The sequence below is a fragment of the Methylobacterium sp. P5_C11 genome (assembly GCF_054049775.1).
The window spans coordinates 57,132-113,319 of record NZ_JBFULS010000011.1; the positions used below are offsets into that span (position 1 = coordinate 57,132).

Here is a 56,188-nt window from a genome sequence, read left to right on the forward strand (position 1 = left end):
GTTTCTGAGGGGGTGCTCGATTGCCCCGTCGGGACGGAAGGCTGAGCCTGATAGATCGGACTGGGCCGGCGATGTCGCCCTGAACCGCGAAATGGTCCGCGCATGTTCGCACGCGCTTCGCGCGCCGCGTCAGCCGATTGCGGATCGCGCGTGAAGTGGGTGCAAGGATTGGGCTGTAAGGCGCCGTTCGAGGTCGGGAACGATCGGGCGGGCCGCTCGGCCCTCGCACGCCGGCCCGTCGCGGTGGGTGCCTTTTGTTTGCGAAGGCGTGATTTAGTCGAGCCGTCTTCGGCTGGCTTTATTTCAAAAACAGATCGCCGCTGAAGATGAGGACGGTTCCAAAGGGAGCAAGCGGCTTTGCAGGCTTTCTCAGCGTCCGCTTCGGGGCGAATGCCCTCGTCGGCTAAGCGGCCATCATGGGCGCAAAGCGGAAGGTCCGGTTCTGCGAAGTCCCAACGTCGGTGTCTGGCTAAGCTCGGGCGGCCTGGTCGGCCTTGCCAAACTTTCGCATAGACCGCGGGCGGAGCGCCGCTTAGCTGAGAACAGCGAGAGCCGCGACTAAATCGGCGACCAAATCGTCAGGATGCTCAATCCCGATCGACACTCTGATCGTCGCGTCCGTGATTCCTAGGCGGTCACGCACGGCCTTTGGCACACCCGAATGGGTCGTAGAGGCCGGGTGGCTGGCGAGCGATTCAGTGCCACCTAGGCTCACGGCGAGCTTGAATAATTGAAGAGCGTTGAGGACTTGGAACGCCTCTGCCTCGCCGCCTACGATGTCGAATGAGAATGTCGAGCCTGGCGCCGCGCATTGCTCGGCATAGACGTGCGCCCGCTGCGATCCGGGCTCCAAATGCGCGAGATGGTGAAGGCGCGACACCTTCGGATGCGCAGCCAACATGCGGCCGACGATCTCGCCATTGCGGTTTGCGGCATTCATCCGCAACGTCAAGGTTTCGAGCGAGCGCCCGAGCATCCAGCAGGAATGCGGGTCGAGGCCGGTTCCGATCGCTGAGCGCAGCAGCCGCACCGGCCTGATCCGCGCTGCTGAGCCGAGAGCAGCGCCAGCGATCAGGTCGGAGTGGCCGCCGACGTACTTCGTCAGCGAGTAGACCGAGATGTCGACGCCGTGGCGCAGTGGGTGCTGGAAGAGTGGACCGAGCAGGGTGTTGTCGCAAACCACGACCGGAGCTTCACCGCCCTGCCGCGCGCCGATCTCGTCGGCGACCTCGCGGATCAGGCTGAGATCGACGAGGGTGTTGAGCGGGTTCGAGGGTGTCTCGATCATGACGACGCTGACTCGTCCCGCCTCAATGGCTTGGTTGGCCGCCGCGCGCACGCTCGCCGGATCGACCCCATCGGCGAATCCGAACGGTACGATGCCGAAGCCTGCTAGGGTCTTGGCGATCAACGTTTCAGTGCCGCCATAGAGCGGCTGCGAGTGCAGGATCGTGTCGCCGGGCCGTGCGAAGGCCAGGATCGTGGTCGCGATCGCTGACATGCCGGAGGAGAAGACCAGCGCGGCCTCGGCCCCTTCGAACACGGCTAGCCGATCCTCGACAATCTCGCTGTTTGGATGGTTGAAGCGCGAGTACACGAGCCCCGCCGCCTCGCCGACTGGGGGCTCGCGCCGCCCGGAGACGTAGTCGAAGAAGGCTTTGCCGTGCTCGGCCGAGGTGAAGACGAAGGTGGATGTGAGGAAGACCGGTGGCTTCACCGCGCCCTCGGACAGAGCGGGATCGTAGCCATAGCCGAGCATCAGGGTTTCGGGATGGAGCGAGCGGTTGCCAAGCGCCTTCTTGTGGTAGCGGTCGTTGGACATGCTGCCTCGCTCCGACCCGGCTCCAGCTCGGGGCTGGTTAGCCCGTTCGTGCTTTAAATCCGGTGTTCCGGGCGAGGGAGCGCTCAGTTTAATGTGCAGCCATGTCCGCCGTCAGCATTCCTGAGTGAGCGCCTCCAGGGCCGGTTCCGCCGCCGGAGTGAGGGGTCGCGCCGGGGGCTCACAGGCCGACCGGGAAGGTCTCGGGCACCTCGCCCGCATCCCACTCCGAGGTCCGTTCCAGCGGCGTCACCGCGCGGGTCTCGTCGAAGTGGAGGATCGCGTCGAACTGATCCGAAAGGCGTGCCTGGAAGTAGTGGCACTGCAGCTCCGTGTCGGGTCGGTAGATGACGCCGATCGCCCGCTCGGTGCGGGCCGCCCGGAGCAGCTGCGCCGCCGCGCTGCCGGCCGTGAGGGGCAGCAGGAAGCGGTGCAGGCCGAGGGCGTGGAACAGGGCCTCGTAGCTGCCGTGACGCGCGGGGCGGACACCCTTGCGCTCGGCCGGCTGGTCCCAGTCGGAAGCGGCCGTCACGGTCCCCGCATAGGTGGTGAAGCCGACGCTCACGACGGCGCGGCCGTAGCGCTCCCGCAGCAGCTGTCCGAGGTTCAGTTCGCCGCGCTCGCCCATTGCGGTGGCGCGCGCGTCGCCGAGATGGGAATTGTGCGCCCAGACGGCGATCTTCACGGGGCCAGGCCGGCGTTCCAGATGCGCCACCAGCCGCTCCAGGCTCTCCGCCATGTGGCGGTCCCGCAGGTTCCAGGAGGAGACCTCCGCGAGGAACATCGTGCGGTAGTAGGCCTCGGCGCTCTTGACGACGCGCGCGTTCTGCTCGGCGTTGAAGAGTTCCTCGACGTCGGTGCTGCCGCTCCAGGCCAGGGTATCGGCTGCGCGCCGCTGCAGGGCCAGCAACTGGGCGACGGCCTGCTCCTGGCAGGATCCGATGCCCTCCAATCCGGCCATGAAGCCGTAGACCTGCCCGCTGTCGCCGAACCGGTCGAAGCAGGCGTAACGGGCGCGCGCCGCCTCGGCGGCGTCCGGTTCGAGGGCTTCGAGGCAGCGCAGCACCGCTTTCATCGAGGCGCGCAGGCTGTAGAGATCGATGCCGTAGATGCCGACCCGGGCCTCGGCCGGCAGGCCCTGATTGCGGGTGCGCAGCCACTCGACGAACGCGACCATCTCGGCATTGCGCCACATCCAGGTCGGGAAGCCGCGGAAGCCGGCGAGGGCCTCGACGGCGTCGAGGTCGTCGCTGTCGCCGCGGACGTAGCGGTTCACCCGCCAGGCATCGGGCCAGTCGGCCTCGATGGCCACGGCCCCGAACCCCTTGTCCATGATCAGCCGACGGGTGATCTCAGCCCGTTCCCGGTAGAATTCGTGCGTTCCGTGGGAGGCTTCTCCGAGCAGCGCGAAGCGCGCATCGCCGATCAGCGCCAGCAGGGCATCGTAGTCGCGGGGGCCACCGTCCAGGGGTATCGCCGCCGCACGCAGGCGCCGGAGGGTCGTGGCGTCCGCTTCGGCGGCGGGCAGCGCGGCGGGATCGGCCGTGCCCGAGGCCTGCGCGCGCCCGAGCAGGCGGCGCACCTCGTCGTCGCTCGTCTGCGCGAAATCCCGGTAGGCGGCGCCCACCGCCCAGAACGGTTCGGGCAGATCGGCGCAGATGACCGTATCGGCCTCGTGTTTCAGTCGCTCGACCGTGTCGCGGGAGGCGGTGGGCACGGCCACGACCACCGCCTTCGGCCGGCGCTGCCGGATCGCCCGGATGGCGGCCTGCATCGAGGCGCCGGTGGCCAAGCCGTCGTCGACTAGGATGACGGTGCGCCCGCGAACCTGGGCGGGGGGGCGACCGCCGCGATAGACGCGTTCGCGTCGCAGAAGCTCCTCGCGCTCCTGCGCGGTCACCGTCTCGATCAGGTGCGGGGGAACCTTCAGCGACGCGATGATATCCTGATTGAGCACTCGGACGCCGCCGCTGGCGATCGCCCCCATGGCGAGTTCCTCGTAGCCCGGCACGCCGAGCTTGCGCACCACGAACACGTCGAGCGGCGCGTGCAGCGCATCGGCCACCGCGGCCGCCACGGGAACCCCGCCGCGCGGCAAAGCCAGGATCACGACGTCGGGGCGGCCGGCGAAGTCGGCGAGGTCCTTGGCGAGTTCGCCCCCCGCCTCGGCGCGGTCGCGAAAGATGCGCTCGGCCATCGCCACCCTCCCGCTGCGCGGATCCTGGACAGGGATTGTCGTTCGCCGGGGCGGGCGACCCGGTGCGTCGCGCCCACCCCGGCAGCGCCTTCGGAAGCCGGCTAGGCGGCCTGGACGGCGATCGTCTTCTCGGCCTTCGCCTCGGCGGTCTTCGGCAGCGTCACCGTCAGCACGCCGTTCTTGAGGACCGCTTCGATCTTGCTCGCGTCGACGCCCGGCGGCATGCGGAAGGCCCGCTCGATGGCACCGAACCGACGCTCGGACAGGTAGAGGCCCTCGCCCTTGCGTTCCTGCTCCTGCCGCTTCTCCCCCTTGATCGTCAGCATGCCGTCGGTGACTTTGACCTCGACATGGTTCTCATCGATACCGGGAAGCTCGGCCGTGACTTCATAGCAAGTCGGCTTGTTCTGTATGTCGGCTACGGGAGACAGTTGCCACATGGCGCCACCGCTGGTGAACGGCGTCGTCGCCGCCCCGAGGAAATCGAACGGCACGCGTTTCAGGCTGCGCGCCAGATCATCGATGAGATGATCGATGTCCCGGCGCACGTTCTCGAACGGCCGCCACTCGGCCGGCGTGGACGGGCGCTCGCCCCCCTCAGTGCTGACCGCCACTCTTGTACCGGACTCGGCCATGGTGAATGCCTCCTCTAAAAAAGACGAAGCGTCTCGGTAGGGCGCGCGCCCTGGAAGGACATTGATCCATCTCAAGATCATCGGCGCTGGAATACGGAGCATCCAGTAATATTCGAAACATGTTGCATGGTGCGCGAAGATATAGCCCGCAAAATATCGAAATGATCACAGGATTTTCCGCGCAGGATTTTACCCGCGCGGCCAGTGCGCGGCGGACGGCCGCGTCGTCACGGCGGGACCCCGCCGTCGAGTCCAGGACCGCCTACGCGGCGATCCTGCTTAGTGATGATGCGCGGAGACGGCGCGCAGAACCTCGCCCGAGAGCCCGGCACCGACCTTGTGCGAGATGTCGCCGAGGCTCACCATGCCGACAAGCTCCTGGTCGGCGTCGATGACCGGAAGACGGCGAATCCGCCTGTTCTCCATGATCTTGATCGCCTGAGCGAGATCGTCATCCGGGGCACAGCAGACGACCCGGGTTGTCATCACGTCGTTCGCCGTCATCGTCCGCGGGTTCCCGCCGTCCGCGAGGGCGCGACATGTGATGTCCCGGTCGGTGATGATGCCGACCAAGTGGCCGTCCGACTTGACGGGCAGTGCCCCCACATCGGCATCCCGCATCTGCCGCGCAATTACGTCGACTTTCGTCTCGGCCGAGACGAAAGTCGCACCTCTGTGCATGACGTCACTGACTTTCATAGGCGTGGCCTCGTGCTGATGGTTCCAGATCCGTCCGGAATCGCCTTCGCGCGGAGTTTGTCTGAAACCCTCCTCCGTTTGGCACGACTGGCATTGATGCAAGTCAACGGACGGTTCGATAAGATCAAGTCTTCATCCGAGGCTTCGGCTCGAAGCCAAGGCGTTGCGCAGGACCCGGCGGCCGGTGCGCGAACGCCGCCTCGGCTCAGTGCGCCATCAGGGTCGGCGCCGTCATCGTGCGGAGGAGTTCACGGCTCGCCCCGCCGAGGAAGGCTTCGCGCAGGCGGGAATGGCCGTAGGCCCCCATCACGAGCAGGTCCGCGCCGCCCTGGGCGATCTCGGCCAGCAGGGTCTCGGTGACGGTGGTGTCGCTGAAGATCGCGCGGTAATCGGCCGTGATGCCGTGGCGCCCCAGATGCTTCACCACGCGGGCGCCGCCTTCGCTGACGCCGGCCACCGCGTCCGTCTGCACCGTGAGGACGCGCACGCGCTCGGCGCGGCTCAGAAGCGGCAGAGCGTCGGCCAGCGCCCGTGCGGCCGAGGCGCTGCCATCCCAAGCCACCGTGACGGCGCTGAACCGCGCCGGCCGAGTCCAACGCGCCGGCACCAGGAGGATGGGCCGGCCCGCCCCGAGGAGGAGGTCCGCGATATAGGCATCCGCCGGCTTGTCGCGGCCCGGATCGGCCTGCTCGACCACGATGAGATCGGCGATGCGGGCGCGATCCAGGAGACGGCTTCGGATGTCGCCGGCGCGCCCGCCCAGGGCTTCCATCTCCATCGGCACGTCGGCGGTTCTGGCGGCGTCGGACAGGTCGTCGGCGGCGTCGCGCACCACCGCCAGGGCGGCCTCACGGGCCGAGACGGCGAAACCGTAGGGCAGTTCCGCCAGGAACGCCTCATCACCGCCCTCCGGCTGGAGGCACAGGCATCCGACGGCCGCCCCGACCTCCCGGGCCAGGGACAGCGCGTAAGGCCCGGCGGCCTCTCCGACCGCGTCCGCAACGATGAGCAGATCCTTGATCATGGTGCGCGTCCCGTGAACGTCGACCGGGGGGCGATCCGCGTTCCGGTCCAGGCAGGCAGGGTGCGCCGACGGGCGCGGCGGGCCTTGATTCATCGCAAAGCGGCCGCACGACCGGCCTTTGATGTCCCTCAATGTCGCGCCCCGCCCGGAGGCCGATCCTGGCCGCTCACTCGGGCACGCGGAGGCGGGCGATGCGTGACGTCCTGGTTGTCGTCTATTCGCGCTCGGGCACGGCCGAGGTGGTGGCCCGGGCACTCGCGACCGCCCTCGGCGCCGACCTCGATCGGATCACGCCTGCGGTCTCCTATGCGGGTACGGCCGGATACCTGCGAGGCCTCTGGCAGGCGCTCCGTCGGAGCGGGCCGCCGATCCGAAAGCGCTTCGATCCGGCGCAGTTCAGGACGGTCGTCCTGTGCTCACCCGTATGGGCCGGCCGACTTCCCGGGCCGGTGCGGACCTACCTCCAGGAGGCCGGGGCGCCACCTCATCTGCTCGGCGTCGCCGTGTCGGGCTCGGGCGGCGCGCAGGCCGCCTTCTTCCGGGAGATGGAGCAGATCAGCGGCTGCGCCGGCATTCCCGCCCTCTCGTTGACCCATCGCCAGGTCCTGACCGGGGCGTATCGCGCTTCCCTCATCGCGTTTGCGCAGACGGCGCGTCGCGCCCGGAGCGAAGCCCCGGCCCGGCCCCGCGCGGACGGTCTTCCGGGCGGCGGCCTCATCGCCTGACGGCGTGCACCAGCGGGAGGAACGTGATCGCGATCTCGAGGGCGATCAGCAGGACGACCACGATCTCCAGGCGCAACGAGCGGTTGGTATGGATCAGGTCGGTGAGCACGGTCGCCGTCTCGCCGATCACGGTGAGCTTGCGATGCAGGGTCGCCGTCCGCTCCCGCAACTCGTACTCGTCCTCGAGGCGTGCGTAGAGCCGTTCCAGGCCCGGCCGATCCCACAGCACTTCGGGCTTCTCCTCGACCGCCACGCGCCCGGACACCCTGTGCTGGACGAGCAGCGTGCTGCCGATGAGCTTCAGGACGGCCCGACGACCGCCCGATGCGCGGCCCGTCTCGGCCAGGCGCCGCGCCAGCGGCTCGATCACGTCGAAGACAGCTGCGACCTCGATCTCGTTCTGCGCCAGCGCCGTGCTCTTGGCGAGGATGTCGGCGATGACGATCAGACGTTCGGGCGTCAGCTGGCGCAGGGCGATCCGGCCGCCGGGCACGACCTGATCGTCGTGATCTGGCCCGATCTCGATCGTGGCGGTCTCCTCTTCCGGCCGCGTCACGGGACTGCGGACGCGCGGCCGCAGGCCCGCGGCCATCGCCTCCTCCTCGATCGGAGACAGACCGACGGACACCACGACCCCGTAGCGGAAGACCACCGCGAACCCGCATCCCACCTTGAAGGCCAGCGGATTGATCGCGAGCGTGTCGCTGCGCTCGAGACCCGCCGTGTCGATCCGGTCACCGAGAATGCGGGCGCGGGCGACCAGGCGTTGCGGTTCGACCGGCAGGGCGTCCTGGCTCAGTGGTCCCGCCTCCCGCGTTGATCCGGCGCCCGGCTGCGGGGAGCGACTCGGACCCCGGGCCAATCCCCGTGCGGCGCCCGCTTTGATCCATCGCAAGGTCCCCCGTTACCCCGCGCCATACGGTTCCGGGCGCGGCGGCGACACGCGCGCCGCACCTGTTGAGAGGGCGGACGATGCGCACCATCGACAATCAATCGCAGGACATCTTTCTGAACGGATTGAGTCTTCTGCTGGGCATCGGCCTGATCGCGGCGCCCTGGTATTTCGGCTTCGCGTCCGAGACCGCCGCGGCTTGGAACGCCTGGATCTTCGGCACCACGGCCACGATCCTCGCCGTGCTGGCGCTGATGCAGACCTACGACTGGGAGGTCTACGCCATCGCGGCAGCGGGAACCTGGATCTGCCTGGCCCTTTGGGCGCTCGGCTTCCAGGACGCCACGGTGGCGACCTGGGGACATGTGAGCTTCGGCGTCGCACTGATCATGTCGGCGAGTTCCGAACTCCGACGCCTGCGCGAATCCCCTTCGGCCTACAAGGTCTGAGCAGGCGCCTCGCCCCAGGCCCGCGCGCGTACCGTCACGCGACCTGCCGCGTCCTCCGCCGGGTCGCCGTCCCGGTGCTCGCCGGATCCCGCCCCGGACCTGTGGCGCCCTCGCCGATGAGGTGGAGCATCCATCCGGGATCGGCCGCACGGGAGGGCAGGCCCCCCATCGGTCCATCGAGGGCCGTGAAGCCATCGGGGCCGGGAGCAGACGCAACCGGGATCCGGGCGACGCTGCGGCCATCCCGGCCGGGTCTCTCACCTCCGCGTCGAGCATGCACGGTCTCCTGCGACGCCGCGCAGGTTACGGCGTGCGCGACCCCAGGCCGGTGATCCAGATCAAGGCACGGCAAGCGGCAGGTAGACCATGAGGGAGAGCAGGCCGAGCTGCGGCATCGAGCGCGCGAGGGTGCCCAGGAGCCGGCCGATCGCCGTCGCGATGAACAGGTACGCCGCCGTTCCGAGCCGAAACGGCGGGGTGGAACCGATGATCGGCGCGACCAGACCTTCGCCGGGGCAGTCTCGGAGGGCGTGACCGGCATCACCAGCAGGTTTTCCGCCGTCCCGCGCTCGCGCACCACCCGCGCACCGGCCGGGATGATGGCCAGCATCGTCACGCTGTTGAGGATCCCCATCATGCTCGTGAACCGCGCCGTCTCGGCGTTGGGGTCGATGGCGGCGCGCCCACGGCAGCGGCCTTCGCGTCCTCCGGGGACGGCAGAACCATACCGGTGATCGGCTCGACCCAGGTCAGGTGGTCCCGTATCGCGACAACGCCCGGAATACCTTCGACGGCGGCGCGAACCGCACCCCTCTCGCGCTCGTCGATCAGCCAGCCGTTGAGTTCCACCGTCCCCTGCAGGACGGCAACATCGATCGTGGCTTTCGGGATGCAGACGGCACTGTCGAATGCGGACAGGATGTCCTTGTGGATCTCGGCATCGCTGCGGACTCCGGGGCGGCGGTCCGCCTCCAGGGCGATGCCGAGCGCCCGGACGACGTCGGCGCGGCTCACCATCCCGACGACGGAACTCCCGCGCAGGACCGGCGCCCGCTTGATACGGCCCCGCGTCATGGTCTCGACGATCGCCTGAAGGGGCGTGTCTTCCGTGACGGTGATCACGGTGCCGGACATCACCGTCTCGACCGTCCGCCCGTGCGCGTGGGCATACTCCTCCGCGAGCCTGCCGGGACTGCGGAGATACTGGACCCAGCGCGGCACGCGGCGTTCGGTGCCGAGTTCGACCCGGCGGAGCAGATCGCCCTCCGTCACGATCCCGACAAGCGCGCCCTGCATGTCGATGACCGGCAGGCCGCTGACACCCGCCTCCAGCATGAGATCGATCACGCGGCGGAGGGGCGTATCGGGGCAGACACTGATCACGGGGGCGGACATGATCTGGCCTGCGCAGATCCGTTGCGCCCCAAGCGGCGCGCGATCGCGCGCGGACGGCGTCGCCGCCGGATCCGGTTCACGGGTGAACCCTGGCATTCGCGACCTCCCGGATCAGGATCGGGACAAGGACCGGCCGGACTCCCGCAGGCGCCGCCGATCCCGCATCAGGGTGCGCATCCCGCCCGTTCACCCGCCTTGCGCTGGATCAAGCCGGGTGGACCGGGCGAGCATCCCGCGCTGCCTTCCGTCACGACTGGATGGCCGCACTGAGCTTGTCCGCCTGCGGCCGCAGCACGGGTCCGGCATGGGCCTGACGCTCCATCGCCGACCGTTCGATGTCGCGCGCAGCGTTCGCGTAGATCTCGAACCGTCGCTGAAGAACGGCACTCTTGATGTCATCCTTGCTTTTGACCATGGCGGCCTTGGCCTTGTCGGCCCGCCGCCTCAGCTTCGCGGCCAGTTTGTCGTAGAACCTGTCGATGCGGGCGCCGGCCCTTTTGGCCTCCTCGCTCAGGCTCGTGGGTAGATTGCGCTTCATGGCGTCGCCTCCTGCAATCTCGCCATTCATCCCCGTCCACACGGCCCAAGCCTTGATCCAGCGCAATGCCGCGATGTCGCGACCGACGTTGAGTGGGCCGGGGTCACGGTCGTCGGCCTCTGGTCCCCTCGTCGGGTGTTTCCTCGAGAACCGAGGCCGCGGTGCCGAACTTCCTCGTCGTGAAGCTGCAGCAGTTCACGGCGCTTTCGGAGGCCGACCGAGCGGCTTTGCACGAGGTCATGGCCCGGCGGTCGCAGGTCGGCCCGCGCGAGGACATCGTCCACGAGGGCGAGCCGCACGGACCGATCCGGGTCATCCTCGACGGCTGGGCCTGCCGCTACAGACACCGCGCGGATGGCCGCCGGCAGGTGACCGCCATCCTGCTGCCGGGCGACCTCTGCGACACCCATGTCGCCGTGCTGCGCGCGATGGACCACTCCATCGGCGCCCTCACGCCGGTGACCCTGGCCGAGATCCCCCGCGACCGACTGGACACGCTGGTCGGCTACCATCCCCAGGTCGGTCAGGCGCTCTGGTCTGAGATGCTGGCAGCCGCCGCGATCCAGCGCGAATGGACACTCAGCGTCGCCCGACTGGGGGCGGTGGAGCGACTCGGCCATCTGCTCTGCGAGCTGTTCCATCGGCTGCGGGCCGTCGGGCTCACGCGGAACCACGGCTATGGGTTGATGCTGCGCCGGTCGGATCTGGCCGACACCTTGGGCTTGATGGACCTAGATGTCAGTCGCGGCCTGCGAACGCTGCACATCCAGGCCCTGATCGTGTTGGAGCGGGGCTGGCTGACCATCCTCGACCTTCCCAGGCTGCAGCGCGCCTCGCTCTTCAGCCCCGGCTACCCCCATCTCGGCGATCGGGATTCGTTCCGCACCGCCGACCCGTCCTCGCCGCTGGAGACCGGTCGTCATGAAGCGAGCCACCGCCATCCTGTTGGGTAGTGTTCTGCTCTGCGGCGTCGCCGAGGGCCAGCCATCCCCGTTCGCGCAGCCCCCCGCCGCATCGTCGCCCCATGAAACCCAGTCGAGCCTCGGAAACATCATGCTGATGATCCAGGCGCGGCACGCCAAGATCTGGTACGCGGGGCGCGCGGAGGATTGGGATTTGCTCGACTACGAGTTGAATCACGTCGCGGATGACCTGACCGCCGCGGCGATGCTCTACCGGGAAATCCCCGTCGCGCTCGTGACGGGCGCAGGTCGCGAACTCGCCCGCATGAAGGATGCGGCCAACCGGAAGGATGGGTCGGGGTTCCAGTCCGCCTATTCCGGCCTGACGGCGGCCTGCAACGCCTGCCACACGGCCGGCGGTGTCCCGTTCATCCAAATCCAGACGCCGACCACCCTGCCGTTCGCGAACCAAAGGATTCCGTCCAAGCCTCGATGAGACCGCGGCCCTAGGGCACGATCTCCGGCGGCATCCCGCCCGGGATGCCGAGCGGCTCGTTCGCCGGCGGCACGTCGTCGGGTTCCGAAGCCGGCACGCCCAGGGGCTCCGGCAGCGGATCCTGCCCCGGCTCCGGCGGGTGGGCGGGAGAGGGTGGCGGAAAGCAAGGGTCAGGGACACCTGGGTTGCCTGGATTGGCCATCGCAATGTCCTCCGGTTGGTGGTTCATCAGGCAGCAGACGGACGCGCCTGCCAGAAGGTCGCGCGTGCCCCCACTGAAGAACCGTTGCGGCTCATCAGCCCGACCCTTGCACGCCCGCCGTCGCCTGATCGGCTGATGCGGGACAGACGACGGCCGGGTCATGCGGCCGCCTGCCGTCCGACGGAGTCGGGACCTCCGAGCACCCGCATGGCGTTCAGGATGACGGCGACATCGATGACTTCCTGAAACAGCGCACCCTGCAGGGGCGCGAGGTATCCGAACGCCGCGGCCACCATGCCGGCGAGCGAGAGTCCGAGGCCGGCCAGCACGCTCTGGAGAGCGATGGCGCGGGCACGCCGGGCGATCCCGATGGCCCGCGGCAGCGGCTCGAGGCTGTCGACGAGGAGCACGACGTCGGCGGCCTCGGCCGCGGCCGCCGCCCCGCGGGCGCCGAGCGCCACGCCGAGATCGGCCGCCGCCAGGGCGGGCGCGTCATTGACGCCGTCGCCCACCATCATCACCGGCCCGTTCATCCGCTCCTTCGCCACGATCTGCGTCTTCCCCGACGGGTCCAGGTCGGCCGCCACGGCATCGACCGGCAAGCCGACGACCAGCGCCTCGGCGATCGCGCGCCGGTCCCCCGTCGCGAGCACGATCCGCCCGATGCCGCTGCCCCGCAGATCGTTCAACGTCCGCGCCCCGTCGGTGCGCAGCGGATCCGCGAGGAGCAGGACGGCCGCCGGCTTGCCATCCACGGCGACCAGGACCGTCGCCGTGGTCGCGCCCGCACCCGGAACGGCCTCGGTCTGCGGAAATCGGATGCCGCGCGCCCGCATCAGGCGCGGACCGCCGACCTCGACCTGGCGTCCCTCCACGATGCCCGCGATGCCCTCTCCGGGAACCTCCGTCACGCCCGTGGGCTGCACGAGCGTCGATCCGCGCGCCTGCGCCTCGTCGACCAGGGCTCTGGCCGTCGGATGGCCGGATGCCTGGTCCAGGGAGGCCGCAAGCCTCAGGATGTCGGCCTCCCCGAAGGGCGGCAACACATGGGCCGACCGAAGGCGCGCTCGGCCGTGGGTCAGGGTGCCGGTCTTGTCGACCACGAGGACGCGCACCTTGGCCAACGTTTCCAGGGCGCCGCCGCCCTTGACGATGACGCCGATGCCGGCGGCCCGCGAGAGACCCGAGACCAAGGCGACGGGAACCGCCAGGATCAACGGACAGGGCGTGGCCACGACCAGGACGGCGAGGCCCCTGGCAGGGTCGGCGGCTGCCAGCCATGCGCCGCCGGCGAGCAGAAGCGTGAGCGCGAGGAAGACGAGGCCGTAGCGGTCGGCCATGCGCGCCATCGGCGCCTTCTGCGCGCGCGCCGCCTCGACCAGCCGGACGATGCCGGCATACGTGCTCTCGGCCGCGCAGCGCTCGACGACGAGGGTGAACGGAACCCCGACGTTCAGGGGGCCGCTCATCACGGTCGCGCCCGCCTCGAAGGTCACCGGCATCGCCTCGCCGGTCAGGCTCGCCTGGTCGAGGACCGCGTGACCGGAGGCCACGCGGCCGTCGACCGGAAGAACGTCGCCCACGCGCACGAGGATGCGGTCGCCCGGGACAAGCCGCTCGACCGGGACCTCGTGCACCGCGCCGCCCGCCTCGCGCAGGGCCGTCCGCGGCTGCCGGCCGATCAGCGCGGTCATCGCCCGCCCGGCCCGCCCTGCCGCGTAGGCTTCGAGGGACTGGCCGCCCGCGTACATCAGCGCGATGACGACGCCGGTCAGGGGCTGGGACAGGGCGACGGCGCCCGCCATCGAGAGCACCGCGACCACGTCCAGCCCCACGTCGCCCCGCGCGAGGCTGGTCGCGACCTGGATCAGGAGGACGACGAGGATCGCCAGAGTGGGCAGCGTCCAGGCCCAGGCCGCGAAGCCGGGATGCTCCAGCGCCTGCGCGGCCAGACCCAGGCACAGGCCCGCCAGGGGCAGGATCGCGAGCCACCCCCTGACCAATGTGGGCAGTTCGGCAACGGTCGGCCGTCTGGAAACCGCGGCGTCGAGGGCTTCCGCTTCCGTCGCCATGCCCATAATCGCTCCCGCCCGTCACCGCGTCCGGACGCTCGCACGCTGTCCGGACCTGCGCGTTGTGCTGGATCAAGGCGATCGTTCTGGCGGCGGTCGAGGCCGCGGGACCGTCGACCCGCGCCGCGGGCGTCACACGGATCCGACGTTAGCGGGCGCCTCGATCCGACCCGCCGGCCAGACCGTCGAAGTAATCGAAGAACACCCGGTCCGGATCATACCTGTCGCGCAGGTCGCACAGCCGCTGCCATTTCTCGGGCGTGAACGCCTGGGCGACGATGTCGGGCTGTTCGACCGTGTTCGTTTCGCCGATGTAGTAGCCGATGTTGAACGGCTTCAGGACGGCGATCAACTCGCGGTGCCATGCGGCATTGGCCTCGTCGGTGTGCGGATCCCGCCACATCGTCCAGGGGCCGCCGTAGATCCGGGAGGTGATGGACCGGGCCATGTCTCTCTGCGGACCCGGAACGTTGGGACCGCAGAAGATCGTCAGCAGGAACACCGAGGTCTCCGAAGGCGCCGACCGCCAGAGGGACTGGATGGCCGCCATCACCGCGCCGGGACTGTGATTGGAATAGGTCGCCTCGACCCTGGATCGGACCCCCTCCGGGAACAGGGCTCCGGAGGCATCGAAGAGCTGCTCGAAATCGAGGGGCGTCGGCCCCGAGCGCGACAGCGGCTTGACCGGGGCGTCATCCAGCGGCTGCAGGGCGGTTCGTGCCGCTTCCGGATTCTCCTCGAACGCGGTTGCAGTGACCATGCAGACCCAACCGTTCTGGTCGGCCGCGAGCGCGGGGGGCGCTTTGACGAGGAACTGGCTCAGTTCGACGCTGGGGGCGATGCGCGCTGCCGCCTCGCCGAGCCACGTGCCGACGGCCGGTGCATCCTCGAGACGATAGAAATATTCACTGCCCTGTATCGCTTTGGGCAGCGCATGTAGCTTGAGATAATATTTGGTGACGACGCCGAAGAATCCCGAGCCTGCGCCCCGGGCGGCCCAGAAGAAATCCGCGTTCTCGGTTTCACTCGCCCTGATCAGGGCACCCTCGGCGGTGACCAGTTCGATCGCCTCCAGGCTCTCGGCGCCATATCCCCAGACCGTCGGGTTCCAGGCCATGCCGCCGCCCAGGAAATAGCCGCTTGCCTTGACCTGCGGGCAGTGTCCGGTTGGGAAGGCGAGCCCGTGGGCATTGAGAGCCTTCTGGATCGCGCGATTGCTCACGATGGGTTGGATGACGGCCCGGCGATTTTCCACGTCGATCGAGATGATCTTGTCGAGGCTCGCGAGGTCGATCAGGATGCCGCCGTTACGCAGGGTCGGCTGACACCAGTTGTGGCCGCCGCCACGGACGACCACCTTCAGCCCGTTCGCGCGGGCGAAGGTGATGGCGGCGATGATGTCATCTTCGTCGGCCGCTTTCACGATCAGCTGCGGCGCCCGATCGGGGATCAGCCTGTTCCACAGGTTTCCGTGGAGGGCTTCGGGAAATCCGGCCTCGTCCGAGGCGATCACCGGACCTTTGCAGGCCGTCCTCAGGTTCTCAGCAGTCATGATCCGGCACGTCACATCAGTGGCCCGCCCGGGCGGGATTGCCTGAGCGGGCGTAAAAGAGCGAGCGATTCCCCGGGCCGGTCCTCAATATGGGACGCGGTCCTTCTTCTGGGAATACTTCTTCCACACCTCGACGGCCTCTTCCCGCATGATCTGCTGGGTCGGGATCGAACGCTCGGCGACATCCTTCTTGAGTTCGGCATAGATCATGCTGTCATCGAAGCCGCCATATTCCAGCGCATCCTCGACCTGTGCGGCGTAGTAGACGTTCTTGATGCCGGCCCAGTAGGCGGCCGCCATGCACATCGGGCAGGGCTCGGCGCTCGTATAGAGCGTCGCGTCCCGGAGCTTGAAGCTGCCCTGCGCCTTGCAGGCCTTGCGAATGGCCTCGATCTCCCCGTGCCACGTCGGATCGTTCTCGGCGACGACGCGATTGGCGCCCTCCGCGATGATCTCGCCGTCTTGAACGATCACGCAGCCGAACACGCCGCCGGCACTGTCGACCAGCGAGGTCTTCTCCGACAGCGCGATCGCCCGGGCCATGAATTTTTCGTGTTTGTCAGTCATCGGATCCTCTGGTTCAACGGAAGCGTATGTTTGGACGGGTTATGAGCGGCGGATATCGAGCGAGCTTAGACTTCGCGCATCACGATCAGCGCTCTTGTGTTCCGGCAGGATGGCGTATCTGACGATCGGCGCCGGCCGTCGCGCGCCTCACGCGGAGCGCGCGGGTTCCGAAGGATGCCGGGCCGCCGGCGGCTCGTGCGTCCGATCAGCGAGGTGGTGCGTGCAGAGCGGATCGTCACGCTGTGAAACCTCGCTTTCCCCGACGCGCGTCCGTCTCGGCCAGTAAAGAGCGGCCGTGTCCGGACTACTGATTGAAGAAACATCGCTTTCGATGTCGCGTCAACGTCACCAGGCAATCGGTGGTAATACGATTGTAAATGTTCCTGGACTTAGTAAAGCGGCGCAAAACAGCCGCATAACTTCTTCGGAATGCCGGGTCTTGCAATAGATCCGCCGCCTCTTGAGAGCGGCACGCGCGAACGGTACGTCCGATCGCGGTTGGTCGGAGACGCAGGGACAAGAAATATTTTCTGTGCCGATCGCGTCCTCCGCCGCCGGCGATACTGCTGCGCCGACGGTGCCACGCATGCGCCGCCGCAGGGCGCCGACAATCAGGCCGTGCGTGCATCCGGGCAGGCCTCCCGCTTCGGTGCTAGAGCCGTTACCGAAGGTATTGCAACGGTTTGGACGGACGGCGACCCCGGTCGAGACAGCCGCGCCATGCCTCCTATCCCAACGCGATCGGGAACGGCGCTCTGTGAACGAGGCTCCGGTTTTTGTTGTCGTTCCGTCCCAGGCCGGCGGAGTCCAGACCAGCCGAGGACAGAAAGATCCGGGAGTTCTACCGCCCGATCGCCAACGTTGAATGGGCTGCGCAGGACAAACATGAAAGAACGCGCGTCGAGTGATACGTATTGTAGTTACAATCGAAATATTTCCATTCGGTCGGGGCGTCTTGACTTCGAACGAGCCGGTCGCGTTGATATGGGCCGGTCACATGGCGCCGCCGGTTGAACGGCGGGTGCACGATACAAGATCAATCTTCGGCTGTTGCGCCTGGCGGAATCCGGAGCGGCAGGCCCGTGAAAGTCTGCCTCCGACCCGATACCGGGCTTCCCGAACCGATCGCACGGCTTGCAGAAGGCGGCGTCGGTTCGGGTGCTCAAGCGGGGCGGCGTGACGGCATCGTCCCTGCGCGACGCGGTGCGTGCGGGGGACGACGGCACGGTGCAGGACTTGCGGGCCTCCGTCGCTCCATAAGAAGGCGCGCGCAGTCGGCCGGGCAACGGAAGCGCGTCGGGTCATGAGCGGTGCCACAACGTCCGTCAGCATCGTGACGCAGACGACCATCCGGCCCGAGAGCGCGGATGCCTTCGCCCGATGGCAGACCGACACCGGCACGGTCGTCGCGGCCTTTCCGGGCTTCATCGAGCAGCAGGTGATCCCGCCGCGGCCGCCGCTGCAAGTGGATTGGGTGATCCTCCAGCGGTTCCACAGCCTCGAGCAGGCGAAGGCGTGGCTGGCCTCTCCGGAGCGGCAGGCCCGGATCCAGGGCGCCACCCCGATGCTCGTGGGCCGCGACGACGTCCATATCGTCAAGGACGACGGCGACGCGTCGCGGACGTCGCCGGTCAGCGCGGTGATCAGCACCCGCGTGAAGCCCGGCATGGAGGCGGCCTATCTGAAGTGGGAGCAGAAGATCGCCGCGGCGCAGTCGAAGGCGCCCGGGATGCAGGGCTACCGGTTCGAGCCGGCCGTGCCGGGGGTGCAGGAGGATCACGTCGCGATCCTGCGCTTCGACAGCGAGGCGAATCTGCGGATCTGGATGGACTCGCCGGAGCGGCAGACCCTGGTCGCGGAAGCGGCCCCGTTGACCGCGGAGTTCCACACCCGAACGGTCCAGAGCGGCTTCGAACAATGGTTCCGCAACGTCGCCCCGGCGGGGGAGGGGGCGCCCGCGGCGTGGAAGATGAACATGATCGTGGTGCTGACCCTGTACCCAACCGTGTTCCTGTGGGGCGTCCTGGTCGGCACGCCGATCCTCGCCGGGATCCTGAAGGTGGATTTCCCGGTGGCACTGTTCATCGGCAACGTGTTCAGCGTGCTGCTCACCGCGCAGATGGTGCCCTGGACGGCCAAGCGGCTGGGCTGGTGGCTGACGCCGGATCCGGCGCGCCGGACGCAGGTCAATCTGCAGGGCGCCGCGCTGCTGATCGCCGCCTACGCGATCATGATCCTCGTGTTCTGGAAGCTGCTTTGACCGGCCTCATGCAGGGACCGGCGCGACCTCCCCGGTCCGCACGTCACCGCGTCGTCCGCCCGGCAGGACGCGGAGCTTCGGAATGGGGCGGGACGCTCCTGACGGTGACGCGTCTGCGGCCGCTGATCCTTGCGGGTCTCATGAGCGCGCTGTGCGGGGCGTCCGGGCTGACCGGAGCCGCTCGGGCCGCACCGGCGACGGAGCCGGACACCACCCGGGGCTCCGACACGAGCCGGCCGACGGCGCCGGCGACCTCGGATCGCCGGGAGGCCGAAGTCCCCTTCGCGGCCGCGACGGCGATGGCGGCGCCACCGCCTTCGTCCTTCAGCTTCTCCGACACGGTGGTGAGCTATCGGTTTCAGGGGCCGTCGGCGGAGCCCGGTCTCTTCGTACGGCGTCCCGACGGCACGGCGCAGGGCTCATTCGCGCCGCGCGCGGTGCCCAAGACCGTCGTCAACCTGTTCCACGCCAACGCGTGGGCCTACGGGACCAACCTCATCTCCCTCGATATCCTCAAATCCGGGTCCCAGGATCCGGCGGGCGACAAGCAGCGTCCGTTCAAGGATTACGGCGCCACCGAGGTCTATCTGATCTACCGGGGTGTCTTGAGCTTCAACAAGATCTTCGCAACTGAAACCTTCGCGATCCCCGGCTTCGTCAAGGACGTCGGCCTGTCCTTCGGGGCCGACATCAACACCAAGAACACGTATTTCGATGCCGAGAAGCGGGCCGGCACCTTCGGTCTGAGCTTCGCCTTCGACGTGCCCGCCGGGTTCGTGAACCTGAAGGTCCAAGGCTACAAGGACTTCTCGCGCAATGGTTTCGCGGGAAGCGGGCCGTCCCCCGGGATTCCCGGGAACGGCGCCGTGCCGGGCTTCGACTACGCGCACTTTCGCAGCGTCGAATTCAAAATGACCCCGGAATTCGAGATCACCTACACGATCCCGCTGCCGTTCACGGGGCTGCCGCTCTCCCTCTCCGGCTTCAACACCATCGTGCTGCCCAAGGGCCGTTACGGCACGATCAACCAGAACGACACGCAACTGGAGTTCGTCTCGCAGACGAACCTCGTCCTGGATGTCGGGCAACTGCTTGCCGAAACACCCAACCGGGTCGAGGTATTCGCCGGGTTCCAGTATTGGCGCAACAAGTTCGGCGCCGATCCGCGGCGTACGATCAACACCGAGGAGAAGGCCCTCATCGCCGGCATCGCCTATCACCTGAAATAGGCCCCGCCCTCCCGCGATCGCCTGCGGACGTCACCCGGCGCGCCTCACGCGGCGTAGCGCTCGAGCGCCAGATCGTCGCTCGCGATCTCCGGAGCCCGGCCGGACACGAGGTCGGCGAGCAGGCGGCCCGAGCCGCAGGCCATGGTCCAGCCCAGCGTGCCGTGGCCGGTGTTGGTGAACAGGTTCGCGATCCGCGTCCCGCCGACGATCGGCGTGCCGTCCGGCGTCATCGGCCGCAGGCCGGTCCAGAACGCGGCGCGGTCGAGGTCGCCGCCCGCGGGGAACAGGTCCTGCACCGAGCGCGCGAGGGTCTCGCGGCGCGGCAGGCGCAGGGCGCTGCTGAAGCCGGCGAGTTCGGCCGTGCCGCCGACGCGGATGCGGTCGCCGAGCCGGGTAATCGCGACCTTGTAGGTCTCGTCCATGACCGTCGAGACAGGCGCGGCGGCTGCGTCGGTGACGGGCAGGGTCAGGGAATAGCCCTTCACCGGGTAGACCGGCAGGGCGATCCCGAGGGGGCGCAGCAGGGCGGGCGTGTAGCTGCCCAGCGCCGCCACGTAGGCCTCCGCCCGCAGAAGCTGACCGTCGGCGGTCTCGACCGCCGTCACCCGGTCGCCGTCATGGTGGAGGCGCGCGATCGACGTCCCGTAGCGGAAGCTCACGCCGAGCCCCTCGCAGAGCGTGGCGAGGCGCTGGGTGAACAGGTGCGCGTCGCCGGTCTCGTCGCCCGGCAGCCGCAGGCCGCCGACAAAGACGCCGCTTACGGCGTCGAGCGCCGGCTCGGCGGCGATGCAGCCGGCCGGATCCAGGACCGTGTAGGGCACGCCGTAGGCATCGAGGACGCGGGTGTCGTCGCCGACATGGTCGAGCTGCTTCTGCGTCCGGAAGAGCTGGAGCGTGCCCTTCTCCCGGTGGTCGTAGGCGATGCCCGTCTCGGTGCGCAGATCGCGCAGCACGTCGCGGCTGTATTCGGCGAGGCGGACCATGCGGCCCTTGTTGCGCCGGTAGGCCTCCTCGGTGCAGTTGGCGAGCATCCGCGTGAGCCACCCGTAGAGGCGGGGCTCCAGCCGCGGCCAGAGCACCAGGGGCCGGTGCCGCATCAGCAGCCACTTGAGCGCCTTCACGGGGATGCCGGGGGCCGCCCAGGGCGCCGCGTAGCCCGGAGAGACCTGGCCGGCATTGGCGAAGCTGGTCTCCAGGCCGGCGCCGGGCTGGCGCTCCAGCACCGTGACCTGATGGCCGGCCCGCGCGAGGTAATAGGCCGATGTGACGCCGACGACGCCGCCGCCGAGGATGATGACGTGCATGGCGGACCTCAGGCTCCGAGATAGATGCGGTGGAAGCGGTGGCCGAGGTTGGTCAGGACCTCGTAGCCGATCGTGCCGGCCGCCGCCGCGACGGCGTCGACGTCGCGCTCCGGGCCGATGATGTCGACGAGCGCCCCCGGCCCGAGGGTGCCGGGCGCGACGTCGGTGACGTCGAGGACGAGGCTGTCCATCGAGACCCGCCCGACCACGGGCAGGCGCGTGCCGCCGAACCACGCCGCGCCGCCCGCCGTGCTGCGGAAGAACCCGTCCGCGTAGCCGATCGCGATTGTCGCGAGGCGGCTGTCCCGGCCGACGGTGGCGGCATGCCCGTACCCCACGGGTGTTCCCGCCGGGACGCTGCGCGTCTGCATCACCCGCGCCCGCAGACCGATCACAGGCCGCATCGGATTGGGCGTGCCCGTCTGCGGAGCGATCCCGTAGAGGGCGGCACCGGGGCGCACCAGGTCGAAATGGAACTCCCGTCCGAGGAAGATCCCGGACGAGGCCGCGAGGCTCGCCGGCACGCCCGGCAGGCGCTGCCGGACGGCCTGGAAGGCGGCGCGCTGCGCCGCGTTGACGGGGCTGTCCGGCTCGCCCGCGCAGGCGAGGTGGCTCATCACCAGCCTCAGGTCGAGACCGGCGAAGGTATCCGGCCGGTCGACGAGCGCGCAGGCCTCGTCCGGCGCGAAGCCGAAGCGGGCCATGCCGGTGTCGATCTGGAGGATCGCGGGCAGGCGCCGATCGAGACGCCGCGCCAGCCCCTGCCATCCGTCGCGCTGGGACGCGTCGTTCAGGACGGGAACGAGGTCGTGAGCCGCGCAGGTCGCCTCGCTGCCCGGTGCGGCGCCGTTGAGCACGGCGATCACCGCCCCGGGTCCGAGGATAGACCGGAGGGTCACGCCCTCGCCGACCTGGGCGACGAAGAAGTGCCGGCAGCCGGCGGCGGCCAGGACCGGCGCGACCCGGTCGGCGCCGAGCCCGTAGGCGTCCGCCTTGACGACGGCCGCGCAGGTCGCCGTCCCGGCCCGCGCGGCGAGGCGGCGGTAATTCTCCGCGACGGCCGCGAGATCGATGATGAGGTGTGCGGAGGCCGTCCCGGCCGGGCTCGCATCGGGTCGGAGATCGCGATCGATCATGCTCATGGCGACCCTCGGGACGGCACTCGGATCCAGCGCCAGGAGGCTACACGAAGGATCGTCGAACGAGCGTGCGTGCTGTCGAAGCCGTTTGAGTTTTGAGCTTGGCCGTGCAAATTTCTGCGGCTATTTCGAATGTTCTGCGAGTCGCGCGTGGATGAGATCGACCGCCGCATCGTCCAGGCCCTGCGCGGCGACGGCCGGATCACCAACGCCGACCTCGCCGCCGCGGTGGGCCTGTCCGCCTCGGCCTGCCATCGCCGCGTGCGGCTGCTGGAGGAATCCGGGATCATCCGGGGCTACACCGCGCTGATCGGCGGCGGCGTCGACGGACCGGGCCTCGTGGTCCTCACCCAATTCACCCTGGACCGCCAGACCGAGGATTACCTCAACCGGTTCGAGGCGGCCGTCCGCCGCTGTCCCGAGGTCCAGGATTGCTATCTGATGACCGGGTCGGCCGATTACTTGGTGAAGCTCAAGGTGATCGACGCGGCCGATTACGAGCGGCTGCACAAGGATGTCCTGTCGCGCCTGCCGGGGGTGGCCCGGCTGCAATCGAGCTTCGCCATCCGGACCGTCGTGGCATCGGGCCGGCCGCTCTGATGGCCGGCGCGCACGCGGATGCGAGAGGAGGCCCTGCATGACGTCGACCCACGAACCCGACGCGGGCGCACCGTGCGACCTGCGCCTCAGCGACGCCACGCTCGCCGAGGGCCACCGGACGAGCATCGACATCCGGGACGGCCGCGTGGCTGCCCTGCGGGATCCCGGCGCGCCGCTGCCCCCCGCCGCCCGTACGATCGACCTCGGCGGCGCCCTGGTGCTGCCGGGTCTGTCCGATGGCCACGTCCACCTCGACAAGTGCCAGCTCGGCCTCCCGTGGCGCCCGCACGCGGCGGCAGGGTCGGTCCGCGCGATCATCGCGGACGAGAAGGCGTTCCGCCGGGCCACGCGGATCCCGCTGGCCGAGCAGGGGGCCGAGGCGCTGCTCGAACGCATGCTCCGCGGCGGCACGACGAGCCTGCGCACCCATGTCGACATCGACGACGTCACGCGCCTCGACCATCTCGCCCAGATCCTCGACCTGCGGACGCGCTGGTCCGACCGGCTGCAGATCCAGATCGTCGCCTTCCCGCAGAGCGGGATCCTGGGATGCCCGACCGTCGCGGGCGACCTGGACACGGCCCTGCGGATGGGCGCCGACCTCGTCGGCGGCCTCGATCCCGTCGGCATCGACGGGGACCGCGACGGCCCCCTGGACATCGTCTTCGCCCTGGCCGAGCGCCACGGCCGGGGCATCGACATCCATCTCCACGACGGCGGCGCGGCCGGTCTCGACACGATCGCGGCGATCGCGGCCCGCACGGCGGCGGCCGGGCTCGGCGGGCGGGTCACGATCAGCCACGCCTTCGCGCTGTCGGAGGCCGATGACCGGCAGCTCGGTCGGATCGCGGAGGCCCTGAACCGGGCCCGCGTCGCGATCCTCACAAGCGTGCCGGGCGGGCGGCGCTGCCCGCCGATCCCGCGGCTGCGGGAACTCGGCGTCCCGGTCTGCTTCGGCACCGACAACGTCCGCGATTGCTGGAACCCCGCCACGGTGACCGGCATGATCCACCGCGCCCAGCTCGCCGCCTACCGGTTCGATCTCCGCACCGACGCGGATCTCGCGGCGCTCCTCAAGCCCATCACCACCGTCCCGGCGCGGGTGCTCGGCCTGGGGCCGGGCATGGTGGCGCCGGGCGCCCGGGCCGACCTGATCGCCTTCGACGCCGAGCGCGTGCCGCAGGTGATCGTGGAGCGCCAGGAACCGGTGCTCGTCGTGGCGCGGGGCGCCGTCGCGGTCGATCGGCGCGCCGCGGGTACGGTGCCTCTGCCGTGAACGACCGCGCCCTCCGCTACCTCCTCGCCGTGGTGCGCGCCGGCTCGGTCCGGGCCGCCGCAGAGGTCCTGAACGTCGCCGCCTCGGCGGTGAGCCGGCAGATCATCGAGCTGGAGGCGCAGGTCGGCGAGACCCTGCTCGAGCGCCTGCCCCGGGGCGTGGTCCCCACCGAGGCCGGCCGTCTGGTCGCCGAGCACGCGCAGCGCCAGGCCGACGAGGCGGCGGTGCTGGAGGACCAGCTTAAGCGCCTGCGCGGGGTGCAACGGGGTACGATCAGCCTGCGCTGCGGCGCCGGCTTCCTGATCGACCTCCTCGACAACGCCCTGGCGGGCTTCGCCCAGGAGCATCCGGGCATCGCCTATCAGGTCGAGATCGGCACCACCGACGGGATCCTCGCGGCGATCGCCCGGGGCGAGGCCGATCTCGGCCTCGTCTACAATCCGCCTGCGCATCCGGATGTCCGCGGTGTCGTCTCCGCACGGCAGCCCCTGCTCGCCGTCCTGCCGAAGAGGCACCCCCTGGCCGGCGGGGGGGCGCCTGTGGCCCTGCGCAGCTTCGCCACCGAGCCCGCCGCCCTCCTGCCGCCCGACCACGGCGTGCGCCAGCTGATCGGCCGCGTCGAGGCGGATGGTGGCTTCCGGCTGGTGCCGCGGCTGGAGACCGCTTCCTTCGAGATGCATCGCCGCTTCGTGATGGCGGCCATGGGCGTCGCCTTCCTGCCCCGCTTCGTGGTCGCGGCCGAGCTGCGCGACGGGGTGCTCGACGCAGTGCCACTGCGCGACACCATCCTGTCGGAGGCGAGCGCGCATCTCGTCATCCGTGGCGGACGGCGGCTGCCCGAGGGCGCGGCCCGGCTGCTCGGCTGGCTGGCCGACCACATGGTGGCGTTCCGTCCGCCCCCCGCCTGACGCGAGTGTGCTCAATTTCCGCACGGATCGTGCAGAAATCGATTGTTGTCGCAACGCTCGTTTGCCGGAACTATCGTGCCGCTTCGTGAGGACGGATCGGCATGATCATCACAATGGTAGGCGTGGTCGGGCTCGGCAACATGGGTCTGGGCATGGCCGCGACCCTGGCCCGCAAGGGCTTCACGGTCCTGGGCTACGACCTCGACCCGGTCCGGCGCCCCGCCGCCGAGGCGGCCGGCGTGACCACGCTCGACGTCCTCACCGATGTGCTCCGCCGGGCCGACGCCCTCGTCTTCTCGCTGCCGCTGGCGCGGGACGTGGAGGCGGTGGTCACCGCGGAGGGCGGGCTCCTGTCCCGGACCGACCGGAAGGTGGTCGTCGTCGACACCTCGACCTCGGATCCCGGCACGACGCGGCGCCTCGCCGAGCGGCTCGCCGCCGCGGGGCACGCCCTCCTCGACGCGCCGGTGAGCGGCGGCCCGTCCGGCGCCGCCGAGGGCACCCTGACCATGATGATCGGCGGGGCGGCTGAGGATTACGAACTGGCCCGGCCGGTCCTGGAGGCCATGTCGGCCCGCGCGCCGCATGTCGGGCCGTCGGGCGCCGGCAACATCGTCAAGCTCGTCAACAACCTGCTGGTGGCGGCACATCTCGTCACCACCGGCGAGGCCCTGCGCCTGTCCGAGGCGGCGGGCCTCTCGGCCGAGGAGGCCGTCAAGGTCGTCAACACCGCCACCGGCCGCAGCGCGATCAGCGAGGTCATGGTGCCGCGCTGGGTCCAGTCCGGCACCTTCGACAGCGGCTTCTCGGCCGGCCTGATGCGCAAGGATGTGCGCCTCGCCCTCGAACTCGCCGACGAATGCGGGATCGACCTGCCGCTCTCCGCGGAGGTGAAGCGGATCTGGCAGGCCACGCAGGCCACCATCCCCGACACGGCCGACTTCACCCGCATGGCCGATTACCGCGCTCACAAGGGAGCCCACTGATGTCCGGCACGCCGCACTCGCCCGCCGCCGACCGGGTCGCCGCCCTCCTTTCCGACCTGCTGCCGGGCGGCCGCATCGGGAGCGTCGTGGCCGGCGAGATCCTCGACGGGACCGGCGCCGCCCTCGATCTGGTCAACCCCGCCGATGGCGGCGTGCTCGCGCGCTTCGCCGATGCCGGGCTGTCGGTCGTCGAAGCCGCCATGGCGGCGGCCCGCGACGCCCAGCGCGCGTGGTGGGGCCTGAGTGCCGCCGCCCGCGGCCGCGCGCTCTGGGCCGTGGCCGCCCTGGTCCGGCAACACGCCGGCGCGCTCGCCGAGCTGGAGACCCTCTCGGCCGGCAAGCCGATCCGCGACACGCGCGGCGAGGTCGCCAAGGTCGCCGAGATGTTCGAGTACTATGCCGGCTGGTGCGACAAGCTCCACGGCGACGTCATCCCGGTCCCGACCGCGCACTTGAACTACACCCGACACGAGCCCTTCGGCACCGTGGTGCAGATCACCCCCTGGAACGCACCGATCTTCACGGCGGGCTGGCAGATCGCGCCGGCCATCTGCGCCGGCAACGCCGTGGTGCTGAAGCCCTCCGAACTGACGCCGCTGACCTCGCTGGCGCTGGGCCTGCTCTGCGACCGGGCCGAGGGGATGCCGCGCGGCCTCGTCTCGGTGCTGGCCGGCGCCGGCCCGACCACGGGCGCGGCCGCGGTGGCCCATCCCGACACCCGGCTGGTCGTTTTCGTCGGCTCGGCCGAGGCCGGCGCGCGGATCGCCGCCGCGGCGGCCCGCAACATCGTGCCGAGCGTGCTCGAACTCGGCGGCAAGTCGGCCAACATCGTGTTCGCCGACGCCGATCTCGAACGAGCGCTGCTCGGCGCGCAGGCCGCGATCTTCGGGGGCGCCGGCCAGAGCTGCGTGGCGGGCTCCCGGCTCCTCGTGCACCGCTCGATCCACGCCTCCTTCGTCGAGCGCCTGTCCCACGCGGCGGCCCGCATCCCGGTCGGGGCGCCGACCGATCCGGCGACGCAGATCGGCCCGATCAACAACCGGCGCCAGCGGGACAAGATCGCCGCCATGGTCGAGGCCGCCGCTGGGGCAGGCGCCACCATCGCGACCGGCGGAGCCTGCCCCGCTGACCTGCGCGACACGGGCGGCTTCTATTTCGGCCCGACCATCGTGGACGGCGTCGCGCCGGACGCGGCGATCGCCCGGGAAGAGGTGTTCGGCCCTGTCCTCACGGTCCTGCCGTTCGACGGCGAGGACGAGGCGGTCGCGCTGGCCAACGGCACGCCCTACGGCCTCGCGGGCGCGGTCTGGACCGGCGACGGCGGGCGCGGCCACCGGGTCGCGGCGGCCCTGCGGGCCGGGACCGTCTGGGTCAACGGCTACAAGACCATCAACGTGGCCTCGCCCTTCGGCGGTTTCGGCCGCTCGGGCTTCGGCCGCTCCTCAGGCCGCGAGGCGCTGATGGCCTACACGCAGACCAAGAGCGTCTGGGTCGAGACCGCCGCCGCGCCGGCGGTGACCTTCGGGTACGTGGGCTAGAGCCGTGCCCGACCGCGGAACGACAGACTGACGGGCGAGCGATGCGGGCTCGGACTGCGCGACGGACCCCCTCTCCCGTGCGGGAGAGGGGTGGGGTGAGGGCGGAGAGGCATCAGGATCGGGCACGCTCCCGATGAGCCTCGCTCGGACGCCGCACATCCTCACCCTGTCCCTCTCCCGCACGGGAGAGGGGACCCGCGCCCCATCCGGCCCGGGCACGGTCGACGAATTCGCCGCGACGCCGCCGGGCACGCCCCTCGGCATCGTCCCGCGCACAGACCAACGACGAGACCGGCGATCAAGTCCGGCAGGCGGAGCAACAGTTAGCCCCGAGGGGGCAGGAGGATGACGATGGCGGGCGAACTGTTTGCGACAACCCCGCGGCCGGACGCGCCGCCCGTCTCCGGCGGCGGGAAGCTGACGCTGTTCCTGCTCGCCCTCGTCATCGTCGTCATCGCGGAGGCGATCGGCAACGTCAGCATCCCGGTGGGGGCCGGCAAGATCGTGCTGCTGCCGCTGCTCTGGGCCCTGCTGCTCGGCGGAGCCCTGGGGCTGATGAGCCCGCGTCTCCCGGCCCCCCTGCGGCTGACGGTGGGGCTCCAGAACGCCGCCGGGGCCTATCTCCAGCCGGCGCTGCTGATCTTCATCGCCAAGCTCGGCCTGCTCGTCGGCGGGTCGCTGCCGAAGATCCTGGCCTCGGGCTGGGCCCTGGTCTTCCAGGAATTCGGGCATTTCTTCGGGACGATGGTGTTCGGCCTGCCGGTCGCGCTCCTGCTCGGCATCAAGCGCGAGGCGATCGGCGCGACTTTCTCGGTCGGCCGGGAGCCGAGCCTCGCCATCATCGGCGAGCGCTACGGCATGGATTCGCCGGAAGGGCGCGGCGTGCTGGCCGAGTACCTGACCGGCACGGTCTTCGGCGCGGTGTTCATCGCCCTGCTGGCCGGCCTGATCGCCAGCCTGGGCGTCTTCAACCCGCTGGCCCTGGCGATGGGAGCCGGAGTCGGGTCCGGCAGCATGATGGCGGCCGCCTCGGGGGCGATCGCCGCCCAGCAGACCCCCGAGGTCGCCAAGGACGTCGCCACCTTCGCGGCGGCCAGCAACCTCGTGACCACGACGATCGGCACGTACTTCACCCTGTTCCTGTCGCTGCCCTTCACGATCTGGGCCTACGGCAAGCTGGAGCCGATCCTCGGCCGCAACCGTCCGGACGCCGCCCGTCCGGCGGCGGCCGACCCGCAGGTGGCCGCGCCGACTCATCAGGAGGTGCCGATCGGCTTCGCCGAGACCGTGTTCGCGTGGGTGCTGATCGGCGCCTACGGCCTGATCGGCAACTGGCTGACCTACGGCGTCGTCCCGGACGCGAACGTCGTGGGCGGCATGGCGATCATCATCGGCACCGTGCTGGCCGGCTGGGGCCTCTACCTGCTCCTCGGCCGCCGCCTGCCCGCCGTCCTGTGGGTCTCGATCCTCGGCATGGCCCTGACCTATCCCGGCACGCCCTACGCGGCCGAGATCGCCGCCCTGACCGGCAAGATCAACTTCCTGGCGCTGGCCACGCCGATCCTGACCTTCGCGGGCCTCTCGGTCGCCAAGGACGTGCCCGCCTTCCGGCGCCTCGGCTGGCGGATCGTGGTGGTCTCGTTCATGGCCAATGCCGGGACATTCCTGGGCGCGGCCCTGATCGCGCAGTTCTTCATGCACCCCGCGCTGGGGTGAACCGCTGCGCCGTCCGGCGTAGGGTCGGGCGGGGGATCGAGGCGCTCCGGCGGCCTCTGGCATGAGTGAGAGATCGCATGGGTATCGAGGCGGAGACCGTGGAACGCATGGTCGCTTGGCGGCGCGACCTGCACACCCATCCCGAGCTGGCCTTCCAGGAAGTCCGCACGGCGGAACTCGTCGCCCGGGAACTGGCCGCCTGCGGCCTGTCGGTGAAGACCGGGCTCGGGCGCACCGGCGTGGTCGGGACGCTGAGCCGGGGCGACGGCCCGACCATCGGCCTGCGGGCCGACATGGACGCCCTGCCGATCCAGGAGGCGACGGGCGTTGCCTACGCCTCCCGCACGCCCGGCGTGATGCATGCCTGCGGCCATGACGGCCACGTGGCGATGCTGCTCGGCGCGGCCCGGCATCTCGCCACCCGCACCGACCTGACCGGGACGGTGCATTTCATCTTCCAGCCCGCGGAGGAATGCGAGGGCGGCGGGCGCGCGATGGTCGAGGATGGCCTGTTCCGGCTGTTTCCATGCGACTCCGTCTACGGGCTGCACAATTGGCCGGGCCTGGCCCTCGGCACCTTCGCGACCCGGGTGGGCGCCATCATGGCCTCCCTCGACACGTTCGAGATCGCGGTTACCGGGTTCGGCACCCATGCGGCCATGCCGGAGCGCGGCATCGACACGCTGGTGATTGCCTCCGAGATCGTCCTCGCCCTCCAGACCATCGTCAGCCGCCGCATCGCCCCGACGGAGCCGGCGGTGCTCAGCGTCACGCAGATCCATGGCGGCGACGCCTTCAACGTTATCCCCGACCGTGCGGTGATCCGCGGTACGGTGCGGTGCCTGAACGAGGCCGTGCGCGCGCGCGTCGCGGAATTCATCGAGGCCATCGCCGGCGGGACCGCCGGTACGCACGGCGCCCGCGCGGAGGTGGCGTACCGGTTCGGATACCCGGCCACGGTCAACACCGCCGATGCCGTCGGCGTCGCCTTCGAGGCGGCCGGGACCGTCTCGGCCATCACCGCGCGCCGTGGCGACGTCGGTCCCTCCATGGCGTCGGAAGATTTCGCCTACATGCTCGAAGCCTGCCCGGGCGCCTATGCCTGGATCGGGACCGACGGAACGCAGAAGAGCTTGCCGCTCCACAATCCGGGCTACGACTTCAACGACGAGGCGCTGCCGATCGGCGCCGCCTACTGGGCCGCCCTGGCCAGGCACAGCCTCAGGACCTGAGGCGGCGGATCAAGAACGGCGCGGACGCGGACATCCTTGATCGGCTTGCGGCGTGCGCCTTGAAGGTCCGCCCGCGCGGGAGGCGCGGGCGGTCTCGTATGAAGGTCTCAGGCGGCCATGGGCGCGTACCGCTTGTGTCCCTTCACGTCGAAGCGGTCGAGCATCATGACCTTGTCCCACGCCTTGACGAAGTCGAGCACGAAGCGCCGCTGGCCGTCGCTGCCCGCGTAGGCGTCGACGATGGAGCGCAATTGCGCGTTCGACCCGAAGACGAGGTCGCTGCGGCTGGCCTCGAACCTCGTCTGACCACTCTCGCGGTCCTTGAGGGTGAAGGTCATCCCGTCCGCGTCGGCCTTCTCCCACACGAGGTCGGTGTCGGTCAGGTTGCGGAAGAAGTCGTTCGTCAGCACGCCGACGCGATCGGTGAAGACGCCCCGGTTCGACCCGTCGTGATTGACGTTGAGGGCGCGCAAACCGCCGGTCAGCACCGTCCATTCCGGAGCCGTCAGCGTCATCAGGTTGGCCTTGTCGAGGAACAGCTCCTCCGGCGAGAGGCTTTGCGCCATGGACCCGAACCCGTCATCGACATAGTTGCGGAAGCCGTCCACGACGGGCTTCAGCCACTCGAACATTTCGATGTCGGTCAGCTCCTGGGTGGTGTCGACCCGGCCGGGCGTGAACGGCACGGTCGTCTCGACCCCCGCGTCCTTGGCGGCGTTCTCGACGGCGACGCAGCCGCCGAGCACGATGAGGTCGGCGAGGGAGACCCGCTTCCCGTCGCTGCGCCCGTCGTTGAACGTAGCCATCACGCCGCGTAGGGCCTCGACCACCGGCGCGGCGCGGCGATTCACGGTCCAGTCCTTCTGCGGGGCGAGGGCGAGGCGACCGCCATTGGCGCCGCCGCGCTTGTCACTGTCGCGGTAGGTCGAGGCCGCCGAGAACGCCGCGAAGGCGAGATCGGAGACCGAGAGGCCCGTCGCCGCGATCGCCTGCTTGAGCGCGGCGATCTCGGCGTCGCCGACCGGGGCATAGGTGGCGTCGGGGAGCGGATCCTGCCACAGGAGCCCGTCCTCGATCGTGGCCTCCGGGCCGAGATAGCGGTGCTTGGGTCCCATGTCGCGGTGCGTGAGCTTGTACCACGCCTTGGAGAAGGCTTGGGTGAACGCGTCGAAGTCGTTGAGGAACTTCTCGCAGACCTTGCGGTAGTCCGGATCGACCTTGAGGGCGATGTCGGACGTCATCATCATCAGCGGGTGCATCTGGCCCGCGACATGGGCGTCCGGCGTCTTCGGCGCGTCGGGATCCTTCGGCTGCCACTGCAGGGCGCCCGCCGGACTCTTGGTCTGCTCCCACTCGAACTTGAAGAGGTTCTCCAGGTAAGCGTTGTCCCACTTCGTCGGATCGGGGGTCCAGCTGCCCTCGATGCCGTTGGTCATCGTGTCCTTGCCGGCGCCCTTCGGGTTGTGCCAGCCGAGTCCCATCGCCTCCATCGGCGCCATCTCGGGCGGCGGCCCGATCTCCTTGGCTGGCACCATGCCGTGGCTCTTGCCGAAGGCATGACCGCCGGCGATCAGCGCGACCGTCTCCTCGTCGTTCATCGCCATCCGGGTGAAGGTGATCCGGATGTCGCGCGCCGAGGCCAGGGGATCGCCGCTGGCGTAGGGACCTTCGGGGTTCACGTAGATGAGCGCCTGGTGCGAGGCGGCGAGCGGGTTCTCCAGGTCGTAGTCGGCGTCGCCATTCTTGCCGCGCCAGCGCTTGTCGCGGTTCACCATGCCGTCGAAACTCGACACCGTTTCCATGTCGACGACCTCGGGACCCCAGTAGGTGGCATTATCCGCCTCCCAGGCGTCCAGCCGGCCGCCGCCGAAGCCGTAGGTCGGCAGGCCCATGATCTCCAGGGCACAATTGCCGGTCAGGACCATGAGGTCGGCCCAGGACAGGGCGTTGCCGTACTTGTGCTTGATCGGCTGCAGGAGACGTCGTGACTTGTCGGTGTTGCCGTTGTCCCACCAGCTCGAGATCGGCGCGAAGCGCTGCATGCCGGTGCCGGCCCCGCCGCGCCCGTCCGCGATCCGGTAGGTCCCGGCCGCGTGCCAGGACATGCGGATCATCTGCGGACCGTAATTGCTGTAATCGGACGGCCACCAAGCCACCGACGAGGTCAGAAACTGCTTGATGTCGCGCTTGAGCGCCTCAAGGTCGATCTTGTTGAACTCGGCAGCGTAGTCGAAGTCCGGCCCGAGGGGATCGGCGGCTAGGCCGTTCTGGTGCAGCAGCTCGACCCGCAGGCGATGGGGGTACCAGTTTTCCAGCGTCGGACGGGTCCCCTGGGCGCCGCCGATGCGGTCGCCGCCGAAGGGACACTTGCCCGCCATGTGGAACGTGGTGGTGTCCGTCTTGTCGATCGTTTCGCTCATTTTAGTGTCCCCTTGGCGTTGAGCCGTTGGCTTTGGTCGCCCGACGCTCGGAGAGCGACGGCGGCGGAACAATGTGGGTGGTCCGAACCTTCAGGGGCTTCCCGCCGCGCTCGAGGCTGCTGACGAAATGAGGCGGTGACCCTCGGGATCAAGTTCGAGGCGCCAAAGTCTCGCCCGGAAGGGCGATCGCTCGTCTCGCAATAAAGACGATGACGTGGTTGTGATCCGAATGATCCGGCAAGACGGTGCGTGTACCGAGCGATATCGGATCGACGTGCGCCCGCATCCGATGATCGACGGCCGATCGAAGCCGATGCTTCGGCGGTCCTTGGAACGTCCTATTCAGGGCACGGGAACCGGCGCTCTCCTGCCCGCGGACGGCGTGCCTCGCGATGATCCCCTCGCGCGGCGATGGCCCGCAGGGCCGAACCTGACGGCGTCGCGAGCCGCACGATGTTCCACCGTCCGCCCCTCGCCGCGCCTTGCTTTGGGAATCCACGGCGGAAACCCCGCGATCCGGAAATGGCTCCCGCCCTGCGACTTTGTGGATCGCCGTCCCGGCGGGGATCGTCGGCGCCGAACGATTCGGGGACGGGAGGCGGCCCGCCGACGGCGGCCCAAAGCGGCACCCGGCGTCGATTCACGTTTCACGGATCGGGAAACCCCGCCCACCCCGAGCGCGCCAAGCCCATTGGCCGATGATGGGGTTGGTCATACAGTCATGCACATGACTGTCACGACCGTGCCGCAACCGGACCTCCGCCTGCCCCTCTATCAGCGCCTGCGCGACGAAATCGCCCTCCAGATCGCCCGCAACGTCTGGCGGTCGGGTGAGCCGATTCCTACCGAGGCGGAGCTGGCGGCGACCCATGGCGTCGCCATCGGCACCGTGCGCAAGGCCATCGACGCCCTGGTCGCCGACGGCTTGGTCGAGCGTCAGCAGGGGCGCGGCACCTTCGTTCGACGCCCCCGCTTCGACCGATCGCTGTTCCGGTTCTTCCGGCACCTGGGACCGGACGGCACCCAGGCGGTGCCCGAGGGGCGGATCCACGCGCGCGAGGCCCGGCCGGCGCCCGAGGCCGTTCGCAACGCCCTCGGCCTGGATGGGCGCGGTGAGGCGATCCGCCTCCTCCGGACGCGCCTTCTCGGCGGACGGCCGATCCTGTCCGAGGCTATCTGGCTTCCGGCCCGGCGGTTCGCACCCCTCCTTGACGTGCCCCTGACGGAGATCGGCGACCTCCTTTACCCCGCCTATGAGCGCCTCTGCGGTGAGATCGTCGCCCGCGCCGAGGAGACGCTGACAATCGGGATTGCCGACCCGGCCGACGCCGCGTGCCTCGGGATCGCGGAAGGCGGACCGGTCATCGTCATCGAACGCCTCGCCTTCGGCTTTGACGCGCGCCCGATCGAGTGGCGCGTGACACGCGGCGCCGCCGCCGATTTCCGGTACCGCATCGATATCCGGTGAGCGGGGCGCGCCTTGACGCCCGGCCGCGCCCATGCTCAATAATTCATATAAATGACTAGCTCTCTTACGGGGGCGGAGGAAAGCCTGTGTTCCGCTGGTACCGTGACATCGGTCCGGTCGAGCGTCGCACCGTCTGGGCCTGTCTGGGCGGATGGTCGCTCGACGCCCTGGACGTACAGATGTTCAGCCTGGCCATGCCCGCCCTGATCGCGACCTTCCGGCTCAGCGCTCCGCAGGCCGGCCTGCTCGGCGCGGTGACCCTGGTCGCGGCGGCGTCCGGCGGATGGCTCGGCGGCCTCGCGGCAGACCGGATCGGCCGCGTCCGCACCCTTCAGATCACAGTGCTGTGGTTCGCGGTCGCGACATTCCTGGCGGCCTTCGCGCAGAGCTTCGCCCAGCTCATGATCCTGAAAGCGCTGCAGGGGATCGGCTTCGGTGCCGAGTGGGCGGCCGGGGCCGCGCTGATCGCGGAGGCGATCCGGCCCGAACATCGCGGCAAGGCCCTGGGTGCGGTCCAGGCCGGCTGGGCGCTCGGCTGGGGCGCGGCCGTCCTCCTCGCCACCGCCGCGTTCTCGCTCCTCGATCAGGAGAGCGCCTGGCGTGCCCTGTTCGCCTGCGGCCTCGCGCCCGCGCTCCTCATCCTCTTCCTCCGCCGCGCGGTCCCGGAGCCGGATCGGTCCCGTGGCCCGACCGGTCGCGGGCGCGCGCCGGCCGGACCGCTCGCGATCTTCTCGCCCGGCCTCCTCCGGGTCACGGTGATCGCAACGCTCGTCGGTCTGGGGGCGCATGGGGGCTTCCACGCCCTGTTCACGTGGCTGCCCACCTACCTGAGGGCCGAGCGCGGCGCCTCGGTCCTGGGGACGGGGCTCTATCTCGCGGTCATCATCGTGGCCTTCGGCCTGGGCTGCCTCGTCGCGGGCGGCCTCGTGGATCGGCTCGGCCGCAGGCGGACCGTGGCGCTGTACGCCGCCGGCTGCATGATCCTCGTCGTCCTCTACCTGCTGGTGCCGGTCGATGGCACCGGGCTGCTCCTGCTCGGCGCGCCCCTCGGCTTCTGCACCGCCGGGATTCCTGCGAGCCTCGCGGCCCTGTTCAGCGAACTCTTCCCCGACGGCCTGCGGGGGACCGGGATGGGCTTCTGCTACAGTGCCGGCCGCCTCGCCTCCGCGCTGATGCCCCTCGGCGTCGGCCTGCTCAGCGAGGTCTGCGGCCTCGGCCCGGCGATCGGCCTGTCGGCCATCGGCGCCTACGGGCTCGTCCTCCTCGCCGTCGCGCTCCTGCCGGATCGGCAGCCCGGCGGCGCGCTGATCGCCCAGACCGCGCGGTGATCCGATGAATCGGCGCATGGTCTGCCGCACCCTGCTCGCGGGCGGAATCACGCTCACATGCACCACCCGTGGCTGGGCGGCCGCAGCGCCCGACGGCACCGCGGCCGTGGATACCCACGCGCATGTCTTCACCCGCGCCCTCGCCCTGGCGGGCGACCGGCGCTACGCCCCCGACTACGACGCGACCATCCCGGCCTACCTCGCGATGCTGGACCGGAACGGCATGGCCCGCGGCGTGCTGATCCAGCCGAGCTTCCTCGGCACCGACAACAGCTATTTGGTCTCGGCCCTGCGCACCGCCCCGGAGCGGCTCCGCGGCATCGCCGTGCTGGCCCCGGAGGCCGAGACCGCGACCCTGCGCGACCTCGCCGGGGCGGGCGTGGTCGGGCTGCGCCTCAACCTGATCGGCCGGCCGGATCCGGATTTCGACAGTCCCGCCTGGCGGACCCATCTGACGCGCGTGGCGGAACTCGGCTGGCAGATCGAGGTCCAGGCCGAGGCGCGGCGCCTCGCGCACCTGCTGCCCCCGCTGATCGCCGCGGGCGTCCAGGTGGTGGTCGATCATTTCGGCCGAATCGACCCGGCCCTCGGCATCGCCGATCCGGGCTTCGGCGACCTTCTCGGCTTCGGCCGCGGCGGCCGCGTCTGGGTCAAGCTCTCGGGGGCCTACCGCATCGGCAGCGGCGCGCCTGGCCGGCAGACGGCCCTTGCGGCGGCCGAGCGCCTGCGCGGCGCCTTCGGTGCGCAGCGCCTGCTCTGGGGCAGCGACTGGCCGCACACCCAGTTCGAGACCCGGGCCAGCCCCGCCGAGGCACGGGGCGACCTCGACGCCTGGGTGCCGGACGCGGCCGAGCGCCGGACCATCCTGTGCGCGACGCCCGCCGCCCTATTCCACTTCGACCGCTAGGCCGGCCGGGGCGAGCCCCCCCGCGCTCCAACAAGGACAGGACCATGGCAACACCGACCCTGCCTCAAGCGGCGGAGGCAGCCGCCTTCGAGAGCCGAACCATGCGGAAGGTCGGCCTGCGCCTGATCCCCTTCCTCGTGCTCTGCTACTTCATCGCCTATGTCGACCGGGTGAATGTCGGCTTCGCGGCGCTGACCATGAACCGCGACCTCGGGCTGTCCACCGCGGCGTTCGGCCTGGGCGGTGGATTGTTCTTCGTGGCCTACGTCCTGTTCGAGGTCCCGAGCAACCTCGCCATGGAACGCGTCGGCGCGCGGATCTGGATCGCGCGGATCATGATCACCTGGGGGCTGGTCGGAATCGGCTCGGCCTTCGTCACCGGACCGGTGAGCTTCGCGGCCGCCCGCTTCCTGCTGGGCGCGGCCGAGGCCGGGTTCTTCCCCGGCGTGATCCTGTACCTGACCTACTGGTTCCCCAAGGCCTACCGGGCGCGGATCGTGGCGATGTTCATGGTCGCGATCCCGCTCTCCAGCTTCTTCGGCTCGCCGCTCTCTGCGGCGTTGCTCACCCTCGACGGGGCCGCGGGCCTGCGGGGCTGGCAATGGCTGCTGATCGCCGAGGCCGTCCCGGCCGTTCTCCTGGGTCTCGCCGCCCTCGCGCTGCTGCCGGGCCGGCCGGCCGAGGCGGCCTTCCTGAGCGCGCCCGAGCGCAGCTGGCTGGTGGATCGGCTGGACGCCGAGCGGCGAGACGCGGAAGCCGGCGCGACCAGCCGCGCCCACGGCCTGGGGGCGGTGTGGGCGGTGCTCGCCAGTCGTCAGGTCTGGATCCTGGCGGTGATCTATGCGGGCAGCTCGGCCACCAGCAACACGCTGTCCCTGTGGATGCCGCAGATCCTCAAGGGGTTCGGGCTCAGCAATCTCGAGACCGGGCTGCTGAACATGATCCCGTTCGGCATCGCATCGGTGTTCATGATCGTCTGGGGGCTGCGGGCGGACCGCAGCGGCGAGCGCATCTGGAGCACGGCCCTGCCGCTGGCGCTGACCTCGGCGAGCTTCGCTCTGACGCTGCTGACGGGTTCGCTCTGGGTCACGCTGATCCTGCTCTCGCTGGTCCTCCTCGGCAACTACGCCATCAAGGGGCCGTTCTTCGCGCTGGCGACCGAGACGCTGCCGCCGGCCCAGACGGCAGCCGGCATCGCCGCGATCAACACGCTGGCGCATCTCGGCACCGGCGCGATCACCTCGCTGATCGGGCTGCTGCGCGAGCAGACCGGAAGCTTCCCGGTCGCGCTGCTCCCCCTCTGCGCCCTCACCGGCATCGGCTGCGCCCTGGTCTTCTGGATCGGTCGGGATCAGCCGCGACCGCAGGCCGTCGGACCCACGCCGCTGACGCGGGGCTGAGGGGCCGGAGGAACGGCCGGTCGCATCCCCGCGCGACCGGCCGGCTCGGCGATCCCGCCCCGCCGTGCCATGGTGGCGCGGGAGGATTCGACATGCACGACGGCGACGACGATCACACGCACACGCACGACCCGGCTCCCGGGCCGGGCGCCTCGGAGCGCTGGAAACATGACGGCGTACGGGTGATCCCGGGCGACCGGCTCGACGCCAACACCGCGCAGACGCCCGGCATGTTCCGGCAGGCGGCGATCAACGCCGCCCGGGTCGGCGCCCAGAAGATCTGGGCCGGCACGGTGGCGATCCAGCCCGACGCGAAGACCGGCGTGCACCACCACGGTGATCTGGAGAGCGTGATCTACGTGGTCTCGGGCCGCGCCCGGATGCGCTGGGGCGAGCGGCTGGAATACGTCGCGGAGGCCGGCCCGGGCGACTTCATCTTCGTGCCGCCCTACGTGCCGCACCAGGAGATCAATGCCTCGACCGACGAGCCCCTGCACTGCGTGCTGGTGCGCTCCGACAACGAGGCCGTGGTGGTCAACCTGCCCGACGTCGCGGCCGCCGAGGCGCCCGAGACGGTCTACTGGGTCGATCCGATCCACAAGCATCCGTAAGCGTCCGGCCGCGGCGGCGAGGGCCTCCGCCGGTGCCGCGTCACCTCAGCCCGGCCCTGCCCCGGGATGCGGTCCCATACGCCGACGGTCGTGTTCGATGGCGAAGACATGGGCGTAGAGGTTGGCGACCCAGCCGCGCCCCTCCACCGTGAGATCCAGGAACCGGATCGCGTACCCGATCACCGGCTCGATCTTCCCCCAGAAGAAGGCCGGGTATCGCTCCGCAAGGTCGGCCGGGCTGTCGTAGCCGAGTTAGGCGTTGAGGCCGATCTCGGCGAATTCGTGGAACAAAGCATTCAATTTGCGCGGGTAGAGCGGGTCACCGAGCTGCCCGATCAGGTCGGCCGCCCGCAGCAGGCCGGCCTCGGTGCCGGTCTCGCGATGGGAATCGTCCTCCGGCACCGGGAAGCGGGTCAGCTCGATCGCCCGGATCACCCGGGCCGCGTCGACGAGATCGTGCCCGCCGAAGCGCTCCTGCACCGCCAGCTTCGAGCGCTCGACGTGGTAGGGCGCCAGCGCCGCGTCCGACGCCCCGCGGGGCAGGCTGACGGTCGTGCCCTGCGCGTCGATGACGAAGGCCCGCGCCCGATCCCCCGCGCAGACGCCGCGCACGTACCCGATGTCATGGTAGAGGGCGGCCAGGATCATGTGCAGCCAGTCCTCCGGCGTGATGCCCTGCTGCAGGAACCGGCCGCGCAGGATGTCCTGGGCGACGAGCGCGACGAGCGCGGTGTGGTCGCCTTCGTGGTAGAGGGCGTCGCTCCCGACGATCCGCTCAATCGTCAGGCGCGCCGCGGCCTCGATCACCTCGGCGTAGCGCGGCTCCCGGCTGCCGAAGGTGCGCTGGTAGGTGAGGGCGAGATGCTCGCCGAGGGCGTCGGCGAGCATCTTGGTCGCGTCGAACATGGTTGGCCCTCGTCGTCAGTTGCGGCGGGCGGCGGCGCACCCGTCCGGATCGATGGCCGTCACGGGGATCGCTCCCCGCGGTGGACGAGTCGTTCTTCGAGATAGGACGCCGCGTCCGCATAGAGTTCGTAGCGCCGCAGCAGGATCGCGCGCTTGTCGGCCCTCGTCGCCGCGTCGAGCTTGCCGCGGGCCTTCTCGGCCCGGGCGCGCAGCTTCCTGGACAGCTTCTCGAAGGCCGAATCGATCCTGGCGCCGACCTTCTCGCCTTCGGCCCGCGTCGGATCCGGGTTGTCCCGCAGGCTCCGCGGCAGTGGCTTCGTCGCTTCTCCGGGCATGGTGCGTCTCCGGTCGCCGTCATGGGGGCGAAACGGTATGACGGAACGCACACCGGCGCGACACCGGATCGTCCGGCCGCCGGCCGGATGTTTCTCAGGCCTGTCACGCAAGGCTGCTCTAGCTCGGCCGCTCGAAGCGCGAGGGGAGCGGCGATGTGGCCCGACGACAGCTCTGCCCTGGACGACGCCCTCGAGGCGATCCGGCGTGACCTCGCCGACAGCTACGAGGAGGAGATGGAACTCGGTCTCGAGGAGGCGCGCCTCGATCGGCTGGCGACCGACGCGGCGGGCGCGCCACCGGACCATCTGGACCGCAAGGCCTATTTCCGCGAGTTGCTGCGCCTGCAGCACGAGCTGGTCCGCCTCCAGGATTGGGTTCAGGACCGGAAGCTGCGCGTCGTTGTCGTGTTCGAGGGCCGCGACTCGGCCGGCAAGGGCGGCGTGATCAAGCGGATCACCCAACGCCTCAACCCCCGCGTCTGCCGCGTGGCTGCGCTGCCCGCTCCGAGCGAGCGCGAGCGGACGCAATGGTACTTCCAGCGCTACGTCGCCCACCTGCCGGCCGGCGGCGAGATCATGCTGTTCGACCGCTCCTGGTACAATCGCGCCGGCGTCGAGCGGGTCATGGGCTTCTGCACCGAAGCGGACGTGGAGGAGTTCTTCCGCTCGGTTCCCGAGTTCGAGCGCATGCTGGTGCGCTCCGGCATCGTGCTGTTGAAATACTGGTTCTCGATCACCGATGTGGAGCAGGAATTCCGCTTCCAGATGCGGATCCGCGATCCGCTCAAGCAGTGGAAGCTGTCGCCGATGGATGTCGAGTCGCGCCGGCGCTGGGAGGATTACAAGCGGGCCAAGGAGGACATGCTGGCGCGCACCCACATCGCCGAGGCACCGTGGTGGGTGGTCGAGGCGGTGGACAAGCGGCGCGCCCGCCTGAACTGCATCAGCCACCTGCTGGCCCAGATCCCGTATGGCAGCATGGTGCACCCGTCGGTCCACCTGCCCGACCGCCTGCGGCACGCGGATTACGTGCGCGGGCCGGTTCCCTCCGAGATGTACGTGCCGGCCTCTTACTGACGGGAGTCGTGAACCTGTCGCCGAGATGCCGCTATAGCGCCGTTATGGCGAAGCGCCCGATGACCCTCGACCTGTTCACGACCCTCCACATCGTCGATGACGACGTCTCGGCCGTCGTCGACGCCTACCTGGCCGATCCGACGCCCGGATCGATCGCCTTCGGCGATGGCTTCCGCATCGATCCCGCGGCAGCGGTGGCCTCGCATCCCTTCGCCCGGACGCTGATCGATCAACCCTGGGCCGATGCCGGCCTGCGCCGGGCCGCGATCCGTGCGGCCATCCTGCTGGCGGAGCCGGAGCCGGCCTGAACGGAACCGGGACGTCTCGGCGCCCCGCAGAGCCTGCGCCGAACCGGCGAAGACCGGCCGGAGCCGTCGAACCCCGCAGGCCCATCTCGGCCCGGCTCGCGTTCGGCCGGCGATCCGTGGTCCGGCGCCCAAGGAAGGCGGCACGGCCCCCGGATCCTACGCCTAAAACGGTAGGCGCGGAGATCTCCGCCGGCACGACGAGGCCGGTCTATGCTCGGGCGGTCGCCGGACGGAGAGGCGGCGCGCCGTTGCGGTGAACGGTTGGTTTACCGAACCCACGCATTTGCGCCGATCACCGCGATCCTGATGCGACCGACCGACGTTCTACGGGCAGATCAACCGGAGACGTGCCGCCATGCTCATCATGAACCCGCTGACCGGACAGACGGTCGAGGTCGGCGTTCCCCGACCGAAGCCGAAGGCCTCCTGAACGGGCGCGTCGTGCGCGCCGACCGCATCCCGGGCGAGTCCGCGGCACCGGCGGCGCGCCCTGCCATGGCCGAATGCCCCATGCTTCCGTCCGACCTCGACAGACCCGCCGAACTGACCCTCTGGCCGGGCTCCGCGCCCGCTCGGGTCGCTGCGACACGGAGTTTCCCGACGCTGCGGGCGGCCCTGGCCGCCGCGGTTGCGGCGATCGACGCCGAGGATGCCAATCCCTGGATCATCACCGAGGGCGGCGACATCCTCGCCCCGGGATGGATCCGGTCGAACTCGGCGGGCACCCGCGTCCAGTAGCGGGGTGTCAGCAGGCCTTCTCGGCCGCGCCCAGGCTGCGCCACCGATATTCGCTGGGTGAGGATCCGTAGCGATCCCTGAAACGGCGGCTGAAGTGGCTCTGCGTGCTGAAACCGCAGCAATAGGCCAACTCGCCGACGGACAGATGGGCGAAGCCGGGATCCGCGAGGCGCTGCGCGGCCGTCTCCAGGCGCCGCCGCCAGATCCAGTCGGCGATGTTGCGGTCCTGTTCGCGGAACAGGTCCTGCAGGTGGCGCAGCGACACGCCGACCGCCGCCGCGAGACGGGCGGAATCGAGTGTCGCGTCGCCCAGGTTGGCCTCGATATGGGCCACCGCGCGCTGGAAGATGAGGATGCCCTGGATGTTCTTCGGAGTCTCCTGCGCGAGCCGTTCCGCGATGCTCGCCACGATGAGGTCGATGCCGATCGCGGCCATGCGATTGGACATGTCCGGCGTCAGGCGCTCGGACATGTGGACCAGTTCCCGGAAGAAGTTCGTGGCCATCGCCGTGCCAGCCTGATTCGCGCCGATCGTCAGGGCCGTGTAGCGCCGCGTCGACCCGAGGGCGCGTTCCAGGCATTCGCGCGGCAACTCGACGAACAGCGTCTGCGTGTCGACTTCGGCCGCCATCGCGCCCGGCCGCCGATCCAGGATGACGATGTCGCCGGGATGTTGGATCGCGGTGCGATCATCCTGGGCGCTGTGCACGCAGCCTTTCAGCGTGATCGCCACATTCAACGTCTCGTACTTACCGTGCCGACGGATCGTATCTGGGGTTGCAACGGTCTTCACCGCACCTTGCGTCACCCGGGTCATCAGCAGCGGGCCGACCTCGGCGGCCTCCATGATGCCGGAGAACGCGTGCGGGGCGTTTGCCGTCAGTTCCACAGGCACGATCCGCTCAAAGATCGTTTCGCGCCAGAGCCGGAAACTGTCTTTCGGCTTGTAATCCGCCGTCGAGAACAAAGTCCTCATCGCAACTTCTTGTATTGAGGCTTGTCTGTGCGCGTTTGGAGAAACGGTAGCACGCTCTCAGGCAAGCGCAACGGGACGCCGCGACCTATGAAGGGTTTCGTCCCGCCCAGGAGCTCCACACGTGTCCGCACCGACCCCCGTCAGCCCCCTTTCTGATGTCACGCTGACCACCGGGCTCGTCGTCGCCTACGTGTCGACCAATCGGGTTGCCGCCAGCGAGCTGCCAATGCTGATCGCGCGGTGTCACGAGGCGATCACGGCCCTCGCCTCCGGCCGAGGCGTCGCGCCGGAGGCTCAGACGGAACTGCAGGCGCAGCCTGACATGCCGAGCGCGGCGCAGATCCGCAAGTCGGTTCGGCCCGACGCGATCATGAGCTTCATCGATGGGCGGCACTACAAGACGCTCAAGCGGCACCTGACCGCCCACGGGCTGCATCCGCAGAGCTATCGCGCGCGCTACGGCCTGCCGGCCGACTACCCGATGGTCGCGCAGGACTATGCGGAGCGTCGTTCCGCGCTGGCGCGCTCGATCGGCCTCGGCGTGTCGAGCGGGCGGGCCGCCTGAGCGGATTCCGTCGGGCCCGACAGGCCGCGACTCCGACGGGGACCGTCCACACTGATCCGATGTTCGGGGGCGGGCGCTGTGCTCCAAACCGGATCGCTGCCAGGATTGCAGATCCTGCGCCGCAGGCGGCCGCGTGTCGGCCGGGCGGCAGCAGATCCCGGCTCGCCTGCTCGATGCGCGCCAGCCAGCCCTCGGCCGCCTCGGCCCGCTCGTGGGCGGCGCGCGCGCTCTTCCGCATCCCGAACGCGCGAATCCGCCAGCATCTGGATCGCGCGCAACCGGGTCTCCGCCTGGCTCTGAACGTCCTCTAAGCGCGTCCGCAGCGTCCGGATCTCCTGCCGCGCCGACTGCAGATCGGCAGACAGTTTCTCGCAGGCGTCGGATTGCCGGCTCAGACGCTGATCCCGCTCCTCGGCCGCGACGGTCGCCGCCGACAGCGTGTCCAGAACCCGGCTCCAGTCCGCCGCGGACGCCGCAGAAGACCCAGACGGTGCCTCCGGATGCGCCGCCGGGCTCGGCGCAGCCATCGGCCGGTTGCCGTCGGTGGGGCTCGGGACCGCCTGCTCGCGCGCGATGCGCGCGTCGAGGTCCGCCCAGAACGCCGCGTTCATCGCCGCCGCGATCCCGTCGGCCCGGCGCCGGTCACGACGCCGCCCGTGCGGCCCGGGTCCGGGCGTCCTGGGTCTGGCCGGCATGGCCGCCGGGCTGCATCACGAACTCGGCATCGATCGTCTCGGCGATGCGCTGGAGCATCTGTTCCGCGGCCGCGGCCCGCTCCTCGGCGGCCGCAGCCCGATCCTCGGCCGCCTGAATCAGCTTGATGGACTGCGCATGGACCTCGTGGGTTTCCCGCTCGGCGGCCTGCACCTGCGCCCGGGCCGTATCCATGTCGGCCCGAACCTGCCGCAGAAGATCCTGAACGTGCGCTTCCTGCTCCTGCGCGCGGTCCTCGACGTCGCGGAGGTGCCGCGCCGCGCCCTGGACCCGCTCCAGGAGATCGGGCCAGCGCTCGACCGGGGACGGGCTTCCGCTCCGGCCCTGCGCGGGCGCGCGCTCCTCCGAGGCCAGCAGGACGAGGTTGCCGGCACGGATCCGGGTCGTCGGCTCGCGCGCGACGGCCTCGATCTGGTCCGGCGCCTCGACCTTGGGATGGTTCGTCGGTTCCATGTCGCGTCCTGCCGAGCGGGTGCTGCGCGAGCCTTCGGTGAGGCATCAGGGGATCAGGCCACACCGACGCAAAATGGTTAACGACTCCTTAACATTCGCGCTAGGGTTGCGTCCGTTCCCGCGATGCACCTGCTTGAACGCGTGCGTTCACGGGTAGCGCACGGGCTGCGGGTCGTCCGGCAGGGGAATGAATTCGGCGTCGTTCGGCACGGTGTCGAACCGACCCTGGCGCCAATCCTCTTTGGCCTGCGCGATCCGTTCGGGCCGCGACGAGACGAAATTCCACCAGAGGTGGCGTGGGCCGTCCATCGGCTCGCCACCCAGCACCATGAAGCGCGCCGCATCCAGGGCGCGCACGCTGATGCGGTCGCCCGGTCGGAACACCAGCAGCTGGCCCGGGCCGAATCCGTCGCCGGCGATCTCGATCCCGCCCGCGACCGTGTAGATGGCGCGCTCGTCGTAGGTCGGGTCGAGGGGCAGCACGGCGCCGGCCTCGAGCGCCACGTCGGCGTAGACCATCGGGCTCGATGTCCGCACCGGCGAGCGCGCCCCGAAGGCCTCGCCGGCGATCAGCCGGACGGTCTTGCCCTCGCCGGTCAGGACCGGCAGCGCGGCGGCGTCGTAATGCTCGAAGGCCGGCGCGTTCTCCTCGTCGCGATCCGTCAAGGCGACCCAGCTCTGGATGCCGAACAGCCTGGACCCGGTCTGCCGCAGGGTCGGGGCGGTGCGCTCCGAATGGGTGATGCCGCGACCCGCCGTCATCCAGTTCAGCTCGCCCGGCCGGATCGGCAGTTCGGTGCCGAGGCTGTCGCGGTGCATGATCTCGCCGTCGAACAAGTAGGTGACGGTGGACAGGCCGATATGCGGATGGGGCCGCACGTCCATGCCCTGTCCGAGCAGGAACTCGGAAGGCCCCATCTGGTCGAAGAAGATGAACGGCCCGACCATCCGGCACTCGGTGGAGGGGAGTGCCCGCCGGACCGCGAAGGAGCCGAGATCGCGCGAGCGGGGCACGATCAGGGTCCGGATCGCGTCGCAGCTGAAATGGTCGCCCGGGATCGGGTCCTCGGCACTGTGCCAGCTCATGGCGTTGCTCCTTCGCGGGGAATGGCGGATACCGCGATCGGCCGTCGCGGATGGTGGCCCCTGCTGGGCCGCCCCGGAACCGTTCGGGGTCGGCTTGGCGTCTTGGTCATCCTGGACCGCTCCCTTCCAGGTTGAAATAGAAACGATCGAAACGCATCGTTTCCAAATCTAACGGCCTGGACGCGGTCGCCAGTCGATCCGCGGAGCAGGGCGCGCCGCCATCGCCGGTTCGGATGCGACCGCCGCGCAGCCCCGTGCCGGATCAGGCCTGGATCGGCGGCTCAGCGCCAGAGGTTGGTCTTGGCGAGGTCGACGATCTCGGTCCCGCGCCCGTCGATCACCGCCTTGGCGAGCCACATCCCGAAACCCGTCACCTGTTCGAGGCCGACCTTCGGCGGCATCGACAGTTCCTGACGGGCCGAGACGACGTCGAGGAGGGCCGGGCCGTCATGGTCCAGCATCGCGCGCATCGCCTCCGGCAGCGCGGCCGGATCCTCGACGCGCCGGGCGAAGATGCCGGCCCCGCTCGCCATCGCGGCGAAGTCCGGGTTCACCAGCGCGACGCCGGTCTCGAGGAAGCCCGCGGCCTTCATCTCCATCTCGACGAAGCCCAGGGTGCCGTTGTTGAGCACCACGATCTTCACCGGCAGCCTGTGCTGGTTGAGGGTCAGAAGGTCGCCCATCAGCATGGCGAAGCCGCCATCGCCGGAGAACGAGATGACCTGCCGCCCGGGATAGGCCGCCTGCGCGCCGATCGCCTGCGGCAGGGCGTTGGCCATGGAGCCGTGGTTGAGCGAGCCGATCAGCCGGCGCTTGCCGTTCATGGCGAGGTAGCGCGCCGCCCAGATCGTCGGCGTGCCGACGTCGAAGGTGAACACCGCGTCCTCGGAGGCCGCCTCGCTCAGGGAGCGGGCGACGTATTGCGGATGGATCTTGCCGCCGGGCTTGCCCACCGCCAGGGCGTCGAGGCCCGCGCGGGCCTTGCGGTAATGGGCGAGGCTGTCGTCGAGATGCGCCCGGTCGGTCTTCGGCTGCAGCTTCGGCAGCAGCGCCGTGATCGTCTCGCCGACGTCGCCGATCAGGCCGAGGTCGATCCGGCAGTGGCGGCCGAGACTCTCGGCCCGGAGGTCGACCTGCGCCACCTTGGCCGTCTCGGGATAGAACTGGCGATAGGGGAAGCCGGTGCCGAGCAGGAGCAGGGTGTCGCAATCGAGCATCGCCCGGTACCCCGAGGAGAAGCCGATCAGGCCGGTCATGCCGACGTCGTAGGGATTGTCCCACTCGACGTGCTCCTTGCCGCCCAGAGCATGGACCACGGGCGCCTTCAGCGCCTCGGCGAGCTGCAGCAGCTCCCTGTGGGCGCCGGCGCAGCCGCGGCCGCAGAACAGCGTGACGCGCCCGGCCGCGTTGAGCATCCCGGCCAGCGCGTCGAGGTCGGCATCGCGCGGGCGCACCACGGGCGGGGGCGGCACCAGGGCGGCCGAGAGTTCGGGCGCCCCGCCCGGCATGGCCATGAGCCCGACATCGCCGGGGATCACCACCACGGCGACACCGCGCTCGGCGATGGCGACGCGGATCGCCGTCTCGATCACGCCCGGCAGCTGGGCCGGAGAGGACACCAGCTCGCAATAGTGGCTGCATTCCTGGAACAGGTTCTGCGGATGCGTCTCCTGGAAGTAGCCCCGTCCGATCTCCGCCGAGGGGATCTGGGCCGCGATGGCCAGAACGGGCACGCGGGAGCGGTGGGCGTCGAACAGGCCGTTGATCAGGTGCAGGTTGCCCGGCCCGCAGGAGCCTGCGCAGACGGCGAGGTCGCCGGTCAGGTGCGCCTCGGCGCCGGCCGCGAAGGCGGCGCTCTCCTCGTGGCGCGTGTGAATCCAGGCGATCGAGCCGTCCTGGCGGAGGGCCTCGGTCAGCCCGTTGAGGCTGTCACCGACGATGCCGTAGATGCGCTTCACGCCGGCCTGCGCCAGCGCCCGGACGAACAGTTCGGCGACCTTCATGCTCATGGGCTCTCGCTCGGCTGCTTGGTGATGCGTGACGGGCTCGTAGGGTCAGGAGCCAGCCGGCCCGAGGCCCACCCGGTCTTCGGGGGGGGCGGTCCGCCGGGAGTCCGATACCGCCCGCCGTCGAAGGGCCTCGGGCCGGGCACAACGGGTCCGCCGACGATCAAGGTCCGGCTCCCGCGCTGCCGGCAAGGTGGCCGGGCGCGGAGGACTGCGCGCGCGCGAAGGTCTCGACCTGCGTCGCTTCCGTCGAGCCGAGGGCGCAGGCCGGACGGTCCCATCGCAGCGGAAGGCCGTCGAACCGCACGGGTGAACGCAACCGCAGGGCAGCGCCCCAAGCCGTATGCTCGATGTCCGGCGCGTAGTCCCGATCCTGGTGTTCGCTGAAGGCGGTCCCGGGCGCGCCGCCGGCATGGTCCGTCAGCAGCAGCGCCGTCCGCGCGAGGGAGAGCCGGGCGGTGACGCTCCGCGCCTCCAGCAGCCGCGTCATCAGACCTCGTATGGCCGCCGCCGCCATCAGATAGCCGGTGGCGTGATCGAGGGCCTGGACGGGCAACGGCACCGGCCGGTCGGCCTGTTTCCAGCGCATGCCGGCCGCCGCGATGCCCGTCGTCATCTGGACGAGGCTGTCGAAGCCGCGACGGCCCGCCCACGGTCCGGTCCACCCATAGGCGCACAGCGCGACGTCGATCAGGTCTGGATTCAGCGCCCGGCGCCGGGCCTCACCGTAGCCGAGCCCCTCCAGGGCGCCCGGGCGGTATCCGTGCACGAGGATGTCCGCCTCCGAGAGCAGCGTCTCGAACTGCGTCCGGTCGGCCACCTGACGGAGGTCGAGTCGCGCGCAGACCTTGCCCAGGGTGACGTCAGGCTCCAGGGACGGTTCGGTCCAGCCCGGCGGATCGATCCGCAGGACCTCGGCGCCCAGCCCGGCCAGGAAGCGCGTGGCGACCGGTCCCGCCAGGACGCGGGTCAAGTCAAGAATCCGGATCCCCGCGAGGGGGCGGTTCGGGTCCGGGCGCCACGGCGACCGGCGCAGGCCGGGCGTTTCCGCGATCGACACGATGGGTTCGGCCCGGACGGCCCGGCCCTGGTCCAGGCTCTGCCACGCTTCCGGACTGCGCATGGCCGCGGCGCAGCCGCCCGCGCGCTCGATGGCGGATTCCAGGACCTCGGCCGCCTCGGACGAGACAGCGGCCGCGACGGCGTCCCGCTCACCCGCGCAGCCGAGGACCGCGAGGGCGGCAGCGCGGTGGCGCGGCGCGTTGGTGTGCAGCCGGATCCAGCCATCCGCCGTCCGGTAATCGCCGGCGATCGGATCCCAGGCTGCCGGCATCGACCATCCGCGCGGTCGCACCGACACGCCGAACCACGCCGAGGCCAGCCGTCGATCCACCGTTACGGTGGGCGGTGGCCCAACCGAGCCCAGAAGCTCGGATACGGCCAGGCCAGCGGCACCGATCGCCGCCGCCGCCAGTTCGCTGACCGGGAAGCACGACGGCAGGCTTTCCGCACCGGTGACCGCCAGCCGGTTTGCCGCGTGGGAAGGCAGCGCCAGGGTGTCCAGCACCTCCGCGAGGATCGCCGGCAGGGCATCGGCGGCGGCGTGTCCCTTCGGCATGGTCGCGGCCCTCGTATCGCCCGCGCATGCTGGCCGCCCGCGACGGATGAATCAATCGCGATCCCGCCGATCGCTATGACGGACGCGCTGGACCGCCTCCGCCACGGGGCAGGGCTCGCAGATCACCCATCCGGCCCCGCGTTCGGGTCGCGGGTGGCTCCGCGGCCCTGCTTCCGGCCCGCCGGGATGCCCCCACAGCCGAAGGGCCGGCCTTTCGGCCGGCCCTCGTGTCCGTCGCGGTGCCGTCCGCGCGGGGCAGCGCCGGCCGGCCTCAGGCGAACATGTCGGGCTGGGTCTCGGCGATGTGGCTGTACAGCGTCTGGAAGTGCAGCCAGCCGATGTAGTCGCTGCCGACGTGCTCGCGGCTGTAGCGGGCGGTCTTCTCCGAGAGGAGCTGCGGCTTGATGCCGGAGGCCTCGACCAGGAGCTGCTGCTGGCAGGCCCGCTCCAGGGCGATGAACCAGAAGGCCGCGTCGTCGATGCTGTGCTGCGAGCAGGTCAGCAGGCCGTGGTTCTGGTGCAGCACGCCGCGGTTGCGGCCGATCTGCTGGGCGACCGAGAGCCCGCTCTCCTTCTCCACCGCCACGGCGCCCGCCGAGGCGCCGATCACCGCGTGGCTGTTGTAGAAGGCCGCAGCATCCTGGCTGATCATCTCCAGCGGCCGGCCGGTGGCGCACCACGCGGTGCCGTAGGTGGTGTGCGCGTGGCACATCGCCATGACCTCCGGGTACTCCTCGTGCACGGCGGCGTGGAGGACGAAGCCCGCGCGGTTGATGGCGTGGCGCCCCTCGACCACCCGGCCTTTGTGGTCGGCCAGGATCAGGTTCGACATCCGCACCTGCGAGAAGTGCACGCACATCGGGTTGGTCCAGTACAGCTCCGGACGCTCCGGGTCGCGGATCGTCAGGTGCCCGGCGAAGCCGTAGTCGAAGCCGTGCATCGCGAAGGCGCGGCAGGCGGCGACGAGGTGCTTCTTGCGGTAGTCCCGCTCCTCGGCGTGGTTGGCGAAGTCCGGGATCTCCGGGAAGATCAGGCCGGCCTGCTCGGGCTGGTAGATGGAGGTCCGCTTGCGACCGGCATCGTCGTTTGGCAGGTCGAGGGTGGCGGCCTCGTCGTGGGAATGATCGTCGAGCATGGCGTCTCCTCGTCCTCCGGCGTCGACGGGGCGACGGCCGATCGCGGAATGGCCCGCACTATCTTGCTCCCTTCGCGCATTGACAAACGACGATTTTTCACGCGTTCCATGAATCCAATTCACGGATTGACGCATGCGCCGGATCCCGAGCTTCCCAGCCCTGCGGGCCTTCGAGGCGGCCGCGCGCCTGGGTAGCTTCGCCCGCGCCAGCGAGGAGCTGCACCTCACCCCCTCGGCGGTCAGCCACCAGATCCGCGCGCTGGAGCGCTGGTTCGGGCGCGCCCTGTTCCGGCGGGCGAACCGGCAGGCGACGCTCACCGCCGACGGCCAGCGCCTGCTCGCGGGCCTCTCGAGCGCCTTCGACACGATCGAGGCGGTCTGCGCGGAGCTCAGCCCGCCGCCGCCCTCGTCGCTGGCCGTGCACTGCACGCCGAGCTTCGCGGCGAAGTGGCTGGGACCCCGGCTGCCCGCCTTCGTGGAGACCCATCCCGGCATCGCCATCCGGCTCTCCACCAGCGCCGATTCGGTGGATCTCGGCCGGCACGAGGAGATCGACATCCTGATCGCCTACGGCCGCCCGCCGCGCGGGTCCGGCCTGACCGTCGAGTCCCTGGGGCCGGAGGAGATCGCCGCCCTGTGCACGCCCGAGGTCGCCCGGGCCACCGAGGCAGCCGCGCCCGGCGAAATCGCGCCCTTCACCCGGCTCGACTCGTCGTTCAGCCCCGTCCGCTGGCCTGACTGGTTCGCCCATAACGGCCTGTTGGTCCCGGGCGGGGCGGCGGGCGCGGCCTTCGACCGGGGCTCGCTGGTGATCTCGGCGGCCGTTCAGGGGCTCGGCGTGGCGCTGGAGACCCTGCGGTTCGCCCGAGACGAACTCGCCGCCGGGCAGCTGGTGCGCCTCGGCGGCGGCCGGGTCGCGAGCCTGACCCGCGACCTCCACTTCATCTGCTACCGCGAGCGCGACGGTGCATTGGAGAAGATCCGCGCCTTCCGCCGCTGGCTGCTCGACGTGGAGGCGGAGAGCCGGGCGGGCGCGGCCTGAGGCGGACAGACCTGATCCCTCACACCAGCCCTCTCCCGCCGGGGAAAGGGCGCGCGTCCCATCGCACGAACCGGCGGGGCCAGTCCTGTCATTCGACCGGTCTCAACAGCATCGGGAATCGCTCTAGGTTCAGGCTCGAACAACGTGGCGAACGCGGCGGGATCCGAGCCCGACCGCGCGCCGCTCAGGGAGAGAACGCCCCATGTCCCTATCCGCCAAGCTGCAGCGGCGCGCCGACGAGGGCCGGCCAGTCCGGGTCGGACTGATCGGGGCCGGCAAGTTCGGCTCGATGTACCTGTCGCAGGCGCCGCGCACGCCCGGCATCCACCTCGTCGCCGTGGCCGACCTGTCGCCGGACCGGGCGCGCGAGTCGCTGCGGCGGGTCGGTTGGGACGATCCCCGGTTCGCCGCGCGCGGGCTGGAGGAGGCCGCGCGCGGCGGCACGACCCTCGTGACCGAGGATGCCGACGCGATGATCGCGAGCCCGTTCGTGGACATCGTCATCGACGCCACCGGCAGCCCGGCCGCCGGCATCCGCCACGCGCTCAAGGCCTTCGCGGCGGCCAAGCACATCGTGATGGTCAACGTCGAGGCCGACGTGCTGGCCGGGCCGCTGCTGGCGCGCAAGGCGGCCGAGGCCGGGGTGATCTACTCCATGGCCTCGGGCGACCAGCCGGCCCTGATCGCCGAGCTGGTCGATTGGGCTCGCACCATCGGGCTGGAGGTGATCTGCGCCGGCAAGGGCACCAAGTACCTCCCGGCCTACCACGCCTCCACGCCCGACACGGTCTGGGGCCATTACGGCTTCAGCGAGAGCCAGGTCGCGGGCGGCGACTTCAACCCGCAGATGTTCAACTCCTTTCTCGACGGTACCAAGTCGGCGCTGGAGATGGCTGCCGTGGCCAATGCCTGCGGGCTCACCCCGCCACGCGACGGCCTCGCCTTCCCGCCTTGCGGTGTCGACGACCTGCCGGGCATCCTGAAGCCCGTGGCGGATGGCGGCCTCCTGACCGAGCGCGGCACCGTCGAGGTGGTCTCATCCGTCGAGCGGGACGGGCGGCCGGTGTTTCGGGATCTGCGCTGGGGCGTCTACGCGGTGTTCGAGGCGCCGAGCCCCTACGTGCGCGACTGCTTCGCCCAGTACGGACTCAAGACCGATGCCAGCGGCCGGTTCGCCGCCACCTACAAGCCCTATCACCTGATCGGCCTGGAACTCGGGATCTCGGTCGCCTCCATCGCGGTCCGCGGCGAGGCGACGGGAGCGACGGGCGACTGGCGCGGCGACGTCGCCGCCACCGCCAAGCGGGCGCTGCGGGCCGGCGAGCGGCTCGACGGCGAGGGCGGGTTCACCGTCTACGGCAAGCTGATGCCGGCGGCCGACTCGCTGGCGCAGGACGCCCTGCCGATCGGCCTCGCCCACAACATGGTCCTCCGGAACGACGTGCCCGCGGGCCGGGCCGTGCGCTGGAGCGACGTGGTGTTCGACGCCGGTCAGGAGGCGATCCGCGTCCGGCGCGAGATGGAGGACCTGTTCCGCCGGGAAGCGGGGTTCGCCCGGACTGCCGGTTAGGCCGTGGGCGCGCCGCCGCCCGCGATCCGGCCGAGGCGGGCCGATGCGCCGGCCGGACGCGGACCGAATCAGGGAGGCGCCGTCCGCAGGTCGCCCGGCGCCAGTCCGAAGCGCTTGCGGAAGCCGCGGTTGAAGGTCGGCACGTCGGTGAACCCGCAGGCATAGGCGATCGAGGCAATCCGCACCTTGTCGTCGCCGGCGGCCTTGAGGCGCCGGCGGGCGAGGTCGAGACGGGCGTCGCGGATCGCCGCCGCGATGCCGCCGGCCTCCGAGAAGGCGCGGTACAGGCTGGTCCGGGACAGGCCCAGCGCCTTCTGGATGTCCTGCGGGTTCAGGCTGGGATCGTGCATCCGGCGCGCGATGTGGGCGCGGGCGAGCGAGACCACGGCCGCCTGCGAGACCTCCTCCGGCTTCGTGCGCCGGTCCGTGCCGTCGACGAGGCGGCCGAGGAGATGGAGCACGCCCTCGATCGCGGTCTGCCCCTCGCTCTCGGACATCCAGGCGATCGAGCCGGCCAGGCCGCGCAGGCGCGCCCGGACCTCCGCGCCTGCCGGGTGCGGGTTGAGGCTGCGGCCCGCGAACGCGTCGGCGTCGCCGATCCAGGCCTCGAACATCTCGCGCGGCACGGCGAGCCGGATCTCGTCGTAGGCGCTCTGGGTACCGGCCACGAAGGGGCGGTTCCGCGACAGGAAGCTGAGGTCGCCGGGGTTGAGCTGGGCGCCGCGGCCGTTCTGCTCCTGATAGCCGATGCCGTCGAGCCCGAGGCCGATCACCACCATTCCGCGGGCGTTCCGATCGACATGCCGCGAGCGGAACTCCACCTCGACCGGGCTGCTGACCGTGTGGGTCAGCGACCAGTTGGCCGAGGCCACGGACAGGCGCTTGGCCGAGAACCGCTCCCGGGGATGCTGCCGGCCGATGTCGCCGAACGCCGCCAGGGCCGTGCAGCGCCAGAACTCGAAGGCCCGCTTGGGCTCGATGTGGCTCGTCGTCTCGACGAGACTTGGGACAAGGGCCGGGCTCGACACGTGTGACACTCCCGTCGCGCCCGGCGATTCCCTCGCACCAACTGCGCAACTCTATCGTGTGAATCTTGCCGGATTTACAACCGACGCCGTCCGGTCCGGCTCCGCGAGCCCGTAGCCTGCGGCCTCCCTATGCGACGGCGCTGCCGGACAGTCCGCGCGGTCCGGTGAGCAGCAGGGCCGCGCTCGCCCCGAGGACGAACGTGATCACCGCGAACATCGCGTGCGGCCCGTAGGCCGAGAGGATCGGCAGGAGGATGATCGGCGCCAGGGCGGCGGCGGCCCGGCCGCCGGCCCAGGCGCAGGTCATGGCCGAAGCCCGCAGCGGCGTCGGGAGCAGTTCCGTCGCGTAGACGGCGAGGATGCTGCCATAGGTCGCCGCCGCGGTGTTGAAGGCGATGCCGATCAGGACCAGCGTCAGGAACGTGCCGCTCGCCGCGAAGGCCGTGCCCAGGCCCGCCATCGCCGCCGCCAGGGCCGTCAGGCAGGCGCGCCGCTCGAGCCGGTCGATCGCCAGCGCGGTCAGCAGTGTGCCGAGCGGCGGCCCCAGCATCGACAGCGCGGCGAAGGCGAGGGATTGATCGACCTTGAAGCCCTTCTCCACCATCACGACGGCGCTGAGCAGGGGGAAGGCGATCGTCGCCAGGGGGGCGAGCGTGTAGAGCCCGACGAACAGGGCCGTCCGGCGTAACGCGCGCGTCTCGGTGAACAGGGCGCGGAAGCCCGCAGCCTTGAGCGCGGCCGGCGCGGGGGCGAGGTTGCGCGCTTCAACGACGGGCGCCCGGCCGGCCGCGCGCTCGAACCGCCGGCAGGCGCCGTCGGCCTCGATGGAGCGCCCGACCGAGGCGAGCCACCGCGGCGAGTCGGGCAACCGCGTGAACAGAAGGCCGCCGAGCGCCGCCAGGACGCCGCCGAGGATCAGCGCCCAGCGCCACGGCTCGATTCCGAGCGGCGCACCCGGTGCGAGAGCCTGGACCAGGAGGATGATTGCCAGGCCGCCGAAGAGTCCGATGCCGGCACAGATCAGCAGCGTCGCGCCGCGGCGGCGTGCCGGCATCACCTCGGCGAGGTAGGTGGCGACCAGGGGCGGGAATCCGCCGATCGCGAAACCCGAGACCGTGCGGGCGACGGTCAGCGCCGTGAGCCCCTCGCTTGCGGCGGCGGCCAGCGATCCGGCGGCCATCAGGGCCAGGGAGGCCTGCAGCGCGCGCCTGCGGCCGAGGTGATCTCCCAGCATCCCGAAGACGGGGGCACCCATGGCCCCGCCGGCGAAGACGGAGGCAAGGAGCAGCGAGAGGCTGCCCCGCGCCATGTTGTGGGGGGGCGCAAGGAAGATCGCCGCCAGGGCATTGCTCAGGGCGACTTCGGCGATGTCGGTGAACAGGCCCAGCGTGCAGACCGCGAGCACCACCGCGTGGAGCCGCGTGATCGGCAGCGAATCGAGCCGTCGTGTGACGGACGCGATCGATCCGTTCGCGCACGCGCCGGTCTCGGAGGGCGTCGCGGCTTTGAGGCTGGCGTCGATCAAGAGCGTGGTCTTTCCCGGACCGGAGCGCGCGCAGCCGGTGAGCCATTGCCATAGCGGCGCACCGTGCAGCGGGAAACGCGACGGCGTTCACAAATGCACCATGCGCAAGCCGCAGGCGCGATCCGGACGTGATCGTCTGCCGCGCAGGATCGGCTCAGACCTTTGATCGCCCCGGCGCCGAGGAGCGCGCCGACCGTGTCGGCCGGAGCGTCGCACGGGGCACGGCCGGACGCGGTCTAGAAGCGCGGCGCCCTGTGGCGCGACCTGTCTCGCTGCATTCCGAGGTTCACCGGGCGGGACGGATGGCCGATCACGTCGCCGTTGCGAAAAGCTTCCTGGATGTTGCGTCGCGCGGAGCGCCCTTGCGTGCCGCCGGGCTGCGTCACGGCCGAGTCGCCGGACGGGGCCAGGACCGTCTGCCCGGAGGCCGGCGCCGCACCCAGGAGGAGCAGGATCGCGACCCAACCCGATTGGTCCCGCATGGCCGAATTCCTCCCCCTCGATCGTGGCTCCCGGATGCGGGCACCCGGTCCAGGAACCGCGTACCGACCGAGGGCGGCGGATCCCCGAAACCCAGTCGTCTGCGCGGGTCACCCGCCACGGTCATCTACGCCTGCGAA

48 protein-coding genes and 2 pseudogenes are annotated in these 56,188 nt (G+C 70.3%); 24 read left to right on the forward strand and 26 right to left on the reverse strand.

Annotated elements, in window-relative coordinates:
- Positions 1-532: 532 nt before the first annotated feature.
- The 5 genes from ACXJKQ_RS08650 to ACXJKQ_RS08670 all read right to left on the reverse strand — a co-directional run bounded on the left by ACXJKQ_RS08650 (position 533) and on the right by ACXJKQ_RS08670 (position 6,374).
- Entirely contained in the window at positions 533-1,822 is a 1,290-nt protein-coding gene (locus tag ACXJKQ_RS08650) for a cystathionine gamma-synthase family protein (protein ID WP_457105350.1), read from the reverse strand.
- Between the two features lie 178 nt (positions 1,823-2,000).
- Positions 2,001-4,016: an erythromycin esterase family protein gene (locus ACXJKQ_RS08655; RefSeq protein ID WP_457105351.1), complete on the reverse strand. Its 2,016-nt coding sequence runs from the start codon at positions 4,014-4,016 to the stop codon at positions 2,001-2,003.
- Positions 4,017-4,117: 101 nt separating this feature from the next.
- Entirely contained in the window at positions 4,118-4,651 is a 534-nt protein-coding gene (locus tag ACXJKQ_RS08660) for an Hsp20/alpha crystallin family protein (protein ID WP_457105352.1), read from the reverse strand.
- Between the two features lie 279 nt (positions 4,652-4,930).
- The gene (locus ACXJKQ_RS08665) at positions 4,931-5,350 is read right to left on the reverse strand and encodes a CBS domain-containing protein (protein ID WP_457105353.1); all 420 of its coding nucleotides are present in this window, start codon (positions 5,348-5,350) and stop codon (positions 4,931-4,933) included.
- Positions 5,351-5,555: 205 nt separating this feature from the next.
- Positions 5,556-6,374 carry a universal stress protein gene (locus ACXJKQ_RS08670; RefSeq protein WP_457105354.1) on the reverse strand — a complete coding sequence of 273 codons (819 nt, stop codon included), beginning with the start codon at positions 6,372-6,374 and terminating at the stop codon, positions 5,556-5,558.
- Positions 6,375-6,565: 191 nt separating this feature from the next.
- On the opposite strand from ACXJKQ_RS08670, the gene ACXJKQ_RS08675 reads away from it, so the two are divergent.
- The gene (locus ACXJKQ_RS08675) at positions 6,566-7,099 is read left to right on the forward strand and encodes a flavodoxin family protein (RefSeq protein ID WP_457105355.1); all 534 of its coding nucleotides are present in this window, start codon (positions 6,566-6,568) and stop codon (positions 7,097-7,099) included.
- Here ACXJKQ_RS08675 and ACXJKQ_RS08680 read toward each other — a convergent pair.
- A complete protein-coding gene (locus ACXJKQ_RS08680; protein ID WP_457105356.1) occupies positions 7,089-7,961 on the reverse strand; it encodes an RMD1 family protein in 873 nt (290 codons plus the stop codon). The two genes, ACXJKQ_RS08675 and ACXJKQ_RS08680, sit on opposite strands and share 11 nt — an antisense overlap.
- A 110-nt stretch (positions 7,962-8,071) precedes the next feature.
- Here ACXJKQ_RS08680 and ACXJKQ_RS08685 point away from each other — a divergent pair, with 110 nt between their 5' ends.
- Entirely contained in the window at positions 8,072-8,440 is a 369-nt protein-coding gene (locus ACXJKQ_RS08685) for an SPW repeat protein (RefSeq protein ID WP_457105357.1), read from the forward strand.
- 350 nt (positions 8,441-8,790) lie between these two features.
- Here the strand turns inward: ACXJKQ_RS08685 and ACXJKQ_RS08690 are convergent.
- The 3 genes and pseudogenes from ACXJKQ_RS08690 to ACXJKQ_RS08700 form a co-directional block, all read right to left on the reverse strand.
- Positions 8,791-9,122: pseudogene (locus tag ACXJKQ_RS08690) on the reverse strand (ABC transporter permease); the annotation flags it as partial.
- Positions 9,074-9,835 (reverse strand): CBS domain-containing protein, encoded by a 762-nt coding sequence (locus ACXJKQ_RS08695; protein WP_457105358.1) that lies wholly within the window; start codon positions 9,833-9,835, stop codon positions 9,074-9,076. The gene ACXJKQ_RS08695 and the pseudogene ACXJKQ_RS08690, both read right to left, overlap by 49 nt.
- Before the next feature lie 247 nt (positions 9,836-10,082).
- Positions 10,083-10,373 carry a hypothetical protein gene (locus ACXJKQ_RS08700; protein ID WP_457105359.1) on the reverse strand — a complete coding sequence of 97 codons (291 nt, stop codon included), beginning with the start codon at positions 10,371-10,373 and terminating at the stop codon, positions 10,083-10,085.
- Positions 10,374-10,534: 161 nt separating this feature from the next.
- Between ACXJKQ_RS08700 and ACXJKQ_RS08705 the strand changes: the two genes are divergently transcribed.
- Together ACXJKQ_RS08705 and ACXJKQ_RS08710 are read left to right on the forward strand one after the other, a co-directional pair.
- The gene (locus tag ACXJKQ_RS08705; RefSeq protein ID WP_457105360.1) at positions 10,535-11,326 is read left to right on the forward strand and encodes a Crp/Fnr family transcriptional regulator; all 792 of its coding nucleotides are present in this window, start codon (positions 10,535-10,537) and stop codon (positions 11,324-11,326) included.
- Positions 11,295-11,771 carry a hypothetical protein gene (locus tag ACXJKQ_RS08710; protein WP_457105361.1) on the forward strand — a complete coding sequence of 159 codons (477 nt, stop codon included), beginning with the start codon at positions 11,295-11,297 and terminating at the stop codon, positions 11,769-11,771. The genes ACXJKQ_RS08705 and ACXJKQ_RS08710 overlap by 32 nt, the downstream gene beginning before the upstream one ends.
- A 360-nt stretch (positions 11,772-12,131) precedes the next feature.
- On the opposite strand, the gene ACXJKQ_RS08715 is transcribed toward ACXJKQ_RS08710, so the two are convergent.
- The 3 genes from ACXJKQ_RS08715 to ACXJKQ_RS08725 all read right to left on the reverse strand — a co-directional run bounded on the left by ACXJKQ_RS08715 (position 12,132) and on the right by ACXJKQ_RS08725 (position 16,164).
- Positions 12,132-14,045, reverse strand: coding sequence for a heavy metal translocating P-type ATPase (locus ACXJKQ_RS08715; RefSeq protein ID WP_457105362.1), 1,914 nt, complete (start codon positions 14,043-14,045; stop codon positions 12,132-12,134).
- Positions 14,046-14,193: 148 nt separating this feature from the next.
- On the reverse strand, positions 14,194-15,597 hold the full coding sequence (locus ACXJKQ_RS08720) for an FAD-binding oxidoreductase (RefSeq protein ID WP_457105363.1): 1,404 nt from the start codon (positions 15,595-15,597) through the stop codon (positions 14,194-14,196).
- Positions 15,598-15,681: 84 nt separating this feature from the next.
- A complete protein-coding gene (locus tag ACXJKQ_RS08725) occupies positions 15,682-16,164 on the reverse strand; it encodes a nucleoside deaminase (RefSeq protein WP_457105364.1) in 483 nt (160 codons plus the stop codon).
- Positions 16,165-17,467: 1,303 nt separating this feature from the next.
- On the opposite strand from ACXJKQ_RS08725, the gene ACXJKQ_RS08730 reads away from it, so the two are divergent.
- Positions 17,468-18,424, forward strand: a complete 957-nt coding sequence (locus ACXJKQ_RS08730) for an antibiotic biosynthesis monooxygenase (protein WP_457105365.1) — start codon at positions 17,468-17,470, stop codon at positions 18,422-18,424.
- Positions 18,425-18,528: 104 nt separating this feature from the next.
- Positions 18,529-19,653, forward strand: coding sequence for a hypothetical protein (locus ACXJKQ_RS08735; RefSeq protein ID WP_457105366.1), 1,125 nt, complete (start codon positions 18,529-18,531; stop codon positions 19,651-19,653).
- 44 nt (positions 19,654-19,697) lie between these two features.
- Here ACXJKQ_RS08735 and ACXJKQ_RS08740 read toward each other — a convergent pair whose 3' ends face one another.
- Both ACXJKQ_RS08740 and alr read right to left on the reverse strand, forming a co-directional pair.
- Positions 19,698-20,957, reverse strand: coding sequence for a D-amino acid dehydrogenase (locus ACXJKQ_RS08740; RefSeq protein WP_457105367.1), 1,260 nt, complete (start codon positions 20,955-20,957; stop codon positions 19,698-19,700).
- 8 nt (positions 20,958-20,965) lie between these two features.
- Complete coding sequence (gene alr, locus ACXJKQ_RS08745) at positions 20,966-22,099, reverse strand: alanine racemase (protein ID WP_457105368.1); 1,134 nt, start codon at positions 22,097-22,099, stop codon at positions 20,966-20,968.
- Positions 22,100-22,228: 129 nt separating this feature from the next.
- Between alr and ACXJKQ_RS08750 the strand changes: the two genes are divergently transcribed.
- The 7 genes from ACXJKQ_RS08750 (at position 22,229) to ACXJKQ_RS08780 (ending at position 30,352) form a co-directional block, all read left to right on the forward strand.
- Positions 22,229-22,696, forward strand: a complete 468-nt coding sequence (locus ACXJKQ_RS08750; protein ID WP_457105369.1) for an Lrp/AsnC family transcriptional regulator — start codon at positions 22,229-22,231, stop codon at positions 22,694-22,696.
- Positions 22,697-22,733: 37 nt separating this feature from the next.
- The gene (locus tag ACXJKQ_RS08755) at positions 22,734-23,972 is read left to right on the forward strand and encodes an amidohydrolase (protein WP_457105370.1); all 1,239 of its coding nucleotides are present in this window, start codon (positions 22,734-22,736) and stop codon (positions 23,970-23,972) included.
- A complete protein-coding gene (locus ACXJKQ_RS08760) occupies positions 23,969-24,880 on the forward strand; it encodes a LysR family transcriptional regulator (RefSeq protein WP_457105371.1) in 912 nt (303 codons plus the stop codon). The genes ACXJKQ_RS08755 and ACXJKQ_RS08760 overlap by 4 nt, the downstream gene beginning before the upstream one ends.
- A gap of 101 nt (positions 24,881-24,981) precedes the next feature.
- Entirely contained in the window at positions 24,982-25,866 is an 885-nt protein-coding gene (locus ACXJKQ_RS08765) for an NAD(P)-dependent oxidoreductase (protein ID WP_457105372.1), read from the forward strand.
- Entirely contained in the window at positions 25,866-27,404 is a 1,539-nt protein-coding gene (locus ACXJKQ_RS08770) for an aldehyde dehydrogenase family protein (protein ID WP_457105373.1), read from the forward strand. Before ACXJKQ_RS08765 ends, ACXJKQ_RS08770 begins: the two co-directional genes overlap by 1 nt.
- A 345-nt stretch (positions 27,405-27,749) precedes the next feature.
- Positions 27,750-29,120 carry a DUF3100 domain-containing protein gene (locus ACXJKQ_RS08775; RefSeq protein WP_457105374.1) on the forward strand — a complete coding sequence of 457 codons (1,371 nt, stop codon included), beginning with the start codon at positions 27,750-27,752 and terminating at the stop codon, positions 29,118-29,120.
- 77 nt (positions 29,121-29,197) lie between these two features.
- Positions 29,198-30,352 (forward strand): M20 aminoacylase family protein, encoded by a 1,155-nt coding sequence (locus tag ACXJKQ_RS08780; protein WP_457105375.1) that lies wholly within the window; start codon positions 29,198-29,200, stop codon positions 30,350-30,352.
- A 107-nt stretch (positions 30,353-30,459) separates the two neighbouring features.
- Here the strand turns inward: ACXJKQ_RS08780 and katG are convergent, their stop codons facing one another.
- Positions 30,460-32,772 carry a catalase/peroxidase HPI gene (katG, locus tag ACXJKQ_RS08785; RefSeq protein ID WP_457105376.1) on the reverse strand — a complete coding sequence of 771 codons (2,313 nt, stop codon included), beginning with the start codon at positions 32,770-32,772 and terminating at the stop codon, positions 30,460-30,462.
- A gap of 727 nt (positions 32,773-33,499) precedes the next feature.
- Here katG and ACXJKQ_RS08790 point away from each other — a divergent pair.
- The 5 genes from ACXJKQ_RS08790 (at position 33,500) to ACXJKQ_RS08810 (ending at position 38,486) form a co-directional block, all read left to right on the forward strand.
- Positions 33,500-34,240: a GntR family transcriptional regulator gene (locus ACXJKQ_RS08790; protein WP_457105377.1), complete on the forward strand. Its 741-nt coding sequence runs from the start codon at positions 33,500-33,502 to the stop codon at positions 34,238-34,240.
- A gap of 86 nt (positions 34,241-34,326) precedes the next feature.
- On the forward strand, positions 34,327-35,568 hold the full coding sequence (locus tag ACXJKQ_RS08795; RefSeq protein ID WP_457105378.1) for an MFS transporter: 1,242 nt from the start codon (positions 34,327-34,329) through the stop codon (positions 35,566-35,568).
- A gap of 4 nt (positions 35,569-35,572) precedes the next feature.
- Positions 35,573-36,475 carry an amidohydrolase family protein gene (locus ACXJKQ_RS08800; RefSeq protein WP_457105379.1) on the forward strand — a complete coding sequence of 301 codons (903 nt, stop codon included), beginning with the start codon at positions 35,573-35,575 and terminating at the stop codon, positions 36,473-36,475.
- Positions 36,476-36,519: 44 nt separating this feature from the next.
- Positions 36,520-37,875, forward strand: a complete 1,356-nt coding sequence (locus ACXJKQ_RS08805) for an MFS transporter (protein ID WP_457105380.1) — start codon at positions 36,520-36,522, stop codon at positions 37,873-37,875.
- Between the two features lie 92 nt (positions 37,876-37,967).
- Positions 37,968-38,486, forward strand: coding sequence for a cupin domain-containing protein (locus tag ACXJKQ_RS08810; RefSeq protein ID WP_457105381.1), 519 nt, complete (start codon positions 37,968-37,970; stop codon positions 38,484-38,486).
- Between the two features lie 45 nt (positions 38,487-38,531).
- Here ACXJKQ_RS08810 and ACXJKQ_RS08815 read toward each other — a convergent pair.
- Positions 38,532-39,392 (reverse strand): annotated as a pseudogene (locus ACXJKQ_RS08815) (metal-dependent phosphohydrolase).
- 59 nt (positions 39,393-39,451) lie between these two features.
- Positions 39,452-39,727 (reverse strand): hypothetical protein, encoded by a 276-nt coding sequence (locus ACXJKQ_RS08820; RefSeq protein WP_457105382.1) that lies wholly within the window; start codon positions 39,725-39,727, stop codon positions 39,452-39,454.
- Positions 39,728-39,880: 153 nt separating this feature from the next.
- Here ACXJKQ_RS08820 and ppk2 point away from each other — a divergent pair, with 153 nt between their 5' ends.
- The 3 genes from ppk2 (at position 39,881) to ACXJKQ_RS08835 (ending at position 41,850) form a co-directional block, all read left to right on the forward strand.
- Positions 39,881-40,804: a polyphosphate kinase 2 gene (gene ppk2, locus ACXJKQ_RS08825; RefSeq protein ID WP_457105383.1), complete on the forward strand. Its 924-nt coding sequence runs from the start codon at positions 39,881-39,883 to the stop codon at positions 40,802-40,804.
- A gap of 59 nt (positions 40,805-40,863) precedes the next feature.
- Entirely contained in the window at positions 40,864-41,112 is a 249-nt protein-coding gene (locus tag ACXJKQ_RS08830) for a hypothetical protein (protein ID WP_457105384.1), read from the forward strand.
- 510 nt (positions 41,113-41,622) lie between these two features.
- Positions 41,623-41,850: a hypothetical protein gene (locus ACXJKQ_RS08835; RefSeq protein ID WP_457105385.1), complete on the forward strand. Its 228-nt coding sequence runs from the start codon at positions 41,623-41,625 to the stop codon at positions 41,848-41,850.
- A 7-nt stretch (positions 41,851-41,857) separates the two neighbouring features.
- Here ACXJKQ_RS08835 and ACXJKQ_RS08840 read toward each other — a convergent pair whose 3' ends face one another.
- Complete coding sequence (locus tag ACXJKQ_RS08840) at positions 41,858-42,826, reverse strand: helix-turn-helix domain-containing protein (RefSeq protein ID WP_457105386.1); 969 nt, start codon at positions 42,824-42,826, stop codon at positions 41,858-41,860.
- Between the two features lie 121 nt (positions 42,827-42,947).
- Between ACXJKQ_RS08840 and ACXJKQ_RS08845 the strand changes: the two genes are divergently transcribed.
- Complete coding sequence (locus tag ACXJKQ_RS08845; protein ID WP_457105387.1) at positions 42,948-43,391, forward strand: MucR family transcriptional regulator; 444 nt, start codon at positions 42,948-42,950, stop codon at positions 43,389-43,391.
- Between the two features lie 642 nt (positions 43,392-44,033).
- On the opposite strand, the gene ACXJKQ_RS08850 is transcribed toward ACXJKQ_RS08845, so the two are convergent.
- The 5 genes from ACXJKQ_RS08850 to ACXJKQ_RS08870 form a co-directional block, all read right to left on the reverse strand.
- On the reverse strand, positions 44,034-44,558 hold the full coding sequence (locus ACXJKQ_RS08850; protein ID WP_457105388.1) for a hypothetical protein: 525 nt from the start codon (positions 44,556-44,558) through the stop codon (positions 44,034-44,036).
- Positions 44,559-44,705: 147 nt separating this feature from the next.
- Positions 44,706-45,644: a pirin family protein gene (locus ACXJKQ_RS08855; protein ID WP_457105389.1), complete on the reverse strand. Its 939-nt coding sequence runs from the start codon at positions 45,642-45,644 to the stop codon at positions 44,706-44,708.
- A 281-nt stretch (positions 45,645-45,925) separates the two neighbouring features.
- Positions 45,926-47,653, reverse strand: a complete 1,728-nt coding sequence (gene poxB, locus ACXJKQ_RS08860; protein WP_457105390.1) for a ubiquinone-dependent pyruvate dehydrogenase — start codon at positions 47,651-47,653, stop codon at positions 45,926-45,928.
- Positions 47,654-47,813: 160 nt separating this feature from the next.
- Positions 47,814-49,268, reverse strand: a complete 1,455-nt coding sequence (locus ACXJKQ_RS08865) for a CoA transferase (protein ID WP_457105391.1) — start codon at positions 49,266-49,268, stop codon at positions 47,814-47,816.
- A 271-nt stretch (positions 49,269-49,539) separates the two neighbouring features.
- Positions 49,540-50,403, reverse strand: a complete 864-nt coding sequence (locus tag ACXJKQ_RS08870) for a class II aldolase/adducin family protein (RefSeq protein ID WP_457105392.1) — start codon at positions 50,401-50,403, stop codon at positions 49,540-49,542.
- 133 nt (positions 50,404-50,536) lie between these two features.
- Between ACXJKQ_RS08870 and ACXJKQ_RS08875 the strand changes: the two genes are divergently transcribed.
- Positions 50,537-51,445 (forward strand): LysR substrate-binding domain-containing protein, encoded by a 909-nt coding sequence (locus tag ACXJKQ_RS08875; protein WP_457105393.1) that lies wholly within the window; start codon positions 50,537-50,539, stop codon positions 51,443-51,445.
- A gap of 202 nt (positions 51,446-51,647) precedes the next feature.
- Complete coding sequence (locus tag ACXJKQ_RS08880; RefSeq protein WP_457105394.1) at positions 51,648-53,015, forward strand: NAD(P)H-dependent oxidoreductase; 1,368 nt, start codon at positions 51,648-51,650, stop codon at positions 53,013-53,015.
- Positions 53,016-53,083: 68 nt separating this feature from the next.
- On the opposite strand, the gene ACXJKQ_RS08885 is transcribed toward ACXJKQ_RS08880, so the two are convergent.
- From ACXJKQ_RS08885 to ACXJKQ_RS08895, 3 genes are all read right to left on the reverse strand, one after another.
- Positions 53,084-54,043, reverse strand: coding sequence for a helix-turn-helix domain-containing protein (locus tag ACXJKQ_RS08885; RefSeq protein ID WP_457105395.1), 960 nt, complete (start codon positions 54,041-54,043; stop codon positions 53,084-53,086).
- A 127-nt stretch (positions 54,044-54,170) separates the two neighbouring features.
- Positions 54,171-55,568, reverse strand: coding sequence for an MFS transporter (locus ACXJKQ_RS08890; RefSeq protein WP_457105396.1), 1,398 nt, complete (start codon positions 55,566-55,568; stop codon positions 54,171-54,173).
- A 236-nt stretch (positions 55,569-55,804) separates the two neighbouring features.
- Entirely contained in the window at positions 55,805-56,050 is a 246-nt protein-coding gene (locus ACXJKQ_RS08895; protein ID WP_457105397.1) for a hypothetical protein, read from the reverse strand.
- Between the last annotated feature and the right edge of the window lie 138 nt (positions 56,051-56,188).

Bases quoted from the DNA above. Each gene is read 5' to 3' on its own strand.
- ACXJKQ_RS08650 (WP_457105350.1), bottom strand. From the start codon at position 1,822: ATGTCCAACGACCGCTACCACAAGAAGGCGCTTGGCAACCGCTCGCTC.
- ACXJKQ_RS08655 (WP_457105351.1), bottom strand. From the start codon at position 4,016: ATGGCCGAGCGCATCTTTCGCGACCGCGCCGAGGCGGGGGGCGAACTC.
- ACXJKQ_RS08660 (WP_457105352.1), bottom strand. From the start codon at position 4,651: ATGGCCGAGTCCGGTACAAGAGTGGCGGTCAGCACTGAGGGGGGCGAG.
- ACXJKQ_RS08665 (WP_457105353.1), bottom strand. From the start codon at position 5,350: ATGAAAGTCAGTGACGTCATGCACAGAGGTGCGACTTTCGTCTCGGCC.
- ACXJKQ_RS08670 (WP_457105354.1), bottom strand. From the start codon at position 6,374: ATGATCAAGGATCTGCTCATCGTTGCGGACGCGGTCGGAGAGGCCGCC.
- ACXJKQ_RS08675 (WP_457105355.1), top strand. From the start codon at position 6,566: ATGCGTGACGTCCTGGTTGTCGTCTATTCGCGCTCGGGCACGGCCGAG.
- ACXJKQ_RS08685 (WP_457105357.1), top strand. From the start codon at position 8,072: ATGCGCACCATCGACAATCAATCGCAGGACATCTTTCTGAACGGATTG.
- ACXJKQ_RS08695 (WP_457105358.1), bottom strand. From the start codon at position 9,835: ATGTCCGCCCCCGTGATCAGTGTCTGCCCCGATACGCCCCTCCGCCGC.
- ACXJKQ_RS08700 (WP_457105359.1), bottom strand. From the start codon at position 10,373: ATGAAGCGCAATCTACCCACGAGCCTGAGCGAGGAGGCCAAAAGGGCC.
- ACXJKQ_RS08710 (WP_457105361.1), top strand. From the start codon at position 11,295: ATGAAGCGAGCCACCGCCATCCTGTTGGGTAGTGTTCTGCTCTGCGGC.
- ACXJKQ_RS08715 (WP_457105362.1), bottom strand. From the start codon at position 14,045: ATGGCGACGGAAGCGGAAGCCCTCGACGCCGCGGTTTCCAGACGGCCG.
- ACXJKQ_RS08720 (WP_457105363.1), bottom strand. From the start codon at position 15,597: ATGACTGCTGAGAACCTGAGGACGGCCTGCAAAGGTCCGGTGATCGCC.
- ACXJKQ_RS08725 (WP_457105364.1), bottom strand. From the start codon at position 16,164: ATGACTGACAAACACGAAAAATTCATGGCCCGGGCGATCGCGCTGTCG.
- ACXJKQ_RS08730 (WP_457105365.1), top strand. From the start codon at position 17,468: ATGAGCGGTGCCACAACGTCCGTCAGCATCGTGACGCAGACGACCATC.
- ACXJKQ_RS08740 (WP_457105367.1), bottom strand. From the start codon at position 20,957: ATGCACGTCATCATCCTCGGCGGCGGCGTCGTCGGCGTCACATCGGCC.
- alr (WP_457105368.1), bottom strand. From the start codon at position 22,099: ATGAGCATGATCGATCGCGATCTCCGACCCGATGCGAGCCCGGCCGGG.
- ACXJKQ_RS08750 (WP_457105369.1), top strand. From the start codon at position 22,229: ATGTTCTGCGAGTCGCGCGTGGATGAGATCGACCGCCGCATCGTCCAG.
- ACXJKQ_RS08755 (WP_457105370.1), top strand. From the start codon at position 22,734: ATGACGTCGACCCACGAACCCGACGCGGGCGCACCGTGCGACCTGCGC.
- ACXJKQ_RS08765 (WP_457105372.1), top strand. From the start codon at position 24,982: ATGATCATCACAATGGTAGGCGTGGTCGGGCTCGGCAACATGGGTCTG.
- ACXJKQ_RS08770 (WP_457105373.1), top strand. From the start codon at position 25,866: ATGTCCGGCACGCCGCACTCGCCCGCCGCCGACCGGGTCGCCGCCCTC.
- ACXJKQ_RS08775 (WP_457105374.1), top strand. From the start codon at position 27,750: ATGACGATGGCGGGCGAACTGTTTGCGACAACCCCGCGGCCGGACGCG.
- ACXJKQ_RS08780 (WP_457105375.1), top strand. From the start codon at position 29,198: ATGGGTATCGAGGCGGAGACCGTGGAACGCATGGTCGCTTGGCGGCGC.
- katG (WP_457105376.1), bottom strand. From the start codon at position 32,772: ATGAGCGAAACGATCGACAAGACGGACACCACCACGTTCCACATGGCG.
- ACXJKQ_RS08790 (WP_457105377.1), top strand. From the start codon at position 33,500: ATGACTGTCACGACCGTGCCGCAACCGGACCTCCGCCTGCCCCTCTAT.
- ACXJKQ_RS08800 (WP_457105379.1), top strand. From the start codon at position 35,573: ATGAATCGGCGCATGGTCTGCCGCACCCTGCTCGCGGGCGGAATCACG.
- ACXJKQ_RS08805 (WP_457105380.1), top strand. From the start codon at position 36,520: ATGGCAACACCGACCCTGCCTCAAGCGGCGGAGGCAGCCGCCTTCGAG.
- ACXJKQ_RS08810 (WP_457105381.1), top strand. From the start codon at position 37,968: ATGCACGACGGCGACGACGATCACACGCACACGCACGACCCGGCTCCC.
- ACXJKQ_RS08820 (WP_457105382.1), bottom strand. From the start codon at position 39,727: ATGCCCGGAGAAGCGACGAAGCCACTGCCGCGGAGCCTGCGGGACAAC.
- ppk2 (WP_457105383.1), top strand. From the start codon at position 39,881: ATGTGGCCCGACGACAGCTCTGCCCTGGACGACGCCCTCGAGGCGATC.
- ACXJKQ_RS08830 (WP_457105384.1), top strand. From the start codon at position 40,864: ATGACCCTCGACCTGTTCACGACCCTCCACATCGTCGATGACGACGTC.
- ACXJKQ_RS08835 (WP_457105385.1), top strand. From the start codon at position 41,623: ATGCTTCCGTCCGACCTCGACAGACCCGCCGAACTGACCCTCTGGCCG.
- ACXJKQ_RS08840 (WP_457105386.1), bottom strand. From the start codon at position 42,826: ATGAGGACTTTGTTCTCGACGGCGGATTACAAGCCGAAAGACAGTTTC.
- ACXJKQ_RS08850 (WP_457105388.1), bottom strand. From the start codon at position 44,558: ATGGAACCGACGAACCATCCCAAGGTCGAGGCGCCGGACCAGATCGAG.
- ACXJKQ_RS08855 (WP_457105389.1), bottom strand. From the start codon at position 45,644: ATGAGCTGGCACAGTGCCGAGGACCCGATCCCGGGCGACCATTTCAGC.
- poxB (WP_457105390.1), bottom strand. From the start codon at position 47,653: ATGAGCATGAAGGTCGCCGAACTGTTCGTCCGGGCGCTGGCGCAGGCC.
- ACXJKQ_RS08865 (WP_457105391.1), bottom strand. From the start codon at position 49,268: ATGCCGAAGGGACACGCCGCCGCCGATGCCCTGCCGGCGATCCTCGCG.
- ACXJKQ_RS08870 (WP_457105392.1), bottom strand. From the start codon at position 50,403: ATGCTCGACGATCATTCCCACGACGAGGCCGCCACCCTCGACCTGCCA.
- ACXJKQ_RS08875 (WP_457105393.1), top strand. From the start codon at position 50,537: ATGCGCCGGATCCCGAGCTTCCCAGCCCTGCGGGCCTTCGAGGCGGCC.
- ACXJKQ_RS08880 (WP_457105394.1), top strand. From the start codon at position 51,648: ATGTCCCTATCCGCCAAGCTGCAGCGGCGCGCCGACGAGGGCCGGCCA.
- ACXJKQ_RS08895 (WP_457105397.1), bottom strand. From the start codon at position 56,050: ATGCGGGACCAATCGGGTTGGGTCGCGATCCTGCTCCTCCTGGGTGCG.